The sequence below is a fragment of the Asticcacaulis sp. genome (assembly GCF_027484505.1).
GTDB lineage: Bacteria > Pseudomonadota > Alphaproteobacteria > Caulobacterales > Caulobacteraceae > Asticcacaulis.
On the sequence record NZ_JAIXSV010000093.1, the window covers coordinates 1 to 44198 of the forward strand.

General features: G+C 60.5%; 45 protein-coding genes, 1 tRNA gene and 1 pseudogene. 26 read left to right on the forward strand and 21 right to left on the reverse strand.

The genetic code is table 11. The features are described 5' to 3' along the window. Positions 1–389 precede the first annotated feature (389 nt). Both Q0072_RS05480 and Q0072_RS05485 read left to right on the forward strand, forming a co-directional pair. Complete coding sequence (locus tag Q0072_RS05480) at positions 390–1763, forward strand: glutamate--cysteine ligase (RefSeq protein ID WP_298326875.1); 1374 nt, start codon at positions 390–392, stop codon at positions 1761–1763. A gap of 139 nt (positions 1764–1902) precedes the next feature. Continuing rightward, positions 1903–3789, forward strand: a complete 1887-nt coding sequence (locus tag Q0072_RS05485; RefSeq protein ID WP_298326877.1) for an oligopeptide:H+ symporter — start codon at positions 1903–1905, stop codon at positions 3787–3789. 216 nt (positions 3790–4005) lie between these two features. On the opposite strand, the gene Q0072_RS05490 is transcribed toward Q0072_RS05485, so the two are convergent. Beyond that, positions 4006–5979, reverse strand: a complete 1974-nt coding sequence (locus Q0072_RS05490; RefSeq protein WP_298326880.1) for a hypothetical protein — start codon at positions 5977–5979, stop codon at positions 4006–4008. A gap of 156 nt (positions 5980–6135) precedes the next feature. Continuing rightward, the gene (gene tldD / locus Q0072_RS05495; RefSeq protein ID WP_298326881.1) at positions 6136–7581 is read right to left on the reverse strand and encodes a metalloprotease TldD; all 1446 of its coding nucleotides are present in this window, start codon (positions 7579–7581) and stop codon (positions 6136–6138) included. 402 nt (positions 7582–7983) lie between these two features. On the opposite strand from tldD, the gene coxB reads away from it, so the two are divergent. The 9 genes from coxB (at position 7984) to Q0072_RS05540 (ending at position 15841) form a co-directional block, all read left to right on the forward strand. Continuing rightward, the gene (gene coxB / locus Q0072_RS05500; RefSeq protein WP_298326884.1) at positions 7984–8925 is read left to right on the forward strand and encodes a cytochrome c oxidase subunit II; all 942 of its coding nucleotides are present in this window, start codon (positions 7984–7986) and stop codon (positions 8923–8925) included. A 23-nt stretch (positions 8926–8948) separates the two neighbouring features. After that, on the forward strand, positions 8949–10631 hold the full coding sequence (gene ctaD, locus Q0072_RS05505; protein WP_298326887.1) for a cytochrome c oxidase subunit I: 1683 nt from the start codon (positions 8949–8951) through the stop codon (positions 10629–10631). 101 nt (positions 10632–10732) lie between these two features. Then, positions 10733–11722, forward strand: a complete 990-nt coding sequence (gene cyoE / locus Q0072_RS05510; RefSeq protein WP_298326891.1) for a heme o synthase — start codon at positions 10733–10735, stop codon at positions 11720–11722. A gap of 4 nt (positions 11723–11726) precedes the next feature. Then, a complete protein-coding gene (locus Q0072_RS05515; RefSeq protein ID WP_172961264.1) occupies positions 11727–11900 on the forward strand; it encodes a hypothetical protein in 174 nt (57 codons plus the stop codon). Further along, positions 11897–12433, forward strand: a complete 537-nt coding sequence (locus Q0072_RS05520; protein WP_298326897.1) for a cytochrome c oxidase assembly protein — start codon at positions 11897–11899, stop codon at positions 12431–12433. Before Q0072_RS05515 ends, Q0072_RS05520 begins: the two co-directional genes overlap by 4 nt. 183 nt (positions 12434–12616) lie before the next feature. Further along, positions 12617–13507: a cytochrome c oxidase subunit 3 gene (locus Q0072_RS05525; RefSeq protein WP_298326899.1), complete on the forward strand. Its 891-nt coding sequence runs from the start codon at positions 12617–12619 to the stop codon at positions 13505–13507. 2 nt (positions 13508–13509) lie between these two features. Next, positions 13510–13881, forward strand: coding sequence for a DUF983 domain-containing protein (locus Q0072_RS05530; protein ID WP_298326902.1), 372 nt, complete (start codon positions 13510–13512; stop codon positions 13879–13881). Continuing rightward, positions 13878–14564, forward strand: a complete 687-nt coding sequence (locus Q0072_RS05535; RefSeq protein ID WP_298326905.1) for an SURF1 family protein — start codon at positions 13878–13880, stop codon at positions 14562–14564. Before Q0072_RS05530 ends, Q0072_RS05535 begins: the two co-directional genes overlap by 4 nt. Further along, positions 14561–15841 carry a pitrilysin family protein gene (locus Q0072_RS05540; protein WP_298326908.1) on the forward strand — a complete coding sequence of 427 codons (1281 nt, stop codon included), beginning with the start codon at positions 14561–14563 and terminating at the stop codon, positions 15839–15841. The genes Q0072_RS05535 and Q0072_RS05540 overlap by 4 nt, the downstream gene beginning before the upstream one ends. Positions 15842–15949: 108 nt before the next feature. On the opposite strand, the gene Q0072_RS05545 is transcribed toward Q0072_RS05540, so the two are convergent. Both Q0072_RS05545 and Q0072_RS05550 read right to left on the reverse strand, forming a co-directional pair. Then, positions 15950–17113, reverse strand: a complete 1164-nt coding sequence (locus tag Q0072_RS05545) for a glycerophosphodiester phosphodiesterase (protein WP_298326911.1) — start codon at positions 17111–17113, stop codon at positions 15950–15952. Between the two features lie 90 nt (positions 17114–17203). Next, a complete protein-coding gene (locus Q0072_RS05550; protein ID WP_298326914.1) occupies positions 17204–17758 on the reverse strand; it encodes a YqgE/AlgH family protein in 555 nt (184 codons plus the stop codon). A 205-nt stretch (positions 17759–17963) separates the two neighbouring features. On the opposite strand from Q0072_RS05550, the gene Q0072_RS05555 reads away from it, so the two are divergent. Next, the gene (locus tag Q0072_RS05555) at positions 17964–18446 is read left to right on the forward strand and encodes a peroxiredoxin (RefSeq protein ID WP_290792871.1); all 483 of its coding nucleotides are present in this window, start codon (positions 17964–17966) and stop codon (positions 18444–18446) included. 134 nt (positions 18447–18580) lie between these two features. Here Q0072_RS05555 and Q0072_RS05560 read toward each other — a convergent pair whose 3' ends face one another. The 3 genes from Q0072_RS05560 to Q0072_RS05570 all read right to left on the reverse strand — a co-directional run bounded on the left by Q0072_RS05560 (position 18581) and on the right by Q0072_RS05570 (position 22402). Next, positions 18581–20365 (reverse strand): acyl-CoA dehydrogenase C-terminal domain-containing protein, encoded by a 1785-nt coding sequence (locus tag Q0072_RS05560; protein WP_298326923.1) that lies wholly within the window; start codon positions 20363–20365, stop codon positions 18581–18583. Positions 20366–20434: 69 nt separating this feature from the next. Next, the gene (locus Q0072_RS05565) at positions 20435–20857 is read right to left on the reverse strand and encodes a MerR family DNA-binding transcriptional regulator (RefSeq protein ID WP_298326926.1); all 423 of its coding nucleotides are present in this window, start codon (positions 20855–20857) and stop codon (positions 20435–20437) included. A 159-nt stretch (positions 20858–21016) separates the two neighbouring features. Beyond that, entirely contained in the window at positions 21017–22402 is a 1386-nt protein-coding gene (locus tag Q0072_RS05570) for a hypothetical protein (RefSeq protein WP_298326928.1), read from the reverse strand. A gap of 216 nt (positions 22403–22618) precedes the next feature. On the opposite strand from Q0072_RS05570, the gene Q0072_RS05575 reads away from it, so the two are divergent. After that, a complete protein-coding gene (locus Q0072_RS05575) occupies positions 22619–24286 on the forward strand; it encodes a lysine--tRNA ligase (protein WP_298326930.1) in 1668 nt (555 codons plus the stop codon). Between the two features lie 84 nt (positions 24287–24370). Beyond that, positions 24371–25522: a serine hydrolase gene (locus Q0072_RS05580; RefSeq protein ID WP_298326932.1), complete on the forward strand. Its 1152-nt coding sequence runs from the start codon at positions 24371–24373 to the stop codon at positions 25520–25522. A 134-nt stretch (positions 25523–25656) separates the two neighbouring features. Here the strand turns inward: Q0072_RS05580 and Q0072_RS05585 are convergent, their stop codons facing one another. From Q0072_RS05585 to Q0072_RS05600, 4 genes are all read right to left on the reverse strand, one after another. Beyond that, a complete protein-coding gene (locus Q0072_RS05585) occupies positions 25657–26286 on the reverse strand; it encodes a helix-turn-helix transcriptional regulator (RefSeq protein WP_298326934.1) in 630 nt (209 codons plus the stop codon). Between the two features lie 73 nt (positions 26287–26359). Then, positions 26360–26755 (reverse strand): hypothetical protein, encoded by a 396-nt coding sequence (locus Q0072_RS05590; protein WP_298326937.1) that lies wholly within the window; start codon positions 26753–26755, stop codon positions 26360–26362. A 77-nt stretch (positions 26756–26832) separates the two neighbouring features. Further along, positions 26833–27246, reverse strand: coding sequence for a PaaI family thioesterase (locus tag Q0072_RS05595; RefSeq protein ID WP_298326940.1), 414 nt, complete (start codon positions 27244–27246; stop codon positions 26833–26835). Beyond that, positions 27243–27695 (reverse strand): PaaI family thioesterase, encoded by a 453-nt coding sequence (locus tag Q0072_RS05600; protein WP_298326942.1) that lies wholly within the window; start codon positions 27693–27695, stop codon positions 27243–27245. The genes Q0072_RS05595 and Q0072_RS05600 overlap by 4 nt, the downstream gene beginning before the upstream one ends. Before the next feature lie 248 nt (positions 27696–27943). Between Q0072_RS05600 and queC the strand changes: the two genes are divergently transcribed. Further along, positions 27944–28669 carry a 7-cyano-7-deazaguanine synthase QueC gene (queC, locus tag Q0072_RS05605; RefSeq protein ID WP_298326945.1) on the forward strand — a complete coding sequence of 242 codons (726 nt, stop codon included), beginning with the start codon at positions 27944–27946 and terminating at the stop codon, positions 28667–28669. Continuing rightward, positions 28669–29319, forward strand: a complete 651-nt coding sequence (gene queE, locus Q0072_RS05610) for a 7-carboxy-7-deazaguanine synthase (RefSeq protein ID WP_298326948.1) — start codon at positions 28669–28671, stop codon at positions 29317–29319. Before queC ends, queE begins: the two co-directional genes overlap by 1 nt. Here the strand turns inward: queE and Q0072_RS05615 are convergent. Beyond that, positions 29312–30526 (reverse strand): Ppx/GppA phosphatase family protein, encoded by a 1215-nt coding sequence (locus tag Q0072_RS05615; RefSeq protein ID WP_298326950.1) that lies wholly within the window; start codon positions 30524–30526, stop codon positions 29312–29314. The two genes, queE and Q0072_RS05615, sit on opposite strands and share 8 nt — an antisense overlap. A gap of 266 nt (positions 30527–30792) precedes the next feature. Here Q0072_RS05615 and hspQ point away from each other — a divergent pair, with 266 nt between their 5' ends. Beyond that, a complete protein-coding gene (gene hspQ, locus Q0072_RS05620; protein WP_298326952.1) occupies positions 30793–31173 on the forward strand; it encodes a heat shock protein HspQ in 381 nt (126 codons plus the stop codon). A 198-nt stretch (positions 31174–31371) separates the two neighbouring features. Here the strand turns inward: hspQ and Q0072_RS05625 are convergent. Further along, a tRNA-Lys gene (locus Q0072_RS05625) sits at positions 31372–31448 on the reverse strand. Positions 31449–31593: 145 nt separating this feature from the next. Here Q0072_RS05625 and Q0072_RS05630 point away from each other — a divergent pair. Continuing rightward, positions 31594–32310 (forward strand): hypothetical protein, encoded by a 717-nt coding sequence (locus tag Q0072_RS05630; protein ID WP_298326955.1) that lies wholly within the window; start codon positions 31594–31596, stop codon positions 32308–32310. Positions 32311–32469: 159 nt separating this feature from the next. Here the strand turns inward: Q0072_RS05630 and tgt are convergent, their stop codons facing one another. Beyond that, on the reverse strand, positions 32470–33591 hold the full coding sequence (tgt, locus tag Q0072_RS05635) for a tRNA guanosine(34) transglycosylase Tgt (RefSeq protein WP_298326958.1): 1122 nt from the start codon (positions 33589–33591) through the stop codon (positions 32470–32472). 93 nt (positions 33592–33684) lie between these two features. Here tgt and Q0072_RS05640 point away from each other — a divergent pair, with 93 nt between their 5' ends. Then, a complete protein-coding gene (locus Q0072_RS05640; protein ID WP_298326960.1) occupies positions 33685–34227 on the forward strand; it encodes a hypothetical protein in 543 nt (180 codons plus the stop codon). Between the two features lie 4 nt (positions 34228–34231). On the opposite strand, the gene Q0072_RS05645 is transcribed toward Q0072_RS05640, so the two are convergent. Beyond that, positions 34232–34861: a hypothetical protein gene (locus Q0072_RS05645; RefSeq protein ID WP_298326963.1), complete on the reverse strand. Its 630-nt coding sequence runs from the start codon at positions 34859–34861 to the stop codon at positions 34232–34234. Next, positions 34845–35351, reverse strand: a complete 507-nt coding sequence (locus Q0072_RS05650) for a GNAT family N-acetyltransferase (RefSeq protein ID WP_298326966.1) — start codon at positions 35349–35351, stop codon at positions 34845–34847. The genes Q0072_RS05645 and Q0072_RS05650 overlap by 17 nt, the downstream gene beginning before the upstream one ends. A 72-nt stretch (positions 35352–35423) precedes the next feature. Here Q0072_RS05650 and Q0072_RS05655 point away from each other — a divergent pair, with 72 nt between their 5' ends. Further along, the gene (locus Q0072_RS05655) at positions 35424–36554 is read left to right on the forward strand and encodes an aminotransferase class I/II-fold pyridoxal phosphate-dependent enzyme (RefSeq protein WP_298326969.1); all 1131 of its coding nucleotides are present in this window, start codon (positions 35424–35426) and stop codon (positions 36552–36554) included. Positions 36555–36693: 139 nt separating this feature from the next. On the opposite strand, the gene queA is transcribed toward Q0072_RS05655, so the two are convergent. The 3 genes from queA to Q0072_RS05670 form a co-directional block, all read right to left on the reverse strand. Beyond that, complete coding sequence (gene queA / locus Q0072_RS05660) at positions 36694–37740, reverse strand: tRNA preQ1(34) S-adenosylmethionine ribosyltransferase-isomerase QueA (protein ID WP_298326972.1); 1047 nt, start codon at positions 37738–37740, stop codon at positions 36694–36696. Positions 37741–37786: 46 nt separating this feature from the next. Next, positions 37787–38212: a hypothetical protein gene (locus Q0072_RS05665; RefSeq protein ID WP_298326975.1), complete on the reverse strand. Its 426-nt coding sequence runs from the start codon at positions 38210–38212 to the stop codon at positions 37787–37789. A gap of 119 nt (positions 38213–38331) precedes the next feature. After that, complete coding sequence (locus Q0072_RS05670) at positions 38332–38799, reverse strand: peptidylprolyl isomerase (protein WP_013480115.1); 468 nt, start codon at positions 38797–38799, stop codon at positions 38332–38334. Positions 38800–38954: 155 nt separating this feature from the next. On the opposite strand from Q0072_RS05670, the gene Q0072_RS05675 reads away from it, so the two are divergent. Genes Q0072_RS05675 through Q0072_RS05685 form a run of 3 tightly spaced genes read left to right on the forward strand, consistent with a single transcriptional unit; the run spans position 38955 to position 40573 of the window. Further along, the gene (locus Q0072_RS05675; protein ID WP_126423644.1) at positions 38955–39671 is read left to right on the forward strand and encodes an RlmE family RNA methyltransferase; all 717 of its coding nucleotides are present in this window, start codon (positions 38955–38957) and stop codon (positions 39669–39671) included. 60 nt (positions 39672–39731) lie between these two features. Next, a complete protein-coding gene (locus Q0072_RS05680; protein ID WP_298326979.1) occupies positions 39732–40067 on the forward strand; it encodes a DUF1523 family protein in 336 nt (111 codons plus the stop codon). 26 nt (positions 40068–40093) lie between these two features. Next, positions 40094–40573 (forward strand): polyhydroxyalkanoate granule-associated phasin, encoded by a 480-nt coding sequence (locus Q0072_RS05685; protein WP_298326981.1) that lies wholly within the window; start codon positions 40094–40096, stop codon positions 40571–40573. Position 40574: 1 nt separating this feature from the next. Here the strand turns inward: Q0072_RS05685 and Q0072_RS05690 are convergent, their stop codons facing one another. Further along, complete coding sequence (locus Q0072_RS05690; protein WP_298326983.1) at positions 40575–41639, reverse strand: metallophosphoesterase; 1065 nt, start codon at positions 41637–41639, stop codon at positions 40575–40577. Between the two features lie 62 nt (positions 41640–41701). Then, on the reverse strand, positions 41702–41845 hold the full coding sequence (locus Q0072_RS05695; RefSeq protein ID WP_172961266.1) for a hypothetical protein: 144 nt from the start codon (positions 41843–41845) through the stop codon (positions 41702–41704). 214 nt (positions 41846–42059) lie between these two features. On the opposite strand from Q0072_RS05695, the gene guaB reads away from it, so the two are divergent. The 3 genes and pseudogenes from guaB to Q0072_RS05710 all read left to right on the forward strand — a co-directional run. Continuing rightward, positions 42060–43517 (forward strand): IMP dehydrogenase, encoded by a 1458-nt coding sequence (gene guaB / locus Q0072_RS05700; RefSeq protein ID WP_298326986.1) that lies wholly within the window; start codon positions 42060–42062, stop codon positions 43515–43517. A 12-nt stretch (positions 43518–43529) separates the two neighbouring features. Continuing rightward, positions 43530–43919 carry an MAPEG family protein gene (locus Q0072_RS05705; RefSeq protein ID WP_298326989.1) on the forward strand — a complete coding sequence of 130 codons (390 nt, stop codon included), beginning with the start codon at positions 43530–43532 and terminating at the stop codon, positions 43917–43919. 9 nt (positions 43920–43928) lie between these two features. Further along, a pseudogene (locus Q0072_RS05710) lies at positions 43929–44198 on the forward strand (RsmB/NOP family class I SAM-dependent RNA methyltransferase); the annotation flags it as partial.

Here is a 44198-nt window from a genome sequence, read left to right on the forward strand (position 1 = left end):
GCATCGGTTAGAATATTGCGGTCCATGAACAGTATGAATCACAATTCGATTCATCTGTGAATCCCCACAAACCCTAGATCATTATGATTTCTTGTAGAAACATAATGATCTAGATTTTTGTTTAGCCCCTCGCCGGGCGGTGGCTGGGCCACCTTGGCCGCCGCCTCAATGGCGGCTTGAGCGCAATGATTCTAGTAAAAAATCATTCCGCTCTAATGCCGAAAAGTGGATACCACTTTTCGGAAAAACATGAGGCATCACAAACAACTAGAGCCATTCGGTGGCTCCGTTGAGCCGCCGAATGGCTCTAGTTTAGTCTAATTCGCTTGTGCGGTTCGATGCGAACGCCCATATACCCGTGAATTGCAATTGAGCCTGTTACTTTAGGGATGGGGCGCGTGGTCAAGATTTCGGAACCCATTCAATCGTTTTCGCAGCTTACCGACTATTTTGCGTCGGGCGAAAAGCCGTCTGAGCGCTGGCGCATCGGAGCCGAGCACGAGAAGTTTGTCTTCCACCTGAGTGATTTACGTCGCCCCCAATATGCGGGCCCGGATGGTATAGAAGCCCTGCTGAAAGGGTTGATGCGCTTTGGCTGGAGCGGCGTCTACGAGGGCGAACACCTGATCGCGCTGGAACGCGACGGCGCGTCGGTGTCATTGGAACCCGGCGGGCAGTTCGAGTTGTCGGGCGCGCCGCTGGAGACCATCCACGAGATTTGCAGCGAAACGGGTCAGCACCTAGAAGAAGTCAAGGCCGTGGCCTCCGAACTGGGGCTGGGCTTCCTGGGCGTCGGTTTCTCGCCCCTGTGGACGCGGGCCGAAACGCCGGTCATGCCCAAGGGCCGCTACAATATCATGCGCGCCTATATGCCGAAGGTCGGCACGCTCGGCCTCGACATGATGCTGCGCACCTCCACCATTCAGGCCAATCTCGATTTTTCGTCCGAAGACGACATGGTGCTGAAATTCCGCACCTCTCTGGCCCTGCAACCCATCGCCACGGCGCTGTTTGCCAATTCGCCCTTCACGGAAGGCAAGCTCAACGGCTTTTTGTCGGCGCGTGCCAATGTGTGGACCGATACCGATGCCGACCGCACGGGGATGCTCGGTTTCGTCTTCGAAGACGGCTTCGGCTATGAAAAATATGCCCAATACGCCCTTGATGTGCCAATGTATTTCGTCAAGCGCAAAGGCGCGCCCAATGGCGGCTATATCGACGCCTCGGGGCAGTCCTTCCGCGACTTTATGGACGGCAAGTTGCCCGCCCTGCCGGGGGAACGCCCAACGATCGACGACTGGGCCGACCATCTGACGACGCTGTTCCCCGAAGTGCGCCTCAAAAAGTACCTCGAAATGCGCGGCGCCGATGGTGGCCCGTGGAGCCGCATCTGCGCGCTGCCGGCCCTGTGGGCGGGGCTCCTCTATGATCAGACGGCGCTGGAAGCCGCCTGGGATCTGGTCAAGGGCTGGCGCATCGAAGACCACGACACCCTGCGCGGTATGGCGGCCAAAACCGGCCTGAAGGGCGACATCGCCGGGCGTCCGGTGAAGGACTGGGCGCTCGATACGCTGACCATTGCGCGTGAGGGCTTAAAGCGCCGCCAGCGCCTGTCCGGTGGGTTGGTCGATGAAACCGGCTATCTCAGCGAACTGTTTGAAATCGCGGAAAGCGGCGTCACCCCGGCCGAGCGTCTGATCGAAAAATATCAGGGGCCGTGGGCGGGCGACCTTCGTAAATTGTACACAGAAGAAGCCTATTAAAACCGTATACCGTTTCCCCTGAAACGGAAGTGCGCTTGCCAACCGGTTCATTTGCTGCTCCTATCGCCGCAAATTAACCGTCTGCTGTCCGATTGCGGCCCGAATGGTGCCCCGGCACAGGCCTTACGGGGCAAGTTCCATGATCAATATCGTTATCGCCGCAGGGATTTTGATCACCCTGCTGACGGCCATTCCGGTCGTCACCCAGATGCGCCATCATCCGCGCGGCCTGATCGTTTGTTTCTTCGCCGAGATGTGGGAGCGTTTCTCCTATTACGGGATGCGGGCGCTGCTCATCTATTATCTGACGCGTCACTTCCTCTTCTCGGATGACCGGGCCAATGCGCAGTACGGTTCCTATACCTCGCTGGTCTATCTGTTGCCGCTGATCGGCGGTCTGGTGGCCGACCGCTATATCGGTACGCGTAAGGCGATCGTGTTCGGGGGGCTGCTGCTGGTCGCCGGGCATACGGGCATGGCGCTGGAAGGTACGCCCAACCAGTCCATACTGAACTATCAGGGCAAGACCTATGAGTACGCCATCCGCGACGTGGAAGCCGGCAATGCGCCGCCGCGTCTGAAGGTCGGTGACAGCTATTATGAAGTCGTGGGCACGCCGGATGGCGGCCGCGAAATCAAGGGCCTGCCGGCGGATGCCCCGCTGCCGTCGGTTCTGCCGAAGGGTCAGTTTGTCGAAAGCGTGCGCAGTGCGACGCCGTGGGCCGAAAACGCCTTCTATCTGTCGATTGCCCTGATCGCCATGGGCGTTGGCTTCCTTAAGCCGAACATCTCGTCTCTGGTGGGGCAGTTGTACCGCGACAAGGACCCGCGCCGGGATTCGGGTTTCCAGCTCTATTATTTCGGCATCAATATGGGCTCGTTCTGGGCCACCATCCTGTGCGGCATTCTGGGCGAACGCGTCGGCTGGTGGGCCGGGTTCGGTCTGGCCGGCGTCGGGATGCTGGTGGGTCTTCTGGTGTTTGTGCTTGGCAAGAAGCTGCTGGACGGCAAGGGCGAACCGCCCAATCCCGAAGCCATCCGCCAGAAGGTCGGCGGGGTGATTTCCAAGGAAAACCTGATCTATCTGCTGGGGCTGGCCGGTGTGCCGCTGATCTATTTCGTGATCCAGCGCAACGATATCGTCGGCTGGGCGCTGCTGGCTTCGACCGTCTGTATTCTGGCCTACGTCTTCACCCAGATGTTCACCAAATTCAGCAAGGTGGAAAACTATCGCCTCGGTCTGGCCATGGTGCTGACCCTGTCGTCGGTCGTCTTCTGGACCCTGTTTGAGCAGGCGGGTTCCTCGCTCAGCCTTTTCGCTGAGCGCAATACCGACCTTAACCTGATCGCCGAGCCGCTGCGTCTGGGGGCCCTGCTGCTGGCCACACCGGATCAGATCAAAGCCATGGGGGGCGTGCCGGAAGGGGCCTTCTGGATCGACATGGGCTTTAATGCCTCTCAGACCCAGAGCTTCAACCCCTTCTTTATTCTGGTCTTTGCGCCGATCTTTGCCGGTGTCTTCACCTTCCTGGCCAAGCGCGGCAAGGACCCGGACCCGGTTAAGAAGTTTGCCTTCGGTCTGGTCATGGCCGGGCTTGGTTTCTTCGTGCTGGTCTGGGCCGCGCCTCTGGCCGGGCCTGACTTCCGCGTGCCGCTGTTCTGTCTGTTCCTGACCTACATGTTCCACACCTGGGGCGAACTGTCGGTATCGCCGGTCGGCCTGTCGCAGCAGACCAAGCTGTCGCCGGCGGTGCTGATCTCGACCATGATGGCGATCTGGTTCCTTGGCACCTCAGGGGCGCAGTATCTGGCAGCCATTATCGCCAAGCTCGCTTCGACTGAGACGGTGGGTGGTCAGGTGCTGGATCCGGCTGCCGCGCTTCAGGCTTCGCTCCAGACCTTCAATACTATCGGCTGGGCGGGTGTGATCCTTGGCAGTGTCCTGTTCCTGTTGTCCTTCGTCCTCAAGGGCTGGGCGCACGGGGCGTCGGATACGGTGGACGACACGCCCAAGGCGGGTCACTAGAGCCTTCGTCGGCTCAGTTGAGCCGGAGAATGTCTATAAGTTTTTGTTTTAACGCGCTTTTTTATCTGAAAAGTGCGTCACACTTTTCGGCAAGCGCTCTAAGCCAAGCAGGAGCGGGGTGACACCATCTCGCTCCTTTTGGTCGCTCCAACTGACTGACACGAAAAACCCCGGCGGTGCGTACCGCCGGGGTTTTTCGTTTTGAATGTGAAGAGCTTAAAGCTCGTTCCTGATGCGCAGATAGAGCTTCGGTTCGGAGTCGCGCTGCGTCGATTCCTCGTAAGACAGGGCGCTACCCGACCGCAGGCCTTCATAGCGCGTCACGTCATAGCGCGTGGTGCGCGCACCCAGATTCTGCAATTCCGTGCGTACCGACAGCTTGGGCGACGGCTTGAACTCCGCATAAAGGCTGACCCACGGCGAGCCTTCGGACTGGCTGATTTCTCTGGCGCGCCAGCTTGTATTGTCCCAGCCGCTGTCCACCGACCAGCCCCACGACATACCCGGCCGGTCCTGATTGAAGCTCAGCGACAGGGAGCGCGGCGTCTGACCGGAGATGCGGCGTTTCAACCCCGTGATCGGATCGGTGATTTCAGAATCGTACCACGTGGCATTCAGCCGGATCATGCCGTTTTCGAGATAGTCATCTATCGGCACGCTGAGGCGCGTCGAAATCTGCTGATTGGCACCATCGCCGACATTGCCGATGATGTCCTCTATGCCGCCCTTCTGGGTGTAGAGCGGTACGCGCTCGACCGCATCATCGATGTCGTTGCGCTCAAAGCTCAGCGCCAGCTGACCTTTTTCCCAGAAACGGTAATCGACGCTGAATTCGTTCGACCACTGGCGATAGGGGACGAGGTTGAGTGGATAGAGCAACTGATCGGGGCGTTCATACTGCCACTCGGCAATCGACACAAAATCCCAGTAACCCATGTAACCGACTTCGCGGGCGCGGCTGAGGCGCACCTGAAACACCTTGTCCGGCTTCCATTGCAGGCTGAGGCGTGGCTTGGGGTACTCATAGCTGCGCTCAGCCGCATAGCTGCCCCGATGGCGGAAGGTCATGCTTTCAACGGCCAGCCCGCTGTCGATGCTGAGCGTCTCATTGGGCCGCCAGTTGCCTGAGACGTAGAGCGAACCACGCTGTTCCTCGCCGCGCGTGCGACCGGTTTCCGGATTTGTATTTTCATCCACCCACGAACCGATGGATAGGCTTTCGGCGTCGAAGCGGTTAAAGCGACTCTCGGCTCCGGCCTGAAGCATCAGAGCCTTGGAGTAGTGCCAGGTGGCCTGCGCTGCCAGCGACCCTTCGCGGGTGTCCTTGTCCTCGCTATAGGTTGAAATCTCGTCCGGCTTCTGATGGTCGGTGCGGCTGTCGCTGACGTTGCGCTTGCCCCACAGGTTGAGGTTCAGCTTGAACCTTTTGTTCAGCGCCTTTTCGTAACGCCCTGACACTTCCTGCGTCAGGTTGGCGTTCTGGCGCTGCTCATATTCTGTGACGCCGTTTTCATAGACGGCATCAAAGGCCGAGCGGTTATAGCGTATGGCCCCATTGACATCGAGGCGGCCGCCACTGGCCGGACCACCCCAGGCAGCGCGCACCTCGGCCCCTTCGCTCTGACCCTTCGAGTCGAGCGCCTGATGCCGCGTCGTGCCGTCGGCATAGGTGGTGTATTTATCGCCGTGGCCCGTGCCTTCGTCGTGGTTCTGATAAAGGTTCAGACCGGCTTCGAGATTGCGGCCATTCTGGTTTTTCTGCCACGTATAACCTAACTGAGGCTTGATCTTGCCATCCGGATAGATATTGGCCGACGAATGGATGGTAATAACGGGCTTCGACATCGACTTGCGCACGATGTTGATCAACTCGCTATGGCCCTGCATGTCGTAATTGCCGTTGCCAGCGGCGATGCGTTCGATGCGCTCAATCTGGTTCAGCGGCAGGCGCGTCAGGGCGTCATTTGTGTCCGATGGGCGCTGACCGTCGATCAGCACATTGGAAGATCCGCCCGAACCGGTGACGATGAAGTTGGGAATGTATTTCAGCGCGTCGGCGGCCGACTGCACCGGCTTGCCCACAAAGTCCGAAGCTGTGTAGCTGGCGGCCGTGCTCAGCGTATCCGCCGCAGAGGCCTGAACCGGCAATAAAGCCAGCGCACATACCGATGTCAGCCACAAAAGCCGCATAAGACCCCATCACACGTTTGCAGATAAACCGGCGCGATATTGCGCCCTGCGCGGACAATATGCCGCCTTAAGCGCCAAATGACAAGTTCACCCTTGCGTAAAGTGACCAATAGACAAAGTATAACAAGGCTTTACCATACCTGTTGCGAACCGCCGTTACGCCGCCGTGCCACCCACTGTCAGGCCGCCGATCTTCAGGCTGGGCTGGCCGATGCCGACCGGCAGGCTTTGGCCTGCCTTGCCGCAGGTGCCAACACCGGGATCGAATTTGAAATCATCGCCGATCATTTCGACCTGACGCATCACCGCCGGGCCGTCGCCGATCAGCGACGCGCCCTTGACCGGGGTCGTCACCTGACCGTCTTCGAGCAGATAGGCCTCGGTGCATTGAAAGACGAACTTGCCATTGGTGATATCGACCTGACCGCCACCGAAATTGACCGCATAAAGGCCGCGTTTCGTCGAAGCGATCATGTCGGACAGCCTGTCCTGACCGCCCTTCATGAAGGTGTTGGTCATGCGGGGCAGGGGGGGATGGGCATAGGATTGGCGACGGCCATTGCCGGTCGGGGCGACGCCCATCTGACGCGCCGACAGCCGGTCGTGCATGTAACCGACCAGAATGCCGTCCTCGATCAGCGTCGTGGCGTGGGTCGGCGTACCTTCGTCATCCATATTGAGTGAGCCGCGCGCGTCGGCAATCGTGCCGTCATCGACCACGGTGACGCCTTTTGCGGCGACCTGCTGGCCCATCTTGCCGGAAAAGGCCGAGGTGCCCTTGCGGTTGAAATCGCCCTCAAGGCCGTGGCCCACCGCCTCATGCAGCAGCACACCGGGCCAGCCGGGCCCAAGCACAATATCCATCTCCCCCGTCGGGGCCGGTTTGGCCTCAAGGCTGATCAGGGCCTGCCGCAGGGCCTCATCGACCTGCGCCTGCCAGTATGTCGGGTCGCTGAGCAGGTCGAGCGCAATGCGTCCGCCGCCACCCGCCGAAGCGCTTTCGCGGTGACCGTCTTTTTCAACCGAGACACCTACCGACAGGCGCACCAGCGGGCGATAGTCGTGATAGACCTCACCTCCGGCCCGCAGGATGGTGATGTGGCGCTGATCGGCGGCGACCGAGGCCGAGACCTGCACCACACCCGAATGCAGGCTGCGGGCATAGTCATTAATGGCTTCCAGAAGCGCGATCTTGTCGGCGAACGGCATTGACCCGATGGGGTCGTGGTCACCATAATGATGGCTGTTGGAGCGCGCCGGGGCCGTGGACAGGCTCAGACTGACGGCCTGACCCTGCTTGGCCAGCACGGCGGCGGCGGCGGCGCGCCGCACCGCATCGACCGACAGTTCGGCGGCATTGGCAAAACCAACCGTTTCCCCGGCCACGACGCGCAGGCCGAAGCCCTGATCGGCGCCATAGGTCGAATGTTTCAGCCGCCCGTCATCAAAGACCAGTGATTCGCTTTCACGTGTTTCGAAATAGATTTCCCCATCGTCGGCCCCGTTCAGGGCGTCTTCCAGAATCGTCTGACAGGCAGAAAGGTCGAGATCACGCAGCGAGTCGGGCTGGGTGACGGCGAGGGGGGAGGCGGACATAAGCACATACCAAATGAAACACAGCCCTCTATGTAGGACGCCGCATAGCGATTGACCAGAGATTCGCGCGGTCGCGCCTCAAACGATACCGGGGCGCGACAAAAGCGCGCAGGTGTGGCCTGTGCAAAAGCCATATTCGCCCCTTAGCCGTACCAGAACGCAACTGTCTTTGCAGACAGTGGTGTTGCCTTGCTTTTAGGCCTTTGCATTTTGCAAATATGGCATTAATGGGGAAGAACGGGGTGAGACCATGTGTCCCATTGGGACCCATTGTCGCGCCCGAAGACCGAGGATTAAACGGGACTGCGCGGAAACTCCTGCTCACGAGAAGGCAGGCGCGCCGGGCACCCACAGTTAGGGATTGAAGGAATGCGCATCCGAAGGCTGATGGCAGGGACCGCCGCCGTGATGACTGCCCTTGCAGGAGCATTGGGGGCCGGAGCCGTCTGGGCTCAGGAAAAACTGGGGCAACCGACCGACAAGTCGCTCGGTCTTCAGCCGGGCGCCGCCCCGCTGAAACACGACGCCATCTGGTTCCACGACGTCATCTTGCTGCCGATCATCACGGTTATCGTGCTGTTCGTGCTGGCGCTGCTGATCTGGATCGTGCTGCGCTACAACAAGCGCGCAAATCCGAAGCCGGCCAGCTTCTCGCACAATACGGCTATCGAGATTTTGTGGACGGTTATCCCGGTCCTGATCCTTGTCTTTATCGCCTTCTTCTCCTTCTCGCTGCTGCGTAAATATAACGACATGCCGACCCCGGATGTTGTGGTGAAGGCTACGGGTTATCAGTGGTACTGGGCTTACGACTATCCGGAACTGGGGGTCGAAGGCGTCGAATCGCGCCTGCTGCCTGAAGCGCGGGAACTGAAGACGTCTGATCGCAAAACCAAGCCCTTCCTGTTAGCGGTTGATAATGAGCTGATCGTGCCGGTCAACAAGGTCGTTCAGGTGCAGGTGACCGGCTATGACGTTATCCACTCCTTCGCCCTGCCGGCCTTCGGTCTGAAGACCGACGCCATTCCGGGTCGTCTGAACTCGACCTGGTTCAAGGCCGAAAAGCCCGGCATCTACTATGGTCAGTGCTCGGAACTGTGCGGTGTTGATCACGCCTACATGCCGATCGCCATCCGCGTGGTCAGCGAAAAGGAATTCGACGCCTACATCATCAAGGCGGGCGGCAAGACCAAGGCCATGATCGCCGCCGAAGAAGCGGCGGCCGCAGCGGCAGCCCAGCAGGCGGCGGCCAACGCTGCCGCTTCGGCAGACGCATCGGCGACGGCTTCGGCCGCCGCCCCGGCAGAAGCGGACGCAGCGGCCTCGGCCGCGGCTCCCGCCGTTCAATAATTCAGGTAAGAGAGACGCTCGTCATGGCATCGAATGCTTCTGTCGTTCACGATCATCATCACGATGATCACGACCACAAACCCGGCTTCTTCGCGCGCTGGTTCCTGTCCACCAACCATAAGGACATCGGCACGCTCTACCTGATCTTCGCTATCTTCGCCGGTCTTCTGGGCGGCGCGCTGTCGGGCCTGATCCGCTGGGAGCTTTATGAGCCCGGCCTTCAGGTCTTCGTGCAGGGTTCGCTGCTTGATCAGCTCAATGTCTTCGAAGGCAAGCACGGCTATAACTCGGTCGTGACCGCCCACGCCGTTCTGATGATCTTCTTCATGGTCATGCCGGCCATGATCGGCGGCTTCGGCAACTGGTTTGTGCCGATCATGATCGGTGCACCGGACATGGCCTTCCCGCGCCTCAACAACATCTCCTTCTGGCTGCTGGTCGCCTCCTTCATCCTGCTGATGGTGTCGATCTTCGTGCCGGGCGGACCAGGTGGCGCGTCGGAGCACGGCTTTGGCGGCGGCTGGACCATGTATCCGCCGATGTCGGCCAATAAGGGCAGCCCCGGTGCGGCCTTCGACCTGATCATCTTCTCTTTCCACCTGTCGGGTGCGTCGTCGATCCTGGGGGCGATCAACTTCATCACCACCATCTTCAACATGCGCGCGCCGGGCATGACGCTGCACCGTATGCCGCTGTTTGCGTGGTCGGTGCTGGTCACGGCCTTCCTGCTGCTGCTGTCGCTTCCGGTCTTCGCCGGTGCCATCACCATGCTGCTGACCGACCGTAACTTCGGCACCGCCTTCTTCGATCCGGCGGGCGGTGGCGATCCGGTCATGTATCAGCACCTGTTCTGGTTCTTCGGCCACCCGGAAGTGTACATCCTCATCCTGCCGGGCTTCGGTATCATCAGCCACGTGGTTTCGACCTTCTCGAAAAAGCCCGTCTTCGGCTATCTCGCCATGGCCTACGCCATGGTGGCCATCGGCTTCGTCGGCTTTATCGTGTGGGCCCACCACATGTACACGGTCGGCATGGGCTTCAACCTGCGCGCCTACTTCGTGATGGCGACCATGGTCATCGCCGTTCCGACAGGCGTGAAAATCTTCTCGTGGATTGCAACCATGTGGGGCGGCTCGCTGGACTTCAAGGTGCCCATGCTGTGGGCCATCGGCTTCATCTTCCTGTTCACCGTCGGTGGCGTTACGGGCGTCGTTCTGTCTAACGCCGGTATCGACTACAGCCTGCACGACACCTACTACGTCGTGGCGCACTTCCACTATGTGCTGTCGCTGGGGGCGGTGTTCGCCATCTTCTGCGGCTTCTACTACTGGTACGAGAAGATGTTCGGCATCAAGTACAACGAGCTTCTGGGTCAGATTCACTTCTGGCTGATGTTCGTCGGCGTGAATGTCATCTTCTTCCCGCAGCACTTCCTGGGCCTTCAGGGTATGCCGCGCCGTTACGTCGATTATCCGGAAGGCTTCGCCTACTGGAACAAGATTTCGACCATCGGTTATGTCATCACCGCCATTGGCGTTGTGGTCTTCCTGATCATGATCCTCGAATCGGTCATCCGTCGCCGTAAGGCCGAGGCCAATCCGTGGGGCGAGGGTGCGACCACGCTCGAATGGACCCTGTCGTCTCCGCCGCCCTATCACCAGTTCTCCGAACTGCCGGTGATCAAGGACGAAGACGGCCATCACTAAGTGCTTCGCCCGAATGGGCGGTAGGCTTACGTGCGGGGGGATGAGGGCCGGAGGTCGTCATCCCCTTTATTTTACGAGTACCCACAGTGACCCCTGAGCCCGTGACCCCTAAGCCTGTGACAACCGAAACGCCGACGCCCGAACCGAGCCATCCTGCCTATGGGGAGAAGGCTCTGCGCGGCTTACCGGCGGACTATTTTCAGTTGCTGAAACCACGCGTCATGTCGCTGGTGGTGTTCACCGGCCTGACGGGGCTGATTGTCGCGCCGCAAAAGATAGACCCGTTTCTGGCCTTTATCGCCGTCCTGTGTATTGCGCTGGGCGCCGGGGCGGCGGGGGCGCTGAACATGGCCATTGAAGGCGAAACCGATGCCCTGATGCGCCGCACCCGCGGGCGTCCCGTGGCGTCAGGCCGCGTCAGCAAGTCCGACGCCATGGCTTTTGGTGGGGTACTGGCCTTCCTGTCAGTAGCCATGATGTGGCTGGCCATCAATGTGGTGGCCGCCGGTCTTCTGGCCCTGACTATTCTTTACTACGTTGTTTTTTATACGATTGTTTTGAAACGCCGGACGCCGCAGAATATCGTCATCGGAGGTGCAGCCGGGGCCTTTCCGCCGGTGATCGGCTGGGCCGCCGCCACGGGTCACGCGCCGCTTGAGGCGTGGGTTCTGTTCGCCATCATCTTCCTGTGGACGCCGCCCCATAGCTGGGCGCTGGCCCTCTATACCGCCGAAGACTATGCCAAGGCCGGTATCCCGATGATGCCGGTGGCCAAAGGCGCCAAATCGACCCGCCTGCAAATCCTGATCTACAGCCTGATCATGGCGCCTGTCGCCTGCCTGCCCATCGCCTTCAGCATGGGCGGCATGATCTATGCCGTCGTGTCGGTTCTGGGCGGTGGCTTCTTTATCTTTCTGGCCGTGCGTCTGTTCCTGTCGCGGGCGGGTGACCACCCCGAAGGCGGCGAAAATTCGCTCTACGACGTCAAGAAGGAAGCGCTGGCCGCGCGCAACCTGTTTGCCTTTTCCATCCTCTACCTGACGGCGCTTTTCGCCGCCCTGTTGATCCATCACGCCTTCATGGGAGCCTGAGCCAATGGTTGACAAGGACGTTCTGACCACCCCCGAAGATGACAAGAAGGCCTATCTGGCCGCCCAGAAGCGCCGCAATATCGCCATCGGGCTGGGCCTCCTGGCCTTTGTGGTGCTGGTGTTTCTGGTTTCGATCATCCGTATGACACAAGGCGTACAGGCGGCGCACGGCGGATGAAAAAACTGAGCCGCAATCACAAGGTTGCCGCGTGGTGTCTGGCCGGTCTGTTGGGTATGTTCGGTCTGGCCTATGCCTCCGTGCCCCTCTATCGCCTGTTTTGTCAGGTGACGGGCTTTGATGGCACGACGCAGCGCGCGGAGGCCGAATCTTCGGTGGTTCTGGACCGCAAGATTCGCGTCTATTTCGACACCAATGCCAACAACATCCCGTGGAGCTTCAAGGTCGAGCACCCGGTGCAGAACACGCTGCTTGGCAAGACGAACATGATCTATTTCACCGTGCGCAATGACTCCAAAGTCCCGCTCACCGGTCGCGCCAGCTACAATGTGCTGCCCGAAGCCATGGGCGGCTACTTCATGAAATTGCAGTGCTTCTGCTTTACGGATCAGACCTTACAGCCGGGTGAGGAGCGCACCTTCCCCGTCGTCTATTATGTCGATCCGAAGATGCTGGAAGACATTGACGCAAAGAACACCAAGGACGTGACCCTGTCCTATACCTTCTTTCCGTCTCAGGTTGCTAAAAAGTAAAGTGTTTCAATGTCTTGTAAAGCGTATTTGAGTTTGTTTGCTACGGGGCCACAGCCCCATAAAAACAGGGTGGCCGGATTGTGTTCACAGCCGATTTGCCCTAAGACTCAAGGTCTAATCATATAACGGAACCGTCAGTGTCCGATACAGGGGGACACGGCGCATCGAGGTGAGTTGCCGACTATGTCTAACGACGCCGTCAAACACGATTATCACATTATCAACCCCAGCCCGTGGCCGCTGCTCGGCTCGCTGTTCTCCGTGGTCATGTTCATCGGTCTGGTGATCTGGATGAAGGGGTTGTTCGGCATCGAAAAGACCCCGGTGGTCTTTGCCGGTGGCCTGCTGGGCGTACTTTACGTCATGTGGGGCTGGTGGGCCGATGTGATCAAAGAATCACGCGCCGGTGACCATACGCCGGTTGTGCAGATCGGCCTGCGTTATGGCATGATCATGTTCATCGCCTCGGAAGTGATGTTCTTCGTGGCGTGGTTCTGGGTCTTCTTCGAAATGGCCCTGTTCCACGAACACCGAGCCGGTGTGGCCTCGGCCATCGAAGAGGTCCGCACGGCGTGGGCCTCGGCGGGCAGCACCGATCCGAATGGCTGGATGCCGGCGGGCGTCGAGGCCGTTTCGGCCTGGCAATTGCCGCTGCTCAACACGCTTCTCCTGCTCCTGTCGGGCACGACCGTCACCTGGGCGCACCACGCGCTTCAGGAAGGCGATCGTAACGGTGCCAAGTGGGGCCTGTTCCTGACCGTCATTCTGGGGGCCATCTTCACCAGCGTGCAGGCCTTTGAATATTACCACATCGTCCACCATCACCTGTTCTTCAACGAAGAAGCCGCCAATGCCGGTCTTTACGGCTCGGCCTTCTTCATGGCCACGGGGTTCCACGGCTTCCACGTCCTGATCGGCACCATCTTCCTGCTGATCTGCCTGATTCGCCTGATGCGCGGCGGCTTCACGCCGCAAAAGCACTTCGGCTTCGAAGCGGCGGCCTGGTACTGGCACTTCGTTGACGTGGTGTGGCTGTTCCTGTTCGCCTTCATCTACGTCATCTTCGGAGCCTAAGCATGGCTGGTCCCGATAGCCGCGAGGTCAATTTCCTCGCGGCGGCGCGGGGCCGCTGCCCCGTATGCGGTCAGGGGAGGCTCTTTAAGGGGTTTCTCAAGGTCGCGCCGGAATGCAGTCAATGTCATACTGATTTTCAGGCGGCGGATACCGGAGACGGTCCCGTCGTCTTTGTCATTCTGATCGTCGGCTTCATCGTCTGTTTTGGCTTTATGATCACGGCCCTAAGCCATGACTGGCCCCTGTGGCTGCATATGATCATCTGGCTGCCTATGGCGCTTTTCCTCAGTCTGGGTTTGATGCCGCCGCTTAAGGGGCTGATGGTGGCGTCGCAGCTCAAAAACCGCGTCAATGACAAGGACCGCTTTAAATGAAGCGACTGCCTGTCGGTTTGAGCATAGCCGTGGGTGTGGCGCTGCTGATCCTGCTGGGGCTTGGCACCTGGCAGATGCAGCGCCTGCACTGGAAGACGCAATTGCTGGCCGATCTGGCGCGGACGCGGGCCATTGCCCCAGTGGCGCTGGACGGCCTCCTGTCTCAACCCGGCGATCACGTCTGGCGGCAGGTGACGCTCGATTGCCGCAGTGATCCGCGCGATTTTGTCTATATGCACGGCGTATCCGATGGCGTGGCCGGGTTCCACGTCCTGACCCATTGCCCGACGGGACAGGGCGTTATCCTCGCCGATCTCGGCTTTACAGCGCAAAAGCCGCTGGCTGCTGCGGTCACTACCACCACCCTGACCGGGCGGCTGCGACGCTTTGAAACGCCCAACGCTTTTGTACCGCCCAACGATCCCAAGGCCGACGATTGGTACACGCGCTCGGTGTCCGACCTGTCGAAGCGCTGGAGCGTCACCCTGCGCCCGGACTATTTCGTAGCGGCGACCCAGCCCGTAGCGCCCGGCCTGACGCCCGTGGATGCGACCGCCAACCTGTCCAATCGGCATCTGGAATACGCGCTCACCTGGTATGGGCTGGCGGCGGCGCTGATCGGTGTCTATATAGCGCTCCTGTATTCGCGCCGAAGGGCCGAAATGCGTAAAGGCAGATCATGAGTTTCACCCCTCTTGGCGTGGGTAACGCCTCAGTCGCCACCCTGAGCAACGGCCTGCGGGTGGTCCACGATCCGATCCCCGGCCTGCACACCTTCGCCCTGACGGCCATCATTCACGGCGGAGCGCGCTACGAAGCGTCGCATCAGTCGGGTTGGGCCCACCTTAGCGAGCATATGGTCTTCAAAGGGGCAGGCGGGCGCAGCGCGCGCGAACTGGCCGAAGTCATCGAACATCGCGGGGGCACCATCAACGCCTCAACCGGTTATGAGCACACCCGTTTTGAGGTGCGCGGCATGGCCGAACTGCTGCCTCTGGCGGTCGAGGTGGTCGGCGACCTGATGTTCCGCCCGGCGCTGGAGGCCGAGGAACTGGAGCGCGAAAAGAAGGTCATCGAGCAGGAGATTTCCGAGGCCTTCGACACACCCGACGACCACGTGTTCGACCTGCTGCAACAGGCCGGCTTCGGCGATCACAGTCTGGCGAGGCCTATTCTCGGTACGCCACAAAGTCTGGCCCCGGCGCGACCTGAGACGCTGCGCGCCTATATTGAAGGCCTGTATAATCCGGCAGACATCGTGCTGTGTGTGTCCGGTGGTGTTGAGGCGGCGGGCGTATTGGCGGCCGTCGAGGCCCATATGAACGTGCCGGCCCGTCCGGCGCGCGAGGCCGACACGGCGGCGCGCTTTGTGCCGCGCCACATCCGCCATGTGCGCAAGGTCGAGCAGACGCATCTGACGCTCGCCTTCGAAGGCGTCAACCGTTTCGACGAAGACCTGTTTGCGCTCAAACTGTTCGGCGAAATTCTGGGCGGTGGCATGGCGTCGCGCCTGTTTCAGGAAGCCCGTGAAGATCGGGGTCTGGCCTATTCTATCGACGCCTGGACGACGCAGTTCCGCGATACGGGGATGCTGGGCATCTATGCCGGTTGCGCGCCCAAGGATGCAGCGGACCTTAGCGAACTGATCGTCAGCGTCATGCGCGGCCTGATCGACAAACCGCTGGAGTCCGAACTGGAACGCGCCAAAGCGCAATACACCACCTCGCTCTATCTCAACGACGAAAACGCGGCGCAACGCGCCAATACGCTGGGTGGGCAGGTCCTGACCTATGACCGTGCCTTTACGCTCAGCGAGCAGGTGGCGCGGCTAGAGGCGGTGACGCTCAACGATCTGCGCCGCGTCGGCGAACGCACGCTGCAAGCGGGCGTGGCGACGGCCATTCTGGGGCCAGCATTGAAAAGTGATCCGCAGAAGCGCTTAGAGGCCGTTTTGGCTTAACCCAGCGGAATGATTTCTATGATCATTCCGCTCAAGCCGCCATTGAGGCGGCGGCCAAGGTGACGGAGCCACCGCCCGGCGAGGGGCTAAACAAAAAAATCTGGATCATTAATCATAATGATCCAAAAACCCCTTGCGTGCTGCGACGCCCGTATCGGCGAAGTCGGTAAACAGGCCGTCGATGCCCATGGCGAACAGGTGTTTGAACTCAGCCTGCGCATCGCCCTTATAGGCGGCGGGCAGGCGGTCATTGCGCAGGGTCCAGGTGTGAACCTTCAGCCCCGCCTTGTGCGCAGCGTCGATCAGCGCGCGGTTTTCAACGATGCGGCAGTCGGCCTCGCTGGTCTTTTCTGTCACCGGGCCCGTGGCCACGGCCTTCAGCAGGTAACGCTTCCACGGCGCAATAACATCAGCATAGGTACGCACCTCGGCCAGACCTTCGGGCGTCAGCATGTCGGCATAGACGCCCTTACGCCCGGCGGCGGCCCAGTCAAAGGGCACCGACGCGCCGACGTCACCCGTGGCGAAATCGACATCCCCGCCATCGACCAGTTGCACGCGCGGCAGGGGCGACAGGGCCTTCAGGCGCTTCAGGCTGTCGGCTTCGAAGGATTGCAGGAAGACGGCGGAGTCGGCCTTGTTCATATCGCCTTGGCTCAGGGCCTCGATCAGGCGTTCCTCCAGCGGCAGACCGGCGGCGCGGTGCAGGGTCGGATGCTTGGTTTCGATATATAAACCCACGCTCTTGCCCGTCGTCTTGAAGTGATTTCTCACCAGACCGATCACCTCTTCCAGCGTCGGCACCTCAAAACGGCCATTATAGCTCTGGTCCCGATCGGCAAAGGCCTGACGGGCGCGCAGGGTCTTGATCTCGGCGAGGGTAAAGTCGCTGGCGAAGAAGTCGGTGATGCTCATCCCGTCCACGGTAAGGGTCCGCTTGAGGGCTGCAAATTCCGGGCGTTGCGCCACATCGGTCGTGCCGGACAGCATCGGTTCGTGACGGCAGATCAGCACGCCGTCCTTGGTCGCCACCACGTCGGGTTCGATATAGTCGGCCCCCATATGGATGGCCAGATTATAGGCTTCGAGCGTGTGTTCGGGGCGATAGCCGCTGGCGCCGCGGTGCGCGATGATCAGGGGCATCTTGTGCTCCGTCGGCTTGGTGGCGGCCAGAGAGGGCCTAAGCCCGATGGCGCCGCCCAGAACGGCCGCGGTGCCGGCAATGGCTCCGAAGGTGAAACGGCGGCGGGCAGTATCGACGGGCAGGGGCATGGCACACTCATCCGGAAAGGGTGAAGATGTCCATAGAGTGTGTCGATGACAGGCCTGTGAAAGTCTGGCTCCTGAAAGCGTTGGGTGTCGTCAGGCCCGCCCGGCATTGTGGCTGAGGTGTTCCGGTAAAATGCCGAGACTTTTGAGCGCCCTGTTCCATAAACCTGCGGCATCGTGTGAAAACAGCAGATCGGCCTGACACGGGGCGACCAGCCAGGCATTGTCACGAATTTCGGCTTCTAACTGCCCCGGACCCCATCCGGCATAGCCGAGCGCGATCAGGACCCGTGAGGGACCCGCTCCGCGCGCCAGATCGACCAGAATGTCGCGCGAAACGGTCAGACCGATGCCGTCGCGCAGTTCCAGCGCTTCCGGGTCGATATCGAGCGGCAGGGTCACCTCATCAATAAAGTAGTCGAGGCTGTGCAGGACAAAGCCGCGCTCGTTCTGCACCGGGCCGCCATTATAGATGGGGGTAGTGACGTGGCGGTTGTCGGTGATGTCGATGCCCAGTTCTTCCATCATGCGCGGGAAGGTCAGGCCGCCTATGGGCTGCGTCAGGACAATCCCCATCGCCGACTCCGCGTCGTGCTGACACATATAGATGACGCTGTGGTCGAAATTGGGATCGTCTAGGCTCGGCATGGCCACCAGCAGTCGCCCTTGAAGGGATGTGGCCTCAACGGAAGCTGCTGGGTCTGACGAGACAGGGCCGGTTTTGCGCATGACGCAAAGATGGGCATGGAAGCCGTCTCTGGCAAGAAAAAACCTTATAAAGACCGTCCGGGCGCTCTGGTCTATGGTCTGGGACGGGCCTATAAGCGGCGGGCCATTCAACGGAGATTTACCCATGACGATTCAACCCGGTGACAAGCTGCCTGAAGTGAAATTCTCTTCCCCGGCTGAAGACGGCCTGAAGCCGCTGACCACCTCCGAAGTGTTCGCCGGTAAACGCGCCGTGCTGTTTGCCGTGCCGGGGGCCTTCACCCCGACCTGCTCGGCGCGCCACCTGCCGGGCTTCCGCGATCAGGCCAAGGCCTTCAAATTCAAGAATATCGATGTGGTGGCCTGTACCAGCGTCAATGATGGATTCGTGATGAAAGCCTGGGCCAAGGATCAGGGCATTGCCGACGAAGTGCTGATGCTGGGCGACGGCAATGGTGAGTTCGCCGAAAAGGTCGGTCTGGTCCTCGACGCCGAAGGCTTCGGCATGGGCAAGCGCTCGCAACGCTACGCCATGATCGTCAATGACGGCGTGGTCGAAAAGCTGTTCGTCGAAGCGCCGGGCGAGTTCAAGGTCTCGTCGGCGGACTATGTGCTAGAACAGCTCTAAACATCAGAGAAAAGAGACGCGGGGTCGCAGACCCCGCACCCCCTAACCGGGAACAAGCTGAAAGGCCGGAGCGTAAAACTCCGGCCTTTACTTTTGAGTTAAGTCATTGGGTGCGGGGTCTGCGACCCCGCGTCTTAGAAACGTTCATCTTCCAGTGCGAACAGGGCTTCCGATCCAGCCTTCATCTTTTGCAGATGTGCCTCGGCTTCGGGCAGGATGCGCTCAAGGAAGACGCGCCCGACCTTGAGCTTGTCCGCATAGAAGGGATCGGTCGAGCCCGCGTCGATGGAGGCCTGAGCGGCGGCGGCCTGCTGGGCCCAGCTATAGGCCAGCGCGGTCAGACCGAACAGGCACAGATAGTCGAGCGACCCCGCGGCGGCGGCGTCCGGATTGCCCATGCCGTTTTGCATCAGCCACAGGGTGCCGTCCATCAGGCGCGCCTTGGTGTCTTTCAGGCCCTTGACGAAGGTCGCGGCGCTGCCGGCTTCGTGTTCGGCGACATAGGCGTCGATTTCGGCGAAATAGGCCATCACAGCGCGACCGCCCTTGGATGGCAGCTTGCGACCGACGAGGTCAAGCGCCTGCACGCCATTGGTGCCTTCGTAGATCAGGGTGATGCGGATATCGCGCATGTATTGCGAGGCCGGGAAGTGTTCGGTGAAGCCCGAACCGCCGTGCACCTGCATCGAATCCTGCGTGACCTTGAGACCCTTTTCGGTCAGATAGGCCTTCACAACCGGCGTCAGCAGGCTGAGGAAATCGTTGGCCTTTTCGCGCGTCGCCTCGTCTTCGGCATATTTGGCCAGATCGGCCTGAAGCGCGACCCAGGTGAGGAAGCCACGGCCGCCTTCGAGCAGGGCGCGGCTTTCGAGCAGCATACGGCGCACATCGGGGTGGACAAGGATGGAGTCGGCGGGCTTATCCGGCGATTTGGGGCCGGTGAGGGCGCGCCCTTGCAGGCGGTCCTTGGCGAATTCGACGGCGGCAACGTGGCTGGCGTGACCGATGGCGAGGCCCTGAAGACCGACGCCGAGGCGGGCATTGTTCATCATGTAGAACATGATCTTCAGCCCTTCGTGGGCATTGCCGAGCAGCCAGCCCTTGGCGTCCTCATAGATCATGACGCAGGTGGAATTGCCGTGAATGCCCATCTTGTGCTCAAGACCGGCGCAGTGGAGGCTGTTGCGTTCGCCCGGATTTCCGTTCGCATCCGGGATGAATTTGGGCACGAGGAACAGCGAGATACCCTTGACGCCCGCCGGGGCCCCTTCGATGCGTGCCAGAACGAGGTGACAGATATTGCCCGTAAAGTCGTGCTCACCCGCTGAAATCCAGATCTTCTGACCGGAAATCTTATAGGTGCCGTCGCTGTCGGGCACCGCCTTGCTGCGTAGCAGGCCGAGGTCCGTACCGCAATGTGGCTCGGTCAGGTTCATCGTTCCCGACCATTCCCCGGCAATCAGCTTGGGCAGGTACAGGGCCTTCAATTCGTCCGTGCCGCCGACACTGAGCGCGGCCACCGCGCCATCGGTCAGGCCAGGATACATGGCAAACGCAGAGGACGCGCCGGTGAGCATTTCTGAATAGGCCGTGGCCACGACGTGCGGCAGGCCCTGACCGCCGTATTCGGGATCGCCACCCAAGGCGGGCCATCCGGCCTCGACCATCTGGAGATAGGCTTCCTTATACCCCTTCGGCGCGGTGACGCTGTGGTCCGCATGCAGGACGCAGCCCTCCTTGTCGCCCGGTGCGTTCAGCGGCGCGACCACCTCTTCGGTGAACTTTGCGCCTTCTTCCAGAATGGCCTGAACGACGTCGGGGGAGGCGTCCTGAAACCCTTTCAGGTTTGAATACTGGGCAATGTTCAGCACGTCGTTGAGCAGGAACTGATAGTCGCGCACGGGGGCCTTATACGGCATGGAGGTGCTCCTTGGCGTTATGATAAGCGTATTCGGGTGTCTTAAATATCGGCGTCAGCGCGTTGATTATCAGGCGCTTTTTCGGTCGTCTTCGGCGTGAGTGACCTGCGCCGCTTCGTGCTTGGCGATCTCGCCTTCCATCCACGCGCAGCCTTCGACCATGTCCTTGATGGCCTGATCGATGTCTTCGCGCTGGCGCTTCAGGTTTTCGATCTGATCGTGGTATTTGGCCACGGTGGCGCGCATCTGCTTCACGCCGCGGTCTTCGCGGTTATACAGATCGAGCACTTCGTGGATTTCGATCAGCGAAAAGCCCATGCGCTTGCCGCGCAGGATGATCTTCAGTCGCGCCCGGTCGCGCGCTGAATAGATGCGCGTCTGGCCTTTGCGTTCCGGGCTGATGAGGCCCTTGTCCTCATAAAAGCGCAAGGCGCGGGCGGTGACGCCGAACTCCTTGGAAAGCTGGCGAATGGTGTAGGTACGCATGTCCATGGTGACCCCCTGTATAAGGTCGTTATAATTGACGTTTACGTAAACGTACATCTAACTTGCCCCAAACGTCAAGAGGGCGCTTTTCACATCTTCGTGCCATGCGAAAAGGCCCCGGTTCGCGGTGGAGCCGGGGCCTTTATGGTGACGATAATGAGAGCTTTAGTTCAGCTTGAACACACGGGCCTTTACACCTGCGCCATTGACGTCCCCGGCGGCGTCGGTCCACGCCATAAAGAACCCCTCTGTTTTGAGAGCCGTGGCAACCGGTTGGGCCTGACTACCGGCTGTGGTGACATTCAAGAGCAGTTGCGAACCAAACTTGGTACCGTTCGATGTGAACGCCTGACCGGTGAGGGCGTAGGGATCAGTGTCGCCCAACAGGTTGGAATTGTCTCCCCAGAAAGCGAAGAAATGGCCGTTCGCCAGAGCTATAACCTTGGGCTGCACCTGTCGGTTGGTTGTGGTTGTGGCCAGAGCAAAAGGCGCCCCGGAAAGCGTGGCATCACCGTTGAAGATTTGCCCCCAGACGTCATCGTCCGTGCTGGTGCGCGATCCTTCGGACCATACGACGACAAACTGATTGTTCGGCAGGGGCGCGATCGACCCTACCGACTGGGCGAGAGTCGTGTCGCGGACAAGGAATTCCGTGCCGAGCTTTGCACCGTTCGCGTCGTACCTCTGGCCCTTGAGCTTGGCGACCTGGGTCGTGCTGTTTGAGCCGTTATAATCTGTCCAGATAATGACGAAGCCGCCGCCGCTCAGGGCTGCTACCGAGCTGTAGGACTGCTGCCCGACAGTCTGGGTGTTGACAATGCTGGCCGGGATCAGTTCGTCACCGTCGGCTTTAAAAAGCTGCATCCGCACGGCCATGTTATTGCCGTCGTTGTACGGAGAGGTTCCCCATTCCGTCCAGGTAACGACAATGCGCCCGTCGCTCAGAGATTTCATGTCCAGCGAAAACGCATAACCCGCGCTTCCGGTTAAGCCTACTTCGGGCAAAGTGGTGGTCAGGGGCGGAATAGCGGCATCACCATCCGGTGTCCCGTCAGCCTTGAAGGCGCGCACCACGATCGGCCCCTGAGTAATCCGTGTGTCGGTGGTGTTGCCATTATGGCCGTTTGATATGTAGGCGACGGCGAAGCCCCCATCGCTCGTTGCCAGAACCGCCGGCAGGACGTGTCGGTGTGAACTGGCACTGCTGGGGGTGCCGCTGGACACGATGATTTCGCTGCCCACCTTTGCGCCTGCGGGAGTGAAGATCTGAGCGCGCACCTCTGACAAGGCGGTGGCCCCAATCACACCCAGACTGGTGTTCCAGACCACAACGACATTGCCATTGTTGAGTGTGGTCGCGGCCGGATAGGTCTGGTCGTTATCGACTGTTGTGTTGACGCTGAATTCGCTACCACCGACATAGGCCGTCGGTGTCGCCGAAGAGGACGACGAAGACCCGGTCCCGCCGCCGGAAGAACCGCCACCACCACCACCACCACCGCCACAGGCGGCAAGGGCAGCGATGAGAAACGGCGTCAGAACAACACCCAAGCGAAATCCGGTAAGACGTTTGGCAGATGGTTGAACAGGTAGCATGATGACTCCCCCCAATGGACTGATACGCATCTTAAACGTGAATTATGTCAACTTTGCAATACTGAGCATGAGCTGGGTATCCGGTATTCCACGGGTTTCATTTGACGGCTGCCATCGTGCGCTTTAAAGCCACAGCTCTGTTTTTGTTTGCCCCGAAAGGTGTTTTCCCACGTGTCTTCCGAACTGCCCCTCCTCGCGCAACAGGGCCGTGCCTGGCCCTTCGAGCAAGCCCGCGCCCTGATTGCGCGCGTGCTGAAAGTGCGTCTGAAGGATCAGACGGAGCAAAAACGGGCGCAGGAACTGATCACGGCGGGCAAGGCCGATGAGGCGCTCAAAACTTTTGAGGCCCTGAACCTTCCGGTGATTTTTGAAACCGGCTACGGGCCGTCGGGTCTGCCGCACATCGGCACCTTCGGCGAAGTGGCGCGCACCACCATGGTGCGTCAGGCCTTTACGGCCCTGACCGGCGGGCACTGGGCGTCGCGCCTGATCTCGTTTTCGGACGATATGGACGGCCTGCGCAAGGTGCCGGAAGGCATCCCCAATCCGGATATCCTGCGCGAAGACCTGTATAAGCCGCTGACCGTGGTGCGCGACCCGTTCGGGACGCACGACTCGTTCGGCGCGCACAACAATGCGCGTCTGCGGGCCTTTCTCGACTCCTTCGGCTTTGATTACGAGTTCAAGTCGGCCTCGGATGCCTACAAGTCGGGTGAGTTTGACGCCACGCTTCTGACGGCGCTGGAGCGCTTCGACGACATTCAGAAGATCATGCTGCCGACCCTGGGGCCGGATCGTCGCGCCACCTATTCGCCGTTTCTGCCGATTTCGCCCGTCACCGGTCATGTGCTTCAGGTGCCGACTCTTGAGCGCAACGTGTCCAAGGGCACGATCGTCTTTGAGGAAAACGGCGAAAAGTTCGAGGTGCCGGTTACGGGCGGCCACGTCAAGATGCAGTGGAAGCCCGACTGGGCCATGCGTTGGGCGGCTTTGGGCGTCGATTACGAAATGGCCGGTAAGGACCTGATCGACTCGGTCAAGGTGTCGTCACAGGTGTGCAAGGTGCTGGGCGGTACGCCGCCGGAAGGTTTCAACTACGAACTCTTCCTCGATGAGCAGGGCCAGAAGATATCGAAGTCAAAGGGCAACGGCCTGACCATGGAAGACTGGCTGCGCTATGGCGCGCCGGAATCGCTGGCCTATTACATGTTCCAGTCGCCGAAATCGGCCAAGAAGCTCTATTTCGATGTCATTCCGCGCGCCACGGACGAATTCTTCCAGCAGCTCGATGCCTTCCCGAAGCAGGAAGAGGCCAAGCAGATCGAAAACCCCGTCTGGTTCGTTCTGCGCGGCAAAACGGGCACGAAGTCGCCACCGGTGACCTTTGGTCTGATGCTCAACCTCGTTTCGGCGGCCAATGCCTCGGACAAGGAGACGCTGTGGGGCTTCCTGCGCGCCTATATTCCGGGGGCGACGCCGGAAACGGAGCCGGTGCTCGACCGTCTGGCCGGCTATGCGCTCAACTATTTCGAGGATTTCGTCAAGCCGTCCAAGACCTTCCGTCTGCCCGACGACAAGGAAAAGGCGGCGCTGATTGACCTGCGTGACCGTCTGGCGGCGCTCGATCCCGAAACGCGCGATGCCGAGGCGATCCAGAACATCGTCTTCGAAGTTGGAAAGGCGCATGAATTCGAGCCCTTACGCGCGTGGTTTCAGGCGCTCTATGAGGTGCTGCTGGGGCAATCTCAGGGCCCGCGCTTCGGCTCGTTTGTCGCCATTTTCGGTATCGCCCGCACGCTGGACCTGCTCGATCAGGGCATCAGGGGCGAACTGGTATAAAAGACAGCCTCTTCGGAAACGGAGGGGCTTTCTTTTTGCCCCATGCGTGTCAAGCTCCCGGTCATCAACCAACGGGAGGCGTTCATGCGTGCGTGGCTTATCGGTGCGGCGTTGGCTTTTCTCCCGTCTCTGGCCGTGGCGCAGGGCCTGCCCAAGCCTTCAGCCATTGACGCCGAAGTGCAGCGGGTCCTGAAAGATACAGGGGCCAAAGGTCTGGCCATCGCGGTCATCGACGACGGTAAGGTGGGCTATGTGCAGGCCTATGGCGTGCGAAACGCCAAAGGCGAGCCGCTGACCCCGCAAACCGTGATGTACGGTGCCTCGCTAACCAAGGCCGTGTTTGCCTATACGGTCATGCAGAAGGTCGATCAGGGGCGTCTGACGCTGGATACGCCTTTGGCGGACATGTTGCCTCAGCCTTTGCCGAGCTATGCGTCGCCGGACATTATTAATCGCTACAGCGACTGGTCGGCGCTGGATGAGCGCTGGCGCAAGCTGACGCCGCGGATTGTGCTGACCCATTCGAGCGGCTTTGCCAACTTCCATTTTCTGGAGCCGGATGAGAAGCTGAAATTCCATTTCGATCCGGGGGCGCGTTATGCCTATTCGGGGGATGGGCTGCTGACGCTGCAATTTGCCATGGAAACGGGGCTGGGTCTCAGTCTGCGCGACGAAACCGACCGTATCTTCAAAGGCTTAGGTATGACGCGCACCAGCCTGATCTGGCGGGCGGACTTTGCGGATAATCTGGCCGATGGCTGGAACGACAAGGGGGAGGGTGAGGCGCACGATGAGCGCTCAAAGGTGAGGGTGTCCGGGTCTATGGATACGACGATCAGTGATTTTGCCCGTTTTGCGGCGGCCTTTGTGCGCGGTGAGGGGCTGAGCCCGGCGGCGCGGACGGAAATCACCAAACGACAGTTGAAGATCACGACACGGACGCAGTTTCCGCCCTTTCAGCCCGAATTGTCAGCGGATCAGCAGCGGGCCGACCTCTATGCGGGTCTGGGCGTGGTGGTGTTTGACGGACCACAGGGGCACGGCTTTTACAAGGGCGGTCATAATGACATTACGGCCAATACGTGGGTTTGTGTTGAAAAATCAAAGCGCTGCGTGGTGATTCTGTCGAACGATGTGCGGGCGGAAGCTGGGTTTGCGGCGCTGGTAAGGTTTGTGCTGGGCGAGACGGGCGTACCCTATGAGTGGGAGTATGGGGATCGCGCGGGGAAGTCGTGACAGGGATGTGTTTCGGGGCGTGGGGTCCGTGACCCCACATCTTCTTATTCCCATAGAAAGCCGCCCCTTGAGGGCGGTTTTCTATGGGAAGGAAAAGGCTTGGGGCCGCAGGCCCCAAACCCCAAAACATCCCGTCACTGACTGGCCCACACAATCCGCGCCATCCACGTCACCTGCGACCGCTCCAGCACCCGGTTCGAAAAGTCCGGATTGAGCGAACGCAACTCCACCTGTTTCTCGGTCAGCCGCACCAGTTCCTTGGCCATGACCTCGCCCTCGCTCGTCTTCACCACCACCCGGTCACCGCGTCGCAGGTTCTGACGCAGCGGATCAACAATGATGCGGTCGCCGTCGCGGTAGAGCGGCAGCATGGAATCGCCTGAAATCTCAAGCGCATAGAGCCCTTCGCCCGCCGGCAGGCCGATCTCGTCCCAGCCCTGACCGACCGGAAACCCCGCATCATCAAACAAACCGTCATTACCCGCCTGCGCAAACCCGATCAAAGGCACCCCCTTCGGCACCGGACGCGGCTCGGTCAAGGCGGCAAAATCGGAAAAGCTCTGGCCCGTCGCATCCAGCAGCTTGGCCAGACTCTCGGTCGAAGGCCAGCGCGGCCGCGGCGGGTCTTCGGTCGATTGACGTTTCGACTTGTTAAACGCTGTGGGGTCAAGACCCGCCAGTCGCGCCAGTCCAGACGGCGACGTGCCGAGGTTCAGCGCCAGACGGTCTATGGCGTTCCAGATTTGCGCGTGCGACAGGGACATGCCGGTTTTCCCGTGAGATGGGAGGAAAATAAATCCACCTACAGGAAAATCAACTTATTTTGTGAATATAGTCCTATTTCTTGCGCCGTGTGGCCAGCGCGCCCCACAGCATCACCCCCAGCACGCTCAGAGTAGAGACGGTCAGCGCCATTACCAGTGTCATCGGCCTGATCCGCCCGTCACTCAGGGCCAGGACGGGCAGCATCACCGATAGCCATTGACAGCCCCCTGCGATCACTGGCCACGGATGTGGGGATTTCCAGCTCAGGGTAATCAGTACACCCAGAAAAAAGCCGTTCGCTATCAAAGCGCTGATGACATGACCGTGTACACTGCCCCACAGCGCCAGCAGCGGCAAACAGCTCAGGAGCCCGGCGATCCACACACGCTGACGCCCGTCGTCCCGGAAAACACCGTCGATTCGCTGACGGATTACGCGCCGTAGCCCCTGTGGGCGTCTTGTTTCCACCGGCAACGGTCTCCCCCCCGAAACACCAGAATAGGGCGGGAAGAGTAGAAACATCTATAGATTGTGGCAAGCCCGATTTAGCAAATCAGAAAGTGCGCCTGAAGCGTGGCGATGGGCTGTTCGCGCAGCTCCTGCCACGCCCAGGCCTCGACATTGGCGATGGTGCGGCCGACGCGGTTGATGCGCGCACGGGCATAGGTGTCGATGGGCTTGCCGGAGCGCAGATACTGCACGCTGACATTGACCGGCTTGGGGATCTGCTCGAACGTTTCAAACACCGACAACTGCGCCGTGGCGGTCAGCTCCAGAAACGCCCCGATCGTGCCGCCGTGCAGAGCGGGCAGCAGCGGGTTACCGATCAGGTGCGGCGCGAACGGCAGGATGGTGGTCAGTTCATTGCCCGCCATTTCCATCCGCAGGTTGAGAAACTGCGCGAAAGGGATGCGACTGAACAACTCTTCCGGGCCACTGATCATCAAGTCGGCAATCATGCGTGGGCCTCGCGGTTTTTGAGGCAGGGGTGTGAGATGATGAAGGCGGCTTGCGCCGCGGCGACCGGGTCGCTCAGGGTGTCGTCATAGGCGAAGCCACGCACGAAGCCGACGCTGCGCGTCAGCTTGTAGCATTTGGCGAGGATAAACAGATCGCGGTTGGGCTGAGCCGGACGCATATAGTCGATGCGCAAATCCATGGTGGCTATGGGCTTGTATTCATTCAGTTCATCCCAGACTGCCATGCCGCAGGCGTGGTCAAGCAGCGCCGTCACCGCTCCGCCAGCTATAACCCCCGTTTCCGGATCACCGATCAGGGACTGCGCATAGGGCAGGCGCAGCCGGATGCCTTCTTCGCTGCGTCCGGCGTAGCGGGCGCCCAGCGCCTTCATATAGGGGATATTGTCCACCAAAAGGTCGAAAACTTCACGAAAAGGCGCAATTGGCATTGCTTCGCCTCTCTATGTTTTATTATTCAATGGGTTGCTGGAAAGTTCTGATGCGACTTGCCACCTGTAAATACGCCACAAAATAGTCTTATTATCTGAGGCATCGGCCCTTTGGTTGCATTGTGACGCATTTTGACCTTCACGTCAAAACGATTGCGCGCCTCACAGGCGATAGTTTGCACTTGCAAATTCACTGAAACGGTTTCTTTACAGGAGAAACCTTTGTTTCCGTTACCCAGAGAGTACCCATGACCCCGTCCGATCTTGAAACCGTACCCGCCGACCGTTCGGCTCTGGTGCTGTTTTCCGGCGGGCAGGATTCGACCGCCTGCCTCGCCTGGGCCCTGACCCATTTCGAGCGCGTGGAAACCATCGGCTTCGACTATGGTCAGCGCCACGCCATTGAAATGACGACGCGCGCCCGCGTGCTGGAACGCTTTCCAGACGTGTTTGAACCGGCGCGCACGCGACTGGGTGACGATCATGTGGTTGATCTCAAAGGCTTTGGGCGCGTGGCGGAATCGTCGCTGACGCGCGAGCAGGAAATCCGCATGGGGGAACGCGGCCTGCCCAACTCTTTTGTTCCGGGGCGCAATCTGGTCTTCTTCGTCTATGCTGCCGCCGTGGCTGATCGCCGCGGCATCGACCATCTGGTCGGCGGCATGTGCGAGACGGATTTTTCCGGCTATCCCGACTGCCGTAAGGACACGCTGGAGGCCATGCAAACCGTGCTCAATCTCGGCATCGAGCGGCCCTATGTGATCGGCGCGCCGCTGATGTTCCTGACCAAGGCCGAAACCTGGGCTTTGACGCATCAGCTGGGCGGAGACGCGCTGGTCGATCTGGTGCTCGAAGACACCCATACCTGCTATATGGGGGAGCGCGGTGAGCGGCATGAATGGGGCTATGGCTGCGGCACCTGCCCGGCGTGCGAACTGCGGGCCCGCGGTTTCGAGCAGTGGCGTAACGGCTGATGGTCTATAGTTTCAAAGAGATATTCCTGACTCTTCAGGGCGAAGGCGGGCAGGCGGGCCGTGTGGCGGTGTTTGCACGCTTTGCCGGCTGCAATCTGTGGAGCGGGCGCGAACAGGACCGCGCAACGGCAGCCTGCACCTTTTGCGACACGGATTTTGTCGGCACGGACGGCGAGGGTGGCGGCAAGTTCGACACGCCCGAAGCGGTGGTGGCAGCACTGGATGCGCATTGGGGTCAGATTGACCCGGCGCACAAATCGGTCGTCTTCACCGGCGGCGAACCGTTGCTGCAACTGGACGCGCCTCTGATCGCGGCGGTGAAGGCCGCGGGCTATTTCATCGCGGTGGAATCGAACGGTACGCTGCGCGCACCCATTGGCATCGACTGGCTGTGCATCTCGCCCAAGGGCGAAAACCGCCTGCATCAGACGTCCGGGCAGGAGTTGAAACTGGTCTGGCCGCAGGATCGCGTCGATCCGGCGGAGTTTGCCGCTATGGACTTTGAGCGCTTCTACCTGCAACCAAAAGACCCGCTGGATCAGGACCCGGCCATGCGCGCCGCCCATACGCAGGCGGTGATCGACTACTGTCTGGCCCATCCGCAATGGCGCATGAGCGTTCAGACACACAAGGTCGTAGGGATCAGGTAGATTTACCCCGGCGCGCCCGGCGGCGACGCGGCCGCTTTTTGACCATAGACAGCAGAAGGCCTTCGCGCAGGCCGCGATCGGCGACGCGCAGACGGTCACACGGCCACAGGCTTTGCACGGCCTCTAAAATGGCGGCTCCGGCCAGCACCAGATCGGCGCGATCCTTGCCGATACAGGGTTCTTGCTCGCGTCCCCTTTGTCCCAGCCCCAGCAGACGGTCGATGACCGCGCGGCACTGATCATGCGTCATCCACAGGCCATCGACCTTTGAGCGGTCATAACGGTCCAGCTTAAGATGCATTCCGGCCAGAGAGGTGATGGCCCCCGACGTACCGACAATATAGGCCTGCTGGGCATCGAAATGCGGGCGCAAAGGCTCCGGGGCTTTGAAGTCGATCAGGGATTGACGCACATCCTCGACCATCTGCGCGAACCACGCCTGCTTGTCGCCGTCGGGCGGCTCCGGGAAGCGTTCGGCCAGATTGACCACGCCTTTGGGAATGGAGATCCAGTATTGCGGACGCGGTGTTTTGGCCCGCGCCGTCAGGCCGCGCGGGGCGTTGGTGCCGGTTGGCTCCGTTTCTTCCCCCAGAGGCAGCCATGAAATCTCGGTCGATCCGCCGCCGACATCCATCACAATGGCGGCCCTCGCGTCGCCTTCCAGCAAGGAGGCGCAGCCGACAACCGACAGACGCGCTTCTTCTTCCGGCGTGATGATGGTCAGCTTGAGACCGGTTTCCTTTTCAACGCGGCGGATGAAGTCGGGACCGTTTTGCGCGATGCGGCAGGCCTGTGTGGCGACGGCGCGCGTGCGTACCACTGGCCGCCGCCCGATCTTTTCGGCGCACAGCTTAAGCGCCGCCAGCGCACGCTCCATGGCGCGATCCGACAGATTGCCCGTCTGGCTCAGGCCTTCGCCCAGTCGCACGATGCGAGAAAAGGCCTCAACGATGCGAAACTGACCATTGTGCCAGGCGGCGATCATCAGACGGCAATTATTCGTGCCGAGATCAAGCGCGGCATAGAGAGGCGATGGGTCCGCCGCCACCGCACGCTGGGGCGGCCTATCTTTTTGCGGTTGAGTCTGCGCGGGCGAGGCGGGCACCGCCGACTTAAGGGCTTGCGCCGCGCGGTGGCCGCTGCCTTTGCGGGCGCGGCGCGGTCCCCGCCTGCGTGGCGGACCGCTTTTTGAGGGAGCCTCACTCATGGTGGCTCATACCCCGCTTTATCAGTATGTGGGACGCTGGGGCCTTTGGCCGCGTCAAGTTGCCCTCAGCCTAGACCGCATTTTCCTCCGTGCAAAGCGCTTTTGTGTTAATTTCGTCACGGCGCGGACGGGTAATTCTGCAACGACCCACGCGCCGCATGAATTGCCTGCGTTTCCGACAACCAAAGGGGGAAGGGGGAAGGCGCGGGTGCCGAGTCGCGCTACACCAGACGGGTGGACAATACCGCAACCGAGGGGAGGCGCTGATGATTACCGATTCTGTCTCTGGTTCCGTTACCGGCGCTTATGTAACGGGCAGCGGGGATCGTGCGGCGCGTTTCGGCATCGGTCAGCTGGTCCGCCACGTCCTGTTCGACTTTCGCGGCGTGGTCTTCGATATTGATCCACAGTTTTCGGATACCGAAGAATGGCTTATGGCCATCCCCGAAGCGGTGCGCCCGGACAAGGATCAGCCCTTTTATCACCTGCTCGCTGAAAATGGCGACATCTGCTACGTCGCCTATGCGTCAGAGGGCAATCTCTGCCCGGACGAGACGGGTATGCCGTTGCGCCACCCGCAGGCGGACCTCATTTTTGAACGTTTCGAAAATGGCCGTTATCTGCTGAAATCGCGTCTGGCCAATTAAGCGGCTCTGGTCAGCGGAGCGTCATCCCCAGACCTGTAAGGGACTGCCGTAATTTTGCCGTGCTGAAATCGTTTCGTCGCGGATAAGGCGGCATCGTCTGCACGCGGCTGAAAACCGCGTTCAGCCCGCATTCATGATGGTTTCTTTATGATGGCGAATGAAACTGACATAAAAAAAGCTCACCAATTCTGAAAGAATTGGTGAGCCCGCTGGGACTCGAACCCAGGACCCTCTGATTAAAAGTCAGATGCTCTAGCCGGCTGAGCTACGGGCTCATCAAGACGTACCTTGCGACCGAAGTCGTTTCGGGTGCGGTCTTCATAGTGGGGAGTTTTTGTTTGCGCAAGCGCAAGGTTCAAGTTTTATGTGTTGTGTTGTAGATAAATGGCGTACAGCAGGGTGCGCGGAGGGACTTTCAGAATGAAGATGTGGCGTATCGCTTCGGCTATTGGCGGAATCGCGTGCCTCTTCGGCCCCCTTAGTGCCTGCGCGAGCAAGCCTGACAAGGTGCAGATCGTCGAATCTCACCCGGTAGAGGCCGCCGACCCCAAGACGAAAAATGATCCGACGTTCACTCAGACCATGCGCAAGAGCGCTTCGGATGTGGGGGACGGCTTTGGGGACGCCATTACCGCGCCGCTGGTCGATCTCAACCTGAAACGCAAGGAAATCCCGCCGGTTCTGATGCGGGCGTCTAAAAACACCTACGATCTGGCCAATCTGGAAAACTGCGAATCCATCGCGGGCGAGGTAGCCCTGCTGGATCAGGCGCTGGGGCCGGATTTTGATGAACCGCCGCCCCCGGAAGGGACCATGACTTCACGTGGCGGCAAGATGGCCTCGGATGCGACCCTGACGGCGGTGCGTTCAGCGGCCACCGATGTGTTGCCTATGCGCGGCCTGATCCGCAAAGTGACAGGGGCTGAAAAGCATCAGAAGGCTATGGACCGCGCCATTGCCGCCGGTAATGTGCGCCGGGCCTATCTGAAAGGCATCGGCATGAACAAGAACTGTGCCCCACCGGCAGCGCCGTCGTGGTTTGTCCCCAAACAGGCGCGCGTGACGGTGGAGGAGGTCATGGACGAACCGGCGCCGGCCGCGGCACCGAAACCCCAAAAAATTAACAAGCGCAAATAATTACATTGCGATCTTAAAGCGCCCGTTAGCTTTAGGAGTGGGATGATTTGTACTGGAATCATCCCACTCAAGCCGCCATTGAGGCGGCGGCCAAGGTGGCGCAGCCCGTACCCGGCGAAGGGCAAAACTAAAACGAGATCATTATGTTAAAGTAATGATCTAGGCGGGCGCTTTAAGATGCGTTTCGTGGAACCATTTGCGGAAGGCCTGAAACTCACCGGCGGCAATGGCGGCGCGCATGCGGATCATCAAAGCCTGAAAGAAGGCGATGTTGTGCCAGCTTAACAGCACCTGCCCCAGGATTTCCTCGGCCTTGAACAGGTGGTGCAGATAGGCCTTGGAATAGTCGCGGCTGGCCGGGCAGTCGCTTGTGGCATCCAGCGGCGTGTCGTCTTCGGCAAAGCGGGCGTTTTTGATATTGATCGGGCCTTCCCAGGTCCACACCTGACCGTGGCGGCCAGAGCGCGTCGGCAGGACGCAGTCGAACATATCGACGCCGCGTGCCACGCCTTCGACCAGATCAATCGGCTTACCTACCCCCATCAGGTAGCGCGGACGATCCCACGGCAGCAGCGGCGCGCAGTATTCGAGGGTGTTGCACATGGCCTCATGGCCTTCACCGACGGCCAGACCGCCGATGGCATAGCCGTCAAAGCCGATCTCCAGCAGACGGTCGGTCGATTCGCGGCGTAGGCTCTCAAAGGTCGAACCCTGCTGAATGCCGAACAGGGCCTGCGTGTCGCGCTGACCGAAGGCCTGTTTCGACCGCAGCCCCCAGCGCGCCGACAGTTGCAGCGCCTTTTGCGCGCGCGCTTCGTCGGCGGGCCATGAGACGCACTCATCGAGTTGCATCACGATGTCGGAGCCCAGCAGGTCGGCCTGAATCTCCATCGAGCGTTCCGGTGACAGGACGTGCTTTGAGCCATCGATATGGCTCTGAAAGGTCACGGCCTCTTCGGTGACTTTGGAGATTTGCGACAGGCTCATCACCTGAAAGCCGCCGGAATCGGTGAGGATGGGGCCGTCCCAGCCCATGAATTTGTGCAGGCCGCCCAGCCGCTTAACACGCTCGGCCGACGGGCGTAGCATCAGGTGATAGGTGTTACCGAGGATGATTTTGGCGTGGCTCTGACGCACCATGTCGAGCGTCAGCGCCTTGACCGTGGCGGCGGTGCCCACCGGCATGAAGATAGGGGTCGGGATGTCGCCACGCGGCGTTTTCAGCACGCCCGTGCGGGCCTGACCATCGGAAGCGGAGATTTCAAAAGGGAATGCGGACATGGATGGGGTATTAGACGCCCTCAATCTCTAAGTCAAAGCGGTTGCAAGTTGGCTGTCGAAGTTGCACCTTCTGATACGACAAGGGAGGGAGTGATGAAGATATATCTATGGGTCGCAGGCGTGAGCTTTGTTCTTCTCGCCCCCATTGCCCACGCCAAAGAAAAACTGGAATGGCGCTACGACCGTGCAAATGAAGGTGTTTTGGTTCTCTATGACGTTGATAGCGGCCGTTACCCTTATGAGGAGCTGTCTTTGACCTGTGAGGACAATGGCGATTTGAGTGTCGAAGCGAGAGGGATCCGCTTATGGAGTGACGTAAACGGGCCTGTTATTGATCCCGATGATCTTCAGAGTTTAGCGATTGAAACGGATATGTTCCGTATTGAAGCCCCATTACAAAAGGTGACCTCTGAGTATTTAGGATGGGCGCAGGCACGGTTCCCTAAGTCCGGTATGTTGGTAGAGGGGCTCAGGGGCACATTTTTGGTAGTGCGTGCTGTCAATCGAAATCCGGTGACGTCACGCCCGCTGGAGCGGGGTGACTACAGCCGACTATATTCCCCGCCCGACTACACGAAATCCGGACCTTTTCGCCAATATTGTGCAAAGCGGATTCCCCCAACAGCACGATATTGAAAACTCAACTGTTTTGCCATTTGGTGTAGGCGTCTCTGCACAGATCAGACGCGCGTCTGTAAACAGCCTCTTCCTCGGAAAGGCGTTGTTGAACTCTCTCCCACCGGAAAAAAGGCGATAGCTCCCTGTGAACGGAGACAACCGTGGTGCCCCATGACGGCCCACCTGACTGTGTGCGAATTTCGCACCCTATGCCGGGTGCCAGCGTTTCGGCGTGGCCGGGCTTTCCGGTAAAGTCGCTGAACAGGAACAGAAGGCCCAGAAAGCCGATGGTGGCCATAAAATATCCGAAGATAATCGGCAAGGCGGTGATCGTAGTCGCAAGAGACCGCAGTATGAACCGTTTATGGCTTACACCCCATCCATCGACAGTCAGAAGGGCATAGGCGGTATAGCCGAGTACCAATGCTGAAAGATTGAGCAGCGGAGAGGTAAAGCGCAGACCTGCGACAAAGGCCAGTCCGATCAGCGCCAAAACCGAAACCGCCGCCATGATCGTCGTGCGGCGTTCGCCTTGCCAAAAGCTGTTGATCAGAAACCCTGCGACGGGCGCACCGATAAGACCGCCCCACAAAATCCCCATGCCAATCGTCATGACATTCCCCTCAGTTTGTGGTTCAGGGATACCGCTCATACATGGTCACGGTGTGACCCTTATAGGCTACGTCGCCAAAGGCCTTGTACCCCAGTGCAGCCGCCACCTTTTGCGACGGCGTGTTGGACGGGTCGATAATGCACACGGTGCGTTGCGGGTGGGTGGTGTCGAACCAGTCGTGGGCGGCGCGCACGGCCTCCAGAGCATAGCCCCGGCCCTGACAGGCGGGCGTAATGGCCCAGGCGACTTCGGGCGACAGGTCGAAATTGGGTCCCAGACCGCGGTGGAAGTCGGCCAGACCGGTATCCCCGACAAACCGCCCTGTGTCCTTTTCAATGACCGCGAACAGGCCCCAGCCAAAGGCCGTCCAGTGCCCCATATATCTCAGTAAACGGTGCCACACCTCTTCTGGCGACTGCGGCGTCAGGCCCGACAGGCGGTAAAAGTCCGGGTCGCCGAACATGGCACACAGGCCGTTATAGTCGTCAAGGACGTGCGGACGCAGGATCAGGCGAGGGGTTTCTATCATGATCAAAGGGGTATCTTGCTTTTCTTGAAACGGCAATCTGGCGCACACCGCGTCCTGCGTTATAAGCGAGGTATGACCGCAGATATCGCCCCCTTCTACGCCATAGAGATCAGCCGGCTGGCCCACGCCCTTAAGGATCAGGGGCGCTCCATCATCCATATGGAGTTCGGACAGCCTTCCACCGGCGCGCCGAAAGCCGCGATTGAGGCCGCGCATCGCATTCTCGACAGCGACGGCATGGGCTATTGGGAAAGCACGCCCTTGAAGGCGCGGCTGGCGAAGCATTATCTCGACAGCTACGGCGTCAGCGTCGATCCGGAGCGCTTTATTCTGACCTGCGGGGCGTCGCCCGCTCTGGTGCTGGCGCTCAGTGCGGGCTTTCAGCCGGGGGCGCGCATCGCGCTGGCGCGGCCCGGCTATGTCGCCTATCGCAATGTGCTGAAGGCGCTGAACATGGTGCCGGTGGAAATCCCTTGCGGGCCGGAGGTGCGCTTTCAACTGACCGCCGAGGCGCTGAGCACGCTCGATCCGGCCCCGGATGGCGTGATTATCGCCAGCCCGGCCAACCCCACCGGCACGGTCATAGCGCCTGACGAACTCAGGGCCATCGCAGAGGTGTGCCGGTCGCGCGGTATCCGCATCCTGTCGGACGAAATCTATCACGGCCTGACCTATGAGGCCCCGGCGCGGTCGCTGCTTGAATACGCGCCAGACGCCTGGGTGGTCAGCAGCTTCTCCAAATATTTCAGCATGGTCGGTTGGCGGCTGGGCTGGTGCTTAGCCCCCGAAAGCCATGTCGCCGCCGCACGCGCCTATGTCGGCAACCTGTTCCTGACCCCGCCGTCGCTCAGCCAGCACGCGGGATTGATCGCGCTCGATAGTCGCTCTGAGCTGGACGGGCATGTCGAAACCTATCGTCGCAATCGCCGTCTGCTGCTCGATGCCTTGCCGCAACTGGGTCTGAGCCGCATCGCGCCGCCCGATGGGGCCTTCTACATCTATGCCGATATCGGGCACCTGACCGACGACAGCCTATCCTTTTGCAAGGACCTGCTCAACGATACAGGCGTCTGCACGGCGCCCGGCATCGACTTCGATCCGGTCGAAGGGCACCGCTTTATCCGCTTCAGCTTCGCCGTCTCGACGCCTGAGGTCGAGGACGCGATCACGCGCCTGGTGCCGTGGTTTAAGAGTAAGGGGTAAAAGACGCAGGGGTCGCAGACCCCTGCACCCCTAACGCGGTGCGCAAGCGTTGACGATCGAGCGCGAAATGTCATGGGTGCAGGGGCCCGCGCTCAAGCAGCGAAGCGGTAGCGCACAAAAAAACGGCCCCTGCGTCTTCTTATCTTGATTTATTCGTCAATAAGCTCGCATCGCCATACGAAAAGAAGCGATAGCCGCTGTTGATGGCGTGCGCATAGGCGGCCTTCATAGCTTCGGTGCCGGCGAAGGCACAGACCAGCATAAACAGGGTCGATTTCGGCAGGTGGAAATTGGTCCACAGCATATCGGCCGAACGCACGGGCACACCCGGCGTGATGAAGATGTCGGTATCGCCGCTGAACGGGTGGATGCGGCCATCGGCATCGCAGGCGCTTTCGATCAGGCGCAGGGCGGTGGTGCCGATAGCGATGATACGGCCTCCGGCCGCGCGGGCGGCATTGATGCGGGCGGCTGAGTCAGCCGAGACGACGCCGAATTCGGCGTGCATCCTGTGGTCTTTGGTGTCTTCGACCTTGACCGGCAGGAAGGTGCCGGCGCCGACGTGCAGGGTAACTTCTTCGAACAGCACGCCCTTGTCACGCAGCGCTTGCAGCAGTTCCGGCGTGAAATGCAGCCCGGCGGTGGGGGCGGCGACGGAGCCTTCGTCGCGGGCAAACACCGTCTGATAGTCGCTTTTGTCCTGCTCATCCTCCGGACGTTTGGAGCGGATATAGGGCGGCAGCGGCATCCCGCCCAGCCGGTGCAGACCGTTCAGCACCTCAGACGCCGCCTGATCGAAGCGCAGCACATAGACGCCGTCTTCGTCTTTTGACAGGACACGCGCGCTGAGGTCGTCGAAGCGCAAGGTGTCGTCTTCGCGGATACGGCGGCCGGGCTTGAGAAAGGCCTGCCAGCTCTGGCCATCCAGCGATTTGATCAGGGTGGCCTCGAACGCCACCGTCTGGCCCTCGCGCTCACGGGTGCCCTTGAGCTGGGTCGGCAGGACGCGCGTATTGTTGATGACCAGCAGGTCGCCGGCCTTCAGCAGCGACGGCAGGTCGCCGACGCGCCAGTCTTCGCGCACATCACCATCGACCCTCAGCAGACGGGCGGCCTCACGCGGGGTTACGGGACGCAGCGCGATGCGATCCTCAGGCAGGTCGAAATCGAAATCGGAAACCTTCATGCCCGCTTAAAAGGCGATTGCGGCCCAAAAAGCAAGAGCGCTCAGATCAAGAGGCGCGCGGCGTGTCTTCGGCGGCGGGCGCGGTCGTCTCCTGGCCTTCGATCCAGTTTTCACCGTCGATCATTTCGGCAAAGATGCGGATGACGCGGGTGGGGAAGGTGACCGGATAGGCCTTGGCACGGGCCAGAACCAGCGGGTCCTGACTGATGATGGCCACCTTGCGCCCCATATCGCGGCCCTGAGCGATGGTCGCCCACTGACGCGCCAGACGCCCCAGTTCCTCAAACGGCACAAAACCTTCAAAGCGGCGCATGTCGATAATGATGTCGTAGAGCCAGACCTCGCCCACGGTTTCGAGATAGCGCGCGATGCCGTTGACGATCTCCTGACCGTCCACATCGCCGATATAGCGGATAGTGATGCGTTTCTGTTCGTCGTTCTGCGAGAAGTTCAGACGGGAGCGCGGGGTCATAGGGCAGGCTCCGAATGTTGGCGACACCGTTGTCTTAATCTAACACACGCCTGTCCACAAACAAAAAACCGGCCGGACAGGTGTCCGACCGGCGGGCTTTGCAGGGTAACCGACACGCCTCAGGCGGCGTCAGCGGCGACCTTGAAGCTGACGATCTTGCCCGGCGCGCGCGGCGGCTCACCCTTGGGCAGGGCATCGACGTGTTCCATGCCTTCGGTCACTTCACCCCAGACGGTGTATTGGCCATCGAGGAAGCGGGCGTCGGCAAAGCAGATGAAGAACTGGCTGTCGGCCGAGTCGGGGTTTTGCGAACGCGCCATCGAGCAGACGCCGCGCACGTGCGGCTCACGCGAAAATTCGGCCTTCAGCTTCTTGCCCGAACCGCCATAGCCCTGACCTTCGGGGTCGCCGCCCTGAGCCATAAAGCCCGGAATGACGCGGTGGAAGACGATACCGTCATAGAAACCCTGACGGCACAGTTCCTTGATGCGGGCGACGTGGTTGGGGGCGAGGTCGGGGCGCAGCTTGATACGCACGTCACCGCTTTCCAGCGTCAGGATGAGGGTGTTTTCCAGATCTTCGGACATGGGGGCTCCAATTTAGCTTTGCGGCTGAAATAGGCTATTCGTCGGGCTTTGACAAATCCTATCCGGTGCATTCCGCCGGCTTTTGCTCATCCGGTCCGTCCGTCCTGGCGGCAAAATGATTTTCCGTGTGCGACAAAACCCGTTATAGACGCCGCATGAGTAACGACACCCCCGAAGAACCACGCCGCCGTATGGTCAAACCGCCCGCAGGCGGCAACCTGTCCGGTCGCGCCAAGGGCCACACGGCGGTCAAGACCGCCAAGCAGCGCACGCAGTCGTCCGCCAAATGGCTGGAGCGGCAACTGAACGACCCCTTTGTGCAGAAGGCTAAGGCCGAGGGTTGGCGCTCGCGTGCGGCCTTCAAGCTACAGGAAATCGACGACCGCTTTCACATCCTCAAACGCGGCGCGCGCGTGGTCGATCTGGGCTGCGCGCCGGGGGGCTGGGTGCAGATGGCGCAGTCGCGCGGGGCGGCGCATGTGGTGGGGGTGGACCTGCTGCCCGTCGATCCTATTCCCGGCGCCGACATGATCGAGGCCGATTTCACCGATCCGGCTATTCCGGGGCGGCTGATGGAGATGATGGGCGATAAGCCGGACGTGGTGCTGTCCGATCTGGCGCACAATACGGTCGGCCACCGTCAGACCGACCACCTCAAGATCATGGGGCTTCTGGAACTGGCGTCGGACTTCGCGCTGGATAATCTTAAGCCCGGCGGAGCGTTTGTGGCCAAGGCCTTTCAGGGCGGTGAGACGGAGCATCTGCTGCTCAAGCTGAAACTCGCCTTCCGCGATGTGAAGCACTTCAAGCCGAAGTCGAGCCGGGCGGATTCGTCAGAAATCTACATCGTGGCGCAAGGGTTCAAGGGCTAGAAAACCATATTGCCTCTTTAGCCCGCCCCGCCCGAAATGCCGGGCAGAAGAGGGCGCACGATGAGACGATTGAAAACGATAGCTCTGACCGTTTTGGCGGTTCTGACCGTGGCGGTGCTTGGCTGGGCAACCACCCCCTACTGGAGCCACGCTGAGGCGGTAGTCGAGGTGACGGGGACGACTACCAAGCGTGAAGGCGGCAGAGACGTCTATCTGGTCTTCACCACCTCCGGCACCTATCGCAATACGGACAGCCTTCACTATCTGAAGTTCGACTCTTCCGATCTTCAGGGCAAGCTCAACCGGCCGGGCCGCTACCGCATAAACTATTATGGTTTTCGTGTTCCTGTGTTATCTCTGTACCGGAATATAACCAGAGCCGAACCGGCTCCATAAACAGTATGCGTACCCCAAGGAAACGAATGACCAAATTACCGCTTAATCCGTTCTTTGCCTGGACGTCTCTGGCGCTCAAAAGTTCGGAAATGCTGATGGCTTCGGCGGAGGTCATCACCCACCGCGTTAACCGCATGGCCAATGCCGACGCCATCCCCAGTGCGGAGGATCAGCGCGAATTCACCCTGATGGGGCAGGAAAAGCTCGAAGCCGGGACCGAATCGCTGATGGCGATGAGCCAGTACTGGATGAACCTCAACCACGAGGTCAGCACGCAGGCCTTTCACAACATGATGGATATGGGCCACAGCCTGACGGCGCTGGCCACCAGCCGTTCAGCGGCAGAGGCCCTGACGCATCAGGCGCGTCTGGCTGATAGCCTGATGCGCGGGGTCAATGACGCGGCCGATCTGTCCGGTAAGGCAGCGGCCCTGACCGAGCACGGCCTGAAACCGGTGCATAGCCGCGCGGTGGCCAATGCCAAGCGTCTGAAAAAACGCAAATAACTCAGTCAGTATCCGGACCCGGCGTCTCACGACTGGGCACTTCACCGGTCAACAGGCCACGGGCGGTGAGGGGCTGCGCCCTGGACAGGTCGATGCTGACCGTGGTCACATCGCGCACGCCCCAGCTTTTGTCCTTGTCCGATCCGGCATCGCCCGCCGCGTTCAGCCGCCACAGATTGCCGGCCTTGTCCGTCAGGCTGTCGCCGGGCAGGTCGCCCTGAGTCAGGGTAAAGGGCGAGGTGTCGCCGTGGATCAGGAAGACCGGCTTGGCGAAGGCGCGGCTTTCATGGATCAGGGCCGCGCGCACCGGCAGGAAGCCGTCGCACAGGCGCTTGTCGTTGGCAGCCACATCGTGACAGGGGACAAAGCGCGCCTCGGCCTTTTCATTGAACATATCGGCTTGCGTGGCGACGATGACCGCTGCGGCACCGCGTTTGCGGGCATGGGCAAAGGCGGCTTTCAGCCAAATGACATTGCGGGTGTCGCGCGCATCGGCAGCGCTGACCGCCACGCTCAGATCATCGCCCATGACCAGATCACGGCCATTATTGGTGCCGACCACATTCATCGTCACCACGACAAAGCGACCGTAGTCGAAGCGGGCGTTTTCCGGCATGCCCGGCTGCTGCGCATAGTGCCACTTACCGTCGCTGACCGGCGGCGCGGTAAAGAAACGCTGACGCAGGCCCTCCAGCCTTTGCAATTCGGAAAATTTGCGCCCTGTCGTTGGATCGTCCTTGCGGTCGCAGTCGGTCCATTCGTTGTCGCCGGGGGTATAGAAGACCGGAATGGGCTTGAGATCAGACAGCAGGCGGGCAAAGGCCGCATCCGGCGGGCCGCAGACCTCGCCGCCCGACTGCGTATCGCCGACGTGCAGGATAAAGGGAGGCGTTTGCGCTTTGACCGCCGGTATCGCCTGAGCCAGCATGGCCCGGTCGGTATCGTCATAGGGCGTGTCGTTGATGACGACAAAATCGACTCGCGCCGGTGAGGCGACGGGGAGCAGGGCGCAGCCGCTCAGGCTGGCGGACAGGGCAAGGGTGGCAACGATCGACAGACGCTTCATCAGTACCTCCGGAAGTCTCCGCAGGCTAATCCGCCTCTGTGACAGATACAAGAATTGGGAAGTTAGACCGCCAGCTTAAGCTTCAGGCGGTGCGCGCGCATCATCGTCTTAAATCGCGCCTGACGGAAGAAAGCGGTCAGTCCATAGGACATTTCCACCAGCCAGCAGGCGATGCAGTACTCGGTGCGGATTTTCAACTGGCTCATGGGGTGTCTTTCAGACGAGGCAGGCAGATAGGGGCGGGACGCTGTGGATAGCTTAGCTGCAAAGGCTGAACAGGCCGCCAACAAACACGGTTAAGCAAAGGTTTGCCGCCTTGATACGCGCGTCTGAAACAATATTTCCCCAAAAGTGACGCGCCCCCTCTTTACGCGGCGCGGCGTTTCGCTTAAGCCCAACCCGCAAAATGGAGAGTCCCTTATGGATATACGCGAAGGCCTAACCTTCGACGACGTTTTGCTGGAGCCCGGTCCCTCGGACGTGGTGCCCACTCAGGTCGATACGAAGACCCGCTTCACCCGCACCATCAAACTCAACATCCCGCTGGTCTCTTCGGCGATGGATACCGTGACCGAGGCGCGTCTGGCTGTGGCCATGGCGCAGGCCGGGGGTCTGGGGATCATCCACCGCAACCTGTCCAATGAGCGTCAGGCCGAGGAAATCCGCGAAGTGAAGCGTTATGAGTCGGGCATGGTCATCAATCCGGTGACCATCCACCCCGAAACGACGCTCAGCGAAGTGCGTGACATCATCGCACGCCGCCATATTTCGGGCTTCCCGGTGGTCGAGCGCGACACCAACAAGCTGGTCGGCATCCTCACCAACCGCGACATTCGCTTCGAAAGCGACGGTTCAAAGACCGCGGCCGATCTGATGACGCGCGATGCCCTGATCACCGTCACCGAGGGCGTCAACCAGAACAAGGCGCGCGACTTGATGGCGCTGCACCGCATTGAGCGCATCATCGTCGTCGATGACGCCTATCGCGCGGTCGGCCTGATCACCGTCAAGGACATGGAAAAGGCGCAGGCCTATCCCACGGCGGCCAAGGACGAGTCCGGCCGTCTGCTGGTTGGGGCCGCCTCGACCGTCGGCGATGCCGGCTATGAGCGTTCGCAATTCCTGATCGACGCCGGGGTGGACGTGCTGGTCATTGACACGGCGCATGGCCACTCGTCGCTGGTCGGGCAGGCGGTTGAGCGCCTTAAGCGCGAATACAACCACGTTCAGATCGTCGCGGGTAACGTCGCCACCTATGAGGCGACGCGCGCTCTGATCGACGCCGGGGCCGATGGGGTCAAGGTCGGGATCGGGCCGGGCTCGATCTGCACCACGCGCATGGTCGCCGGTGTTGGCGTGCCGCAACTGACCGCCGTGGCCGACTGCGTGCGCGCCGCCAGAGACACGGGCGTGCCCATCATCGCCGATGGCGGTATCAAGCTGTCAGGCGATCTGGCCAAGGCCATTGCCGCCGGGGCTTCGACCGCCATGCTGGGGTCGATGTTCGCAGGCACCGAAGAAGCGCCGGGCGAGATCATCCTCTATCAGGGCCGCTCCTATAAGTCCTATCGCGGCATGGGCAGTGTCGGGGCAATGGCCCGCGGCTCGGCCGACCGTTATTTCCAGAAGGACGTGCAGGATTCGATGAAGCTGGTGCCGGAAGGTATCGAGGGTCAGGTGCCGTACAAGGGCCCCATCGCCCCGGTCATCCATCAGCTTGTCGGCGGCTTACGCGCCTCGATGGGCTATGTCGGCGCCCCGACCATCGAAGCGTTCCAGAAGCGGGCGAAGTTTGTGCGTATCACCAATGCGGGCCTGCGCGAAAGCCACGTCCACGACGTGATGATCACGCGCGAAGCCCCCAACTATCGCCAGTAAGGGAGCGCGGGCATGACGGTGGAATTACAGGTTCTGGTCTTTGCCGCCTTGTGGGGCGTGGCTCAGATCCTTATCGCTGCCGTCGCGCCCGCCTTCAAATCGGGCTATTTCCAGTGGAACGCCAGCCCGCGTGACGAAGACTTTGATGTCGGCCCCGCCGCTGGCCGGATGCGTCGCGCCTATCAGAACTATCTGGAGACCTTCCCATTTTTCGCGGTGATCGTCATTGCCCTGGCCTTTGCGGGCAAGTCGAACGACCTCTCGCGGCTGGGGGCCCATATCTATCTGCTGGCCCGCGTGGCCTATTTCCCGGCCTATGCCCTGGGCACCAAGCTGCGCAGTGCCTTTTACCTGCTCTCGCTGGTGGGTATCGGCATGTGCGTCTGGACCTGTTTTGCGTAAGGATAAAGAGTGACCCCCGCCGCCCGTCTGCAAGCCGCTTCCGACATTCTCGACCTTCTGGGCAAGACGCGCCGTCCGGCCGAAGAGGTGCTGAAGGATTGGGGCCGTAACAACCGCTATGCCGGGTCAAAGGACCGCCGCGCTATTGCCGATAAGGTCTATCAGTGCCTGCGCGCGCGTGAACGCTTGTCTTTTGCAATGGATTCCTCGGCGGGCCGTGCGCTGGTGCTGGGGGCGCTGCACTTCCTTGACGGCGTAAGCCTTTCCGAGATCGACGAC

Bases quoted from the DNA above. Each gene is read 5' to 3' on its own strand.
- Q0072_RS05480 (WP_298326875.1), top strand. From the start codon at position 390: ATGGGGCGCGTGGTCAAGATTTCGGAACCCATTCAATCGTTTTCGCAG.
- Q0072_RS05485 (WP_298326877.1), top strand. From the start codon at position 1,903: ATGATCAATATCGTTATCGCCGCAGGGATTTTGATCACCCTGCTGACG.
- Q0072_RS05490 (WP_298326880.1), bottom strand. From the start codon at position 5,979: ATGCGGCTTTTGTGGCTGACATCGGTATGTGCGCTGGCTTTATTGCCG.
- coxB (WP_298326884.1), top strand. From the start codon at position 7,984: ATGACTGCCCTTGCAGGAGCATTGGGGGCCGGAGCCGTCTGGGCTCAG.
- ctaD (WP_298326887.1), top strand. From the start codon at position 8,949: ATGGCATCGAATGCTTCTGTCGTTCACGATCATCATCACGATGATCAC.
- Q0072_RS05515 (WP_172961264.1), top strand. From the start codon at position 11,727: ATGGTTGACAAGGACGTTCTGACCACCCCCGAAGATGACAAGAAGGCC.
- Q0072_RS05520 (WP_298326897.1), top strand. From the start codon at position 11,897: ATGAAAAAACTGAGCCGCAATCACAAGGTTGCCGCGTGGTGTCTGGCC.
- Q0072_RS05525 (WP_298326899.1), top strand. From the start codon at position 12,617: ATGTCTAACGACGCCGTCAAACACGATTATCACATTATCAACCCCAGC.
- Q0072_RS05530 (WP_298326902.1), top strand. From the start codon at position 13,510: ATGGCTGGTCCCGATAGCCGCGAGGTCAATTTCCTCGCGGCGGCGCGG.
- Q0072_RS05535 (WP_298326905.1), top strand. From the start codon at position 13,878: ATGAAGCGACTGCCTGTCGGTTTGAGCATAGCCGTGGGTGTGGCGCTG.
- Q0072_RS05540 (WP_298326908.1), top strand. From the start codon at position 14,561: ATGAGTTTCACCCCTCTTGGCGTGGGTAACGCCTCAGTCGCCACCCTG.
- Q0072_RS05545 (WP_298326911.1), bottom strand. From the start codon at position 17,113: ATGCCCCTGCCCGTCGATACTGCCCGCCGCCGTTTCACCTTCGGAGCC.
- Q0072_RS05550 (WP_298326914.1), bottom strand. From the start codon at position 17,758: ATGCCGAGCCTAGACGATCCCAATTTCGACCACAGCGTCATCTATATG.
- Q0072_RS05555 (WP_290792871.1), top strand. From the start codon at position 17,964: ATGACGATTCAACCCGGTGACAAGCTGCCTGAAGTGAAATTCTCTTCC.
- Q0072_RS05560 (WP_298326923.1), bottom strand. From the start codon at position 20,365: ATGCCGTATAAGGCCCCCGTGCGCGACTATCAGTTCCTGCTCAACGAC.
- Q0072_RS05565 (WP_298326926.1), bottom strand. From the start codon at position 20,857: ATGGACATGCGTACCTACACCATTCGCCAGCTTTCCAAGGAGTTCGGC.
- Q0072_RS05580 (WP_298326932.1), top strand. From the start codon at position 24,371: ATGCGTGCGTGGCTTATCGGTGCGGCGTTGGCTTTTCTCCCGTCTCTG.
- Q0072_RS05585 (WP_298326934.1), bottom strand. From the start codon at position 26,286: ATGTCCCTGTCGCACGCGCAAATCTGGAACGCCATAGACCGTCTGGCG.
- Q0072_RS05595 (WP_298326940.1), bottom strand. From the start codon at position 27,246: ATGATTGCCGACTTGATGATCAGTGGCCCGGAAGAGTTGTTCAGTCGC.
- Q0072_RS05600 (WP_298326942.1), bottom strand. From the start codon at position 27,695: ATGCCAATTGCGCCTTTTCGTGAAGTTTTCGACCTTTTGGTGGACAAT.
- queC (WP_298326945.1), top strand. From the start codon at position 27,944: ATGACCCCGTCCGATCTTGAAACCGTACCCGCCGACCGTTCGGCTCTG.
- queE (WP_298326948.1), top strand. From the start codon at position 28,669: ATGGTCTATAGTTTCAAAGAGATATTCCTGACTCTTCAGGGCGAAGGC.
- Q0072_RS05615 (WP_298326950.1), bottom strand. From the start codon at position 30,526: ATGAGTGAGGCTCCCTCAAAAAGCGGTCCGCCACGCAGGCGGGGACCG.
- hspQ (WP_298326952.1), top strand. From the start codon at position 30,793: ATGATTACCGATTCTGTCTCTGGTTCCGTTACCGGCGCTTATGTAACG.
- Q0072_RS05630 (WP_298326955.1), top strand. From the start codon at position 31,594: ATGAAGATGTGGCGTATCGCTTCGGCTATTGGCGGAATCGCGTGCCTC.
- tgt (WP_298326958.1), bottom strand. From the start codon at position 33,591: ATGTCCGCATTCCCTTTTGAAATCTCCGCTTCCGATGGTCAGGCCCGC.
- Q0072_RS05640 (WP_298326960.1), top strand. From the start codon at position 33,685: ATGAAGATATATCTATGGGTCGCAGGCGTGAGCTTTGTTCTTCTCGCC.
- Q0072_RS05645 (WP_298326963.1), bottom strand. From the start codon at position 34,861: ATGAGCGGTATCCCTGAACCACAAACTGAGGGGAATGTCATGACGATT.
- Q0072_RS05650 (WP_298326966.1), bottom strand. From the start codon at position 35,351: ATGATAGAAACCCCTCGCCTGATCCTGCGTCCGCACGTCCTTGACGAC.
- Q0072_RS05655 (WP_298326969.1), top strand. From the start codon at position 35,424: ATGACCGCAGATATCGCCCCCTTCTACGCCATAGAGATCAGCCGGCTG.
- queA (WP_298326972.1), bottom strand. From the start codon at position 37,740: ATGAAGGTTTCCGATTTCGATTTCGACCTGCCTGAGGATCGCATCGCG.
- Q0072_RS05665 (WP_298326975.1), bottom strand. From the start codon at position 38,212: ATGACCCCGCGCTCCCGTCTGAACTTCTCGCAGAACGACGAACAGAAA.
- Q0072_RS05670 (WP_013480115.1), bottom strand. From the start codon at position 38,799: ATGTCCGAAGATCTGGAAAACACCCTCATCCTGACGCTGGAAAGCGGT.
- Q0072_RS05675 (WP_126423644.1), top strand. From the start codon at position 38,955: ATGAGTAACGACACCCCCGAAGAACCACGCCGCCGTATGGTCAAACCG.
- Q0072_RS05680 (WP_298326979.1), top strand. From the start codon at position 39,732: ATGAGACGATTGAAAACGATAGCTCTGACCGTTTTGGCGGTTCTGACC.
- Q0072_RS05685 (WP_298326981.1), top strand. From the start codon at position 40,094: ATGACCAAATTACCGCTTAATCCGTTCTTTGCCTGGACGTCTCTGGCG.
- Q0072_RS05690 (WP_298326983.1), bottom strand. From the start codon at position 41,639: ATGAAGCGTCTGTCGATCGTTGCCACCCTTGCCCTGTCCGCCAGCCTG.
- Q0072_RS05695 (WP_172961266.1), bottom strand. From the start codon at position 41,845: ATGAGCCAGTTGAAAATCCGCACCGAGTACTGCATCGCCTGCTGGCTG.
- guaB (WP_298326986.1), top strand. From the start codon at position 42,060: ATGGATATACGCGAAGGCCTAACCTTCGACGACGTTTTGCTGGAGCCC.
- Q0072_RS05705 (WP_298326989.1), top strand. From the start codon at position 43,530: ATGACGGTGGAATTACAGGTTCTGGTCTTTGCCGCCTTGTGGGGCGTG.